Here is a 57,671-nt window from a genome sequence, read left to right on the forward strand (position 1 = left end):
GAACACGTGCGGATACTCGAGCCCCTTCGACGCATGGACGGTCGACAGGCGCACCGCGTCCGGATCCTCTTCCTTGCCTTCGAGCATCGACATCAGTGCGACGGTCTGGATCAGGCCGAGCAGGTTCTTGCCGGTATCGGCGAGCCCGTCGGCGTTGTGGAAGCCGTCGGCCTCGCCGTCGACGGCCTCCGTCTCGGGCTTGGTGCCCTTGCGCTTCAGCCATTCGAGGAATTCGAGCACGTTCTGCCACTTCGACTGCGCCTGCCGCTCGTCGAACGCGTCGTACAGATAGGCCTCGTAGTGAATGGCCTCCATCATGTCGTCGAGCACGACGGTCGCGGGCTCCTTGTCCGCGCGGTCGGTCAGGCGCTGGATGAAGTCGCAGAACATCCGCAGCGGCTCGACCTGGCGCGCGGACAGCCGCGCCTCGATCCCGCCCATGTACACGGCCTCGAACAGCGACACCTTCGCCTGCCCCGCGAACGAGCCGAGCGCTTCCAGCGTCGTGTTGCCGATCCCGCGGCGCGGTGTCGTGACCGCGCGGATGAACGCGGGATCGTCGTCGGCGTTCGCGATCAGGCGCAGGTACGCGCACAGGTCCTTGATCTCGGCCTTGTCGAAGAACGACTGGCCGCCCGACAGCACGTACGGAATCCGCTCACGCCGCAGCACCTGCTCGAAGATCCGCGCCTGGAAGTTGCCGCGATACAGGATCGCGTAGTCGCGGAACTGCGTGCGCCGCTCGAACTTGTGCGCGGACAGCCGGAACACGACCGATTCGGCTTCGTGTTCCTCGTCGTTGCACGGCGTGACGGTGATCGAGTCGCCCATCCCGTGCTCGGACCACAGCTTCTTCTCGAACAGCTTCGGGTTGTTCGCGATCACGTTGTTCGCGGCGGTCAGGATCCGCACCGTCGACCGGTAGTTCTGCTCGAGCTTGATCACGTGCAGCTTCGGGAAATCCTTGCCGAGCTGCGCGAGGTTCTCGAGCGTCGCGCCACGCCAGCCGTAGATCGCCTGGTCGTCGTCGCCCACTGCCGTGAACGCGGCGCGCGGGCCGGCGAGCAGCTTCAGCAGCTCGTACTGGCACGCGTTGGTGTCCTGGTATTCGTCGATCAGCAGGTAGCGCAGCTTGTTCTGCCAGCGGTCGCGCACCTGCTCGTTCTTCGCGAACAGCTCGGCCGGCAGGCGGATCAGGTCGTCGAAGTCGACCGCCTGGTACGCGTGCAGCGTCGCGACGTAGTTGCGGTAGACCAGCGCAGCCTGGTGCTCGTCCTCGTTGGCCGCGATCGTCATCGCCTCGTCGGGCATGATCAGGCCGTTCTTCCACAGCGAGATCGTGCTCTGGATCTTGCGGATCAGGCCCTTGTCGGTGGTGCCGATCTGCTCCTGGATCATCCCGAAGCAGTCGTCCGAATCCATGATCGAAAACTGCGGCTTCAGGCCGACGTGCTCGGCCTCCTGACGCAGGATCTGCACGCCGAGCGAGTGGAACGTGCACACGGTGAGCTGATTGACGGGCACCTTGCGGCCTTCCTTGCCGGGCGTGGTGAGCGTCTTGCCCTCCAGCAGCTTCGACACGCGCTCGCGCATCTCGGCCGCGGCCTTGTTCGTGAACGTGACGGCCGCGATGTGGCGCGGCTCGAAACCTTTCGCTTCGATCAGGTGCGCGATCTTCTGCGTGATCACGCGGGTCTTGCCGCTGCCCGCGCCGGCGAGCACGAGGCAGGGACCGTCGAGGTAGCGCACCGCTTCGTTCTGAGCGGGGTTGAGGCCTGCGGACATGATGACGGATGATGTTGCGGTTGACGGCGGAACGCCGGGAGGATGCCGCGCGCGGCAGGCCTGGATTGCAGGCGGACACGCGGGGCAGGACGCGCATGTTAACACGTCGGCGGCGGCCGGCGGCTGACGATGCCGCCAGGTGGCGACGCGCAACACCGGCGGGCTTCGCGCCCCTTTTCCGGCACCCTTTTCCCGCATCCTTTCCCCACGCGCTTTCCGTGCGCTGCCCGCGTCGGCGGACGCACGCCGAACATCCGAACAGGCAGCAAATCTCCCCTCTGTTTGATCCATCGTCGCGCGGCCCCCGGCGGCAACATACGTGAAACGTCGGCGAGTACGCGCCGCCGCCCCTTCATTCGCCGTCATCGATTTCCGCCGCCATGAATGACACCGTCATCGCCGCTCCCGTCTCCGAGGCCGAGCTGGCCCGCGCCGCCGCGCTTCACGCCGCCGGCTCGCTTCAGGACGCGGAGCAGGCCTACCGCCAGATCCTGCAAACGCATCCCGAACACGCCGATTCGCACCTCCGCCTCGCGACGGTGCTCGAACAGCTCGACCGGCGCGACGCCGCGCTGCGGCACTTCCGGGCCGCGGTGGCGACCGAGCCGTCGCAGCGGCGCTACTGGATCGCGTGCATCGACGCGCTGACGCGCGACAACCAGATGGATGCGGCGCGCGCGCTGGTCGCGCAGGCCCGCACGCACGGCATCGACGCGCTGTCGCTCGAACTCGCGGCGGCCGATGCGCCATCGGCCTCCGCCGACGAGCTGGCGGCCGTGCTCTCCGAATTCATGAATACGCTCGCCGCGCTGCTCGACAAGCGGCAATTCGCGCAGGCCGAAGGCATCGCGACCCAGCTGACCGAATGGATGCCCGACGTCGGGCTCGGCTGGCGGGCGCTGGCCGTCACGCTGGTTCAGCAGGAGCGCCACGCGGAAGCCCTCGCGCCGATGCGCAAGGCCGCCGCGCTGATGCCCGACGACGCCGACACCCGGCAGGACCTCGCCGACCTTGAGGCGCACGTGATGCAATCCGCGCCGGCGCCGCAGCCTGTCGCGCTGCCCCTGGTGCCGAATGCGACGCTCTGCACGACGCTGCCGGGCAGCCGTCAGTTCCGGCATTTCGCGGGCGGCCTGGTCGCCACGGTGCCGGTGCTGATCCCGACCTTCAACAATCCGACCTATACGCGCCGGATGGTGGCCCAGCTGAAGGCGCGCGGCCTGCGCAACATCGTGATCGTCGACAACGCGTCGAGCGCGCCGGACATGCTCGCGTTCCTGGAAAGCGTGCAGGACGACGTGACCGTCGTGCGCCTGGATCGCAACGCGGGCCCGCGCGACCTGTTCCTGTCGGACGCGAACTACGCGCGCCTGCCGGACCTCTTCTGCGTCACCGATCCGGACCTCGAACTGAACGACGCGCTGCCGCCCGAATTCCTGTTCGAGCTGATCGACGCGACCGAAGCGTTCCAGACCGGCAAGGCCGGCTTCGCGCTCGACATCTCGCAACCGGAGCTGATGAAGGAAACGACGCTCTTCTGCGGCGACCGCCAATACACGACGCTCGAATGGGAGGCGAACTTCTGGCGCCACCAGATCGGCAGCACGGCGGGCGGCGACCCGATCTACAACGCGCCGATCGATACGACGTTCGCCGTCTACAACAAACGCTACTTCCGCCGCGACTCGCATCTATGCGGCGTCCGGTTCGCGGGCCGCTACACCTGCAAGCACGTGCCCTGGTACAAGGAGACCGGCCTGACGGACGCGGAGGAGCAGTACTACCGCGAACACCAGAAGTGGTCGAACTACCTGGCCTGACACACGGCGGCGGCGAGCATCGGCGCATCGCCGCGCCATGCGTGCAGCCGCCCTCTTCGCCCGACAACCCTGACACCTCGCGCCATGCTACCCAGAGTCAACCTCGTCAAGACCGACAACGCCGATTACCTGCTGTTCGCGACCCGGGACGCGATTTCGGCGAACCTCTATTACAACGGCTCCTGGGACGCATCGCTGCTGACCATCAGCCAGATGTTCTACGCGAACGAGGAGGCGCCGCTGGTCCTCGACATCGGCGCGAACCTCGGCGCCTATGCGGTGCCGATCGCCAAGAGCATCGCCGCGCAGGGCGGCATGGTCTACGCGTTCGAGCCGCAGCGCATCGTCTATTACCAGCTGTGCGGCAACGTGTTCCTGAACCGGCTCGAGAACGTGCACGCGTTCAACGTCGCGATCGGCAACCAGGACGGCATCATCCCGCTGCCCGCGATCGACTATTCGCGCTCGATCAACATCGGCGGCTTCTCCCTCGACGAGCAGTTCAACCTGCGCCGCAACTCGGTCGAGACCGTCGCGAGCCAGCAGCCGAGCGACGTGCCGATCGCCCGGCTCGACACGCTGAACTTCCCGAAGTCACCGTCGCTGATCAAGATCGACGTCGAAGGCCTCGAACTCGACGTGCTGAAAGGCGGCACGACCTTCCTCGAACGGCACGGCTTTCCGCCGCTGCTGCTCGAGGCCTGGAACCTCGAATGGTTCTCCGAAAAGCGCGCGGCGCTGCTCGACTACCTGAAGACGCTCGGCTACACGTGGTTCGCGATGGGCGACGAGCTCGTCGCACAGCATCCGTCGTTCGCGCGGCAGGTCAGCTTCGAGACGGGCGCCGACGGCGTGATCCGGATGAACCGCACGCGCTGACGGTTCGGCCCCGGCGCGCCGTCACGCGCGCAGGCGCTGCCTGAGCGCGTCGGCGGCCTGTGCGGCCCACGCGGCGCACGCGGCCGCGCCGGGATGAAAGCCGTCCGCCGCCATCAGGTGCGGCTCGAGCGGCAGCGCGACGCGCAGGAACGTGCAGCGCGGGTGCGTCGCGGCCCACTCGGCGAGCGTCGCGTTGAGCCGCTTCGCGCGCAGGCCGAGATACCACGCGAGGGGCTGCGGCAGCGCCGGAAAGCGCTCGATCGGCGGCACTGCCGACAGGATCACGTGCGCGACCCCGAATCGCGCGGCGAGCAGCTCGACGAGCGCCGCCTGCGCGGCACGCCAGCGCGCCGGCGACACGCCGCCCGTCACGTCGTTCACGCCGAGCGACGTCACCGCCACATCGAACGGCTGCGCCGGCTCGGCGGCAAGCCAGTCGACGAGCTCCTCGGCGGTCAGCCCCGTGCGCGCCAGCAATTTCCAGCTTACGCGGTGCGATGCCGCAAGCGCGCGGGCAAGCTGCCCCGACAGCGCGTCGCGCTGCGACGCGACACCGACGCCCGCGGCGGCCGAATCGCCCAGCACCAGCACGCGCAGCGGCGGCCCGTCGCCAGCCGTGCCGTCGCGCGGACCGGCCGCCTCGGCGAGCCGCGGCGTGACGCGGCGCACGCGCCGCCCCTGCATCAGCAGCAACGGGCCCAGGGCGGCGGTGGCAAGCGGATATCCCATGGTTTCGATCCGGTAACGGGGCAAGCAGGCGACGCGGGACGCGCCGGAACGGTCCCCATTGTGTCGGATTCGCACGCCGGCGGGCGCGATCCCGCCATTCGGCCGAGGTCATTCATGCGCATGCGCACCGGCTCCCTGTCCGTTCGGCCAACGCCCGCTCGCGCGCGTGCCGCCGTGCCACAATAGCCGTCCGCGCGGCCGGTGGCCGCAACGCTTTGCCCCCTCGTACGCAGCCAAGGATTGCCATGTCGTCATTGCTCAGGATTGGTTTGATGGGTTTCGGTTTCGCCGGCGCGACGTTCCACGCGCCCGTGATCGCCACGAGCGGCCGCACCGAGATCGCCGCGATCGCGACGGGCCAGCCCGATCGCGCGCGCGCCGCATACCCGGGCGCACGCATCGTCCCCGATCTCGACACGCTGCTCGGCCTCGACGACATCGACTGCGTGGTGATCGCCACGCCGAACGACACGCACTTCACGCTCGCCCGCCAGGTGCTCGAAGCCGGCCGGCACGTCGTCGTCGACAAGCCCGTCACGCTCACGGCCGACGAAGCGCTCGCGCTCGCGCGGCTCGCGAACGCGCGCAGCCGCCTGTTCGCGCCGTTCCACAACCGCCGCTGGGACGGCGACTTCCTCACCGTGCGGCGCATCGTCGAATCCCGTGAACTCGGGCGGCTCACGTATTTCGCGTCGCACTTCGACCGCTTCCGGCCGACCCCGCGCACGCGCTGGCGTGAGGAGCCCGCACGCGGCGGCGGCCTGCTGCTCGACCTCGGCCCGCACCTGATCGACCAGGCGCTCGCGCTGTTCGGGCTGCCGGAAACGGTCAACGCCACGGTCAAGACGCGCCGCGACAACGGCACGGCGCCCGATTTCGTGCACCTGCTGCTCGGCTATCCGGACAAGGACGTCGCGCTGCACGCGAGCGCGCTGTCGGCGATCGAGCCCGCGCGCTTCACGCTGCACGGCACGCGCGGCAGCTACCAGAAGTTCGGGCTCGACACGCAGGAAGACCAGTTGAAGGCCGGCCTGACGCCGGACCACGTCGAGTTCGGCGGCGGCAACCCGCCCGGCGTGCTGCGCGTGCTCGACGGCGAAGTCGAGGTCGAGCGGCCGGTGCCGACGCTCGACGGCCAGTACGCGGAGTTCTACCGTGCGCTCGCCGCGTCGGTCCACGACGGCGCGCCGTTCCCGGTCACGCCGCAGGACGCCGTCGACGTGATGACGATCATCGAGCTCGCCGCGCAAAGCGAGCATGAAGGCCGCCGGGTACCGTTCGTGCGCCGCAACGTCTGACGGCCGCCGGCCGGGTCGGTGCCGTCCCGGCCTCGGCCATCGCGTCGCGCCGCCCCCGGCAGCGACCACGCGTCAGCCGCCGCGACAACACGGTCCCGAACATTCCGTTACAAATGGTGCGGGAACGAAAGTCAGCGGTCGCCCGGTCTGATGCGTTTCTCAAAAAGTCGATCCGACACCAAACCGTCAGGAGAATGTGATGCAACGGTTGATTCGCGCAGCGGCATGCTGCGTCCTGGTTTCCTCGCTCGCGGCCTGTGTCGTGCAGCCGCAGCGGCCGGCCCGACAGGCGCCCCCGCCCCCGCCGCGGCCGAATCCGCAGGTCGTTGCGAACGATCGCCTGCTGGAGGTCCAGGGCCGGATCGACAACCTGCACCGCCGGATCGACGCGCGCGTCAACGGCGGCTACTACCCGCCGCCGTACGGCGCGCAGTTGCACCACCGGCTCGACGTGATCCGCCAGGAAGCGAGCGACATGTCGACCCAGCACAACGGCGGCCTGTCCGGCGACGAGCAGCGCGTGCTGAACCAGGAACTCGACACGGCCGCGCGCGCGATCGGCGAGTAATACCGGCCATGCCGGCGTCCGCCGGTGCCGGCAAAAGCGGCGGCGTCCCTCACGCCGTCGCTTGTCGCGAAGCGACATTATTTTGCTCAAATTGACAATGCCGACCCGCTCGCGTACAGTCGCCCGCACGCGTCGGGAGAGCGTGTGACCGCGTAGCTTGGCAACGCCGGTCGCGCCGCCGAAGGGGCACACCCGCAAACTCTCAGGCAAAAGGACCGACCGCGTCGGGGAATCCCGTCCGCGCTTCGCGCGGGCCGCACTCCCCGCACTCTGGAGAGCGGCAGTAGCCCGCTGCGCGATTGCAGCGCGGGCAGGCTGCCCACCGAAGGGGCGCGCGTTCGCCGGCTTGTGGCCGCGGCGCAATCTCTCAGGTATCGAGGACAGAGGGGCATGTATCGCATCGCTCGCAGGCACACGGCCGCGACGGTCGGCACATGGCCGTTCTGACCCGCGCGCAAGCGCCTTGCCTGAGGCCTCGATGACTGCACTGAATCAAACCCCGCTCAACGCCGCGCACCGCGCGCTCAATGCCCGCATGGTCGACTTCGGCGGCTGGGACATGCCCGTCAACTACGGCTCGCAGATCGAAGAACACGAAGCCGTGCGCACCGACGCCGGCATGTTCGACGTGTCGCACATGTGCGTCGTCGACTTCACCGGCAGCCGCGTGCGCGCGTTCTTCGAACACGCGATCGCCAACAACGTCGGCAAGCTCAAGACCCCCGGCAAGGCGCTCTACTCGTGCCTGCTCAATCCGCAGGGCGGCGTCGTCGACGACCTGATCGTCTATTACTTCACCGAAGACTTCTTCCGCGTCGTCGTCAACGCCGGCACGGCCGAGAAGGACATCGCGTGGTTCAACCAGCTCAACGAACAAGGCGGCTACGGCCTCACCATCGCGCCGCGCCGCGAATTCGCGATCGTCGCCGTTCAGGGCCCGAACGCCCGTGAAAAGGTCTGGACGACGGTGCCCGCCGCGCGTGCCGCGACCAGCGAACTGAAGCCGTTCAACGCCGCGCAGGTCGCCGGCACACCGTTCGGCGATCTCACCGTCGCGCGCACCGGCTACACCGGCGAAGACGGCTTCGAAGTGATCGTCCCGGCCGTGCACGTCGAAGCGCTGTGGGCCGCGCTGCAGCAAAACGGCGTGCGCCCCTGCGGGCTCGGCGCGCGCGACACGCTGCGCCTCGAGGCCGGCATGAACCTGTATGGCCAGGACATGGACGACACCGTGTCCCCGCTCGACGCGGGCCTCGCGTGGACGGTCGACCTGTCGGCGCCGCGCGAGTTCGTCGGCCGCGCCGCGCTCGAGCGCGACGGCTCGCGCGCCGCGTTCGTCGGCCTGATCCTGCAGAAGGAAAACGGCAAGGCGGGCGGCGTGCTGCGCGCGCACCAGAAGGTCGTCACGCCGCACGGCGAAGGCGAGATCACGAGCGGCACGTTCTCGCCGTCGATGCAGGAATCGATCGCGTTCGCGCGCGTGCCGGCGGCCGTCCAGGTCGGCGACATCATTCATGTGCAGATTCGTGACAAGCAACTTCCCGCGCGCGTGGTAAAACTGCCGTTCGTGCGCAACGGCAAGGTCCTCGCTGCGTAACGACCGAGAGGCGACCGGGAGGCCGCCTCCCGGGAAGCCGGGAAATGGCGCCCGGCGCAACCACACCCCGGCGCGCCTCGGCGGCGCGCCAGCATAACGAACACACCCTTTTATCCAGGAGCATCCGATGAGCAACGTCCCGGCCGATCTGAAGTACACCGACGAACACGAGTGGATCCGCACCGAAGCCGACGGCACGCTGACGGTCGGCATCACCGATCACGCGCAGAGCACGCTCGGCGACATCGTCTTCCTCGAACTGCCGCAAGTCGGCAAGTCGGTGAACGCAGGCGACGCCGTCGGCGTCGTCGAATCGGTGAAGGCGGCATCCGACATCTACTCGCCGGTGTCCGGCGAGGTCGTCGCCATCAACGAAGAAGCCGCCGACTCGCCGGAAGAAGTGAACAGCGACGCATACGGCACGTGGCTCTTCAAGATCAAGCTCGCGGCCGGCGCCTCGACCGACAAGCTGATCGACGCCGACGCCTACAGCAAGCTGATCGACTAATTTTCCCTACCCGAACCGCGCGGGACCGGCCAGCCGGCCCGCGCGGGACCAGAGTCACGCCATGAAGCTCGAACACCCGGACCGCCTGATGAACCGCACGCCCCTCTCGCTCGCCGCGCTCGAAACGCACGACGCGTTCGCAGAACGCCACATCGGCCCCGACGCCGCCAGCCAGCAGGCCATGCTCGACACGCTCGGCTTCGCGTCGCGCGCCGCCCTGATCGACGCCGTGATCCCGGCCTCGATCCGCCGCGCCGAAACGCTGCCGCTCGGCCCGTTCGCGCAACCGAAGAGCGAGGCCGAAGCCCTCGCCGCGCTGCGCGCCCTCGCGGACAAGAACCAGGTGTTCCGCTCGTATATCGGTCAGGGTTACCACGACACGCACACGCCGGCCGTGATCCTGCGCAACGTGCTCGAAAACCCGGCGTGGTACACGGCCTACACGCCGTACCAGCCCGAAATTTCCCAGGGTCGCCTCGAGGCGCTCCTGAACTTCCAGCAGATGGTCGCCGACCTCACGGGCCTCGCGATCTCGAACGCGTCGCTGCTCGATGAAGCAACGGCCGCGGCCGAAGCGATGACGCTGCTGCAGCGCACCGGCAAGCCGGCGTCGAACGTGTTCTACGTCGCCGACGACGTGCTGCCGCAAACCCTTGAAGTAATCCGCACGCGCGCGCTGCCGATCGGCATCGAAGTCAAGACGGGCCCGGCGGCCGACGCCGCGCAGGCCAACGCGTTCGGCGTGCTGCTCCAGTATCCGGGCGTGAACGGCGACGTGCGCGACTACCGCGCGCTCACCGAAGCGATCCACGCGGCGGGCGGCCATGTCGTCGTCGCGGCCGACCTGCTTGCGCTGACCGTGCTGACGCCGCCCGGCGAATGGGGCGCGGACGTCGCGGTCGGCAACACGCAGCGCTTCGGCGTGCCGATGGGCTTCGGCGGCCCGCACGCCGCCTACATGGCCGTGCGTGACGAATTCAAGCGCCAGATGCCGGGCCGCCTCGTCGGCGTGACCGTCGACGCGCAGGGCAAGCCCGCGCTGCGTCTCGCGCTGCAGACCCGCGAACAGCACATCCGCCGCGAGAAGGCGACGTCGAACGTGTGTACCGCGCAGGCGCTGCTCGCGATCATGGCGAGCATGTACGCGGTCTACCACGGCCCGCACGGCCTGAAGACGATTGCGCTGCGCGTGAACCGCATCGCGGCGCTGTTCGCCGCCGGCGTGAAGCAGCTCGGCTTCGCGACCGTCAACGACACGTTCTTTGACACGCTGACGATCGACACCGGCGCGCGCACCGCGCAGGTCCATGAATTCGCGAAGGCCAAGCGCATCAACCTGCGCCGCGTGAGCGACACGCAAGTCGGCGTGTCGGTCGACGAAACGACGACCCGCGACGACCTCGCCGATCTCCTCGCCGTGTTCGCGCAAGCCGCGGGCGGCACCGCGCCGGGCGTCGACGCGCTGGACGCGGGCCTCGCCGGCGTCGCCGCGCTGCCGGCCGGCCTCGAACGCACGAGCGCCTACCTGACGCACCACGTCTTCAACCGCCACCATTCCGAAACCGAAATGCTGCGCTACCTGCGCAGCCTGTCGGACAAGGATCTCGCGCTCGACCGCTCGATGATCCCGCTCGGCTCGTGCACGATGAAGCTGAACGCGACGTCGGAAATGCTGCCGGTCACGTGGCCCGAATTCGGCCGGATCCATCCGTTCGCGCCGGCCGAGCAGACCGTCGGCTACCGCGAGATGATCGACCAGCTCGAGCAGATGCTCGTCGCGGCCACCGGCTACGCGGCCGTGTCGCTGCAGCCGAACGCCGGCTCGCAGGGCGAATACGCGGGCCTGCTGATCATCCACGCGTATCACGCGTCGCGCGGCGAAGCGCATCGCGACGTGTGCCTGATCCCGGCATCCGCGCACGGCACGAACCCGGCGTCCGCGCACATGGCCGGCATGAAGGTCGTGGTCGTCGCCTGCGACGCGCAGGGCAACGTCGACATCGCCGACCTGAAGGCGAAGGCCGAGCAGCACGCGAACGACCTCGCGGCGATCATGATCACGTATCCGTCGACGCACGGCGTGTTCGAGCAGAACGTCCGCGAAATCTGCGAGATCGTGCACGCGCACGGCGGCCAGGTGTACGTCGACGGCGCGAACATGAACGCGATGGTCGGCCTGACCGCGCCGGGCCAGTTCGGCGGCGACGTGTCGCACCTGAACCTGCACAAGACCTTCTGCATCCCGCACGGCGGCGGCGGCCCGGGCGTCGGCCCGGTCGCGGTCGGCGCGCACCTCGCGAAGTTCCTGCCGAACCAGCGTTCGACCGGCTACGCGCGCGCGGAAGACGGCATCGGCGCGGTGTCGGCCGCACCGTACGGCTCGGCGTCGATCCTGCCGATCTCGTGGATGTACATCGCGATGATGGGCGCGAAGAACCTGACCGCCGCCACCGAAACCGCGATCCTCAACGCGAACTACATCGCGAAGCGCCTCGCGCCGCACTACCCGGTGCTGTATTCGGGCCCGGGCGGGCTGGTCGCGCACGAGTGCATTCTCGACCTGCGTCCGCTCAAGGAAACCAGCGGCATCAGCGTCGACGACGTCGCGAAGCGCCTGATGGACTACGGCTTCCACGCGCCGACGATGAGCTTCCCGGTGCCGGGCACGCTGATGGTCGAGCCGACCGAATCGGAATCGCAGGAAGAACTCGACCGCTTCATCGCCGCGATGATCGCGATCCGCGACGAGATCCGTGCGGTCGAGGAAGGCCGCGCCGATCGCGAGGACAACCCGCTGCGTCACGCGCCGCACACGGCAGCCGTCGTCACCGCGAACGAATGGCCGCACGCATACTCGCGCGAGCAGGCCGCGTACCCGGTCGCATCGCTCGGCACGAACAAGTACTGGCCGCCCGTCGGCCGTGCGGACAACGCCTACGGCGACCGCAACCTGTTCTGCTCGTGCGTGCCGATGTCGGAATACGCATAACGCCCGCGCGCACCGGAGTCCGGCCGTGACCACACCGCACGCAACCGCCGGTTGCGTGCGGTTTTTGCATTCGCCGCCGGCCCGATCGATTCACGCTTGCCCCCCAATCCGGCTAACATCACACGCGATCCAGCCAATCAAGGAGTTCCGCATGGTGCGTCCGATGTTTCCGGGCCATGGTGCAACGCAGGAGCGGCCGCGCACGCGCCGCTTCGTGCCGCTGCTCGTCGCGTCGCTGTCGTTTGCCGCCGCCGGCCTCGGCACGGCGGGCAGCGCGCGCGCGGCGATGAATTTCTGCGCGGCGCCCGCGTTGCAGGCGAGCGAGACGACGCAGGCCGAGCCGGGCGTGCAGGCGCTGATCCGCAGCGTCGACGCGCGTATCGGCGAGCAGCCGAAGGCGTTGGCGCGCGTGCACACCGAAGGCACGCTGCCGCACGAAGGCATCTACGACCAGAGCGCCGACGCGCTCAAGGACATGGAGCTGATGCGCGACGCCGCGCTCGCGTGGCGCGTGACCAATGCGCCGCGTTACCTGCAGCTCGTCGACCGCTTCCTGTCCGCGTGGGTGTCGACCTACCAGCCGAGCTTCAACCCGATCGACGAGACGCGCTTCGACAGCCTGATCGTCGCGTACGACATGACGGCGAGCGCGCTGCCGGTCAAGACGCGCAACGCGACGGCGGCGTTCATCGCGAAGCTGGGCGCCGGTTACGTCGCGCAGATCGACGCGCAGAAGCGCCCGCTCGCCGGCACCTGGCGCAACAACTGGCAAAGCCACCGGATCAAGCTGGTCGCGCTGTCCGCGTTCACGCTCGGCGACCGCAAGATGATGAACGCCGCGCAGCGGCTGTTCGTCGAGCATCTCGCCGACAACATCGGCCCGGACGGCAAGACCTGGGATTTCGAGGAACGCGACGCGCTGCACTACGCGGTGTACGACCTTCAGCCGCTGGTGACGGCCGCGCTCGCCGCGCGCCGCTTCAACCGCAACTGGCTGCGCGAGCGCGGCGCGAACGGCGCGACGCTCGCGGCCGCGCTCGACTGGCTCGTGCCGTACGCGCTCGGCGAAAAGACGCACGAGGAATTCGTGAATTCGCCGGTGCCGTTCGACGCGAAGCGCCGCGAAGCCGGCTTGCCGGGCTACACGGGGCAGTGGGACCCGAAAAACGCCACTGAACTCTTTCATCTGGCCGCGCGGCTCGACGGGCGTTATGCCCGCGTCGCGCGGCAGCTTTCCCCCAATCCGCCCGCATGGCTCGCCGCGTGCCTGCCATTGCAGGCGCGTTAGCACTATTCTCAAAGCAAGGCAGGAATCGAAATGGCAGTCAGCGTGTTTGACCTCTTCAAGATCGGCATCGGCCCGTCCAGTTCGCATACGGTCGGACCGATGCGCGCGGCGCTGATGTTCGTCCAGGGCCTCGAGCGCGACGGGCTGCTCGACGCGACAGCCAACGTGAAGGTCGAGCTATACGGCTCGCTCGGCGCCACCGGCAAGGGCCACGGCACCGATCGCGGCGTGATTCTCGGCCTGCTCGGCGACGCGCCCGACACCGTCGATCCCGACACGATCGACGCGCGTCTGGAGGACGTCCGCAAGTCGAAGAAGCTCGCGCTGCTCGGCACGCATCCGGTGCCGTTCGTGCTGAAGGAGAACATCGCGTTCTACCGCCAAGCGCTGCCCGAGCACCCGAACGGCATGAAGCTGCGCGCGTCCGACGCGAACGGCGCGGTGCTGGTCGAGCGCACTTACCTGTCGGTCGGCGGTGGCTTCGTCGTGACGGCCGGCGCGCCGAACACGAAGGTGCTGAGCGCGGCCGAGCAGATGACGCATCCGTTCCGCACCGGCGCCGAGCTGCTCGCGCTGGCCGAGTCGACCGGCAAGTCGATCGCGCAGCTGATGTGGGAAAACGAGCGCGCGTGGCACACCGAGGAAGAGACGCGCGACGGGCTGCTGAAGATCTGGGCCGTGATGCAGTCGTGCGTGTCGCGCGGCTGCGGGATCGGCAACCCGGAAGCCGACGGCAACCTGCCCGGCCCGTTCCAGGTCAAGCGCCGCGCGCCGCAGCTGTACCGCACGCTGACGGGCAGCCCGGAGCGTGCGCTGCAGGATCCGCTGTCGATGATCGACTGGATCAACCTGTACGCGATCGCGGTCAACGAGGAAAACGCGGCCGGCGGCCGCGTCGTCACCGCGCCGACCAACGGCGCGGCCGGCATCATCCCCGCCGTGCTGCACTACTACACGCGCTTCACGCCGGGCGCGAACGAGCAGGGCGTGATCGACTTCCTGCTGACGGCCGCCGCGATCGGCATTCTGTACAAGCTCAACGCGTCGATCTCCGGTGCGGAAGTCGGCTGCCAGGGCGAAGTGGGCGTCGCGTGCTCGATGGCGGCCGGCGCGCTCGCGGCCGTGCTCGGCGGCACGCCGCAGCAGGTCGAGAACGCGGCCGAGATCGGGATGGAGCACAACCTCGGCCTCACCTGCGACCCCGTCGGCGGGATGGTGCAGATCCCTTGCATCGAGCGCAACGCGATGGCATCGGTGAAGGCCGTCAACGCGGCGCGCATGGCGCTGCGCGGCGACGGCTCGCATTACGTGTCGCTCGACTCGGTGATCAAGACGATGCGCGAAACGGGCGCCGACATGAAGACGAAGTACAAGGAAACGTCGCGCGGCGGCCTGGCGGTGAATATCGTCGAGTGCTGATGCGGTGACGGCGGGCGGGCGCACGCGCCGAGGCGCGCCACCGCCCCGCTCGTTCCGACACTTTTCGCCGGCCGGCGCACCGGCGCCCCGCCGACAGGCGTAAGCTGTAGCTCCCGCTACCCAGGGAGACGGCAGCCCATGTCGCATTCCAAGGATCTCGAGCCGCGCGCCACTTCCGGCGCGCGACTGCTCGTCGATGCGTTGCTCGCCAATCACGTCGAACGCGTGTTCTGCGTGCCGGGCGAGAGCTTCCTCGCCGTACTCGATGCGCTGGCGGACGACACCGCGCGCATCCAGACGGTCGTCTGTCGCCACGAGGCGGCCGCCGCGAACATGGCGGAGGCGGTCGGCAAGCTGACCGGCCATCCCGGCATCGCGTTCGTCACGCGCGGACCCGGCGCGACCCACGCGTCGATCGGCGTGCACACCGCGTTCCAGGACTCGACGCCGATGATCCTGTTCGTCGGCCAGTGCGCGCGCGAGCACCTCGACCGCGAAGCCTTCCAGGAAATCGACTACCGCCGGATGTTCGGCCAGATGGCGAAATGGGTCGCGCAGATCGACGACCCGCGCCGCATTCCCGAATACCTGAGCCACGCATTTCACGTCGCGACATCCGGCCGGCCCGGACCGGTCGTGCTCGCGCTGCCCGAGGACGTGCTGTCCGAAGCCTGCGCGCCGCAGCCCGTCGTGCCGGCCGCGAAGCGGGTCGCGGCGTCGCCGTCGGCCGCGCAGGTCGACGAGCTGCGCGAACGGCTCGCGCGCGCCGAGCGGCCGTTCGCGATCGTCGGCGGCAGCGGCTGGACGCCCGACGCATGCGCGAACCTGCGCACCTTCGTCGAGCGCTGGCAACTGCCGGTCGCATGCGCATTCCGCTTCCAGGACACCTTCGACAACGCGCACCCGAACTACGCGGGCGACGTCGGTCTCGGGATCAATCCCGCGCTCGGCAAGCGGATCCGCGACGCCGACCTGTTGCTGGTCCTCGGCCCGCGCCTGGGCGAAGCGACGACCGGCGGCTACACGCTGCTCGACATCCCGAAGACGCGCCAGACGCTGATCCACGTGCACCAGGGCGCGGACGAGCTCGGCCGCGTGTATGCGGCCGATCTGCCGATCGTGTCGGGGATGCCGGAGATCGCGGCGCCGCTCGCCGCGCTCGAACCGCCGGCGCACCCCGCGTGGGCCGGCACGGCCGCCGACGCGCACCGTGCATACCGCGAATGGCATGCGCCGCTGCCGATGCCCGGCGACGTCCAGCTCGGCGACGTGATGGTGCAGCTGCGCGAGCGCCTGCCGCACGACGCGATCCTGACCAACGGCGCCGGCAACTATGCGATCTGGCTGCATCGCCACTTCGCGTACCGGCACTTCCGCTCGCAGCTCGCGCCGACCAGCGGCGCGATGGGCTACGGACTGCCCGCCGCGCTCGCCGCGAAGTCGCTGTATCCGTCGCGCGCCGTCGTCGCGCTCGCCGGCGACGGCTGCTTCATGATGGCCGGCAACGAACTCGCGACCGCGATGCAGTACGGGCTGAACATCGTCGCAATCGTCGTCAACAACGGGCATTTCGGCACGATCCGCATGCATCAGGAGCGCAACTATCCGGGCCGCGTGCACGGCACTGGGCTCACGAATCCCGATTTCGCCGCGTATGCGCGCGCGTTCGGCGCGCATGGCGAGACGGTCGAGCGCACCGCCGACTTCGCGCCCGCGCTGGAGCGCGCACTGACCTGCGGGCTGCCGGCGCTGATCGAGATCCGCATCCCGCAGGACGCCAGCACGCCGGCCGCGACGCTCGAGCAGATCCGCGAACAGGGCCGCCGCGCGCGCGGCGCATGACCGTGGAACGGCGCACCGCAGCGGCCGGCCTCGCGCTGTCGCGCGACGACGCGCTCACCCACCCCGGCACGCTGCTCGCACCCGACGGCATGCTCGTCGCGCCGTACGACCTCGAGCACGGCGGCGGCCCCGCGGAGGATCACGTGCCGGCCGCCCCGGCGCTCGGCCTGCTGCACGCCGCGCACCAGCCGTTCCGGCTCGACTACGACCGCACGACGGACGTGCACGTGATCAACGGAATGGGCGTCACGCTCGGCGACTCGGTGATCGGGCTGACCGCGCTCGCCGCGCTGCGCGCGATGCATCCCGGCCTGCGCTTCACGCTGTTCCGACCGGCCCGCGCGCCGCGCTACGTCGACGCGTTGTATGCGCTCGCGGCCGACGTCGTCGCGCCGTCGCGCGCGCTGCCGTGCGCCGCCGATGCGCTGCCCGCGCACGCGCCGTGCGTCGATCTCGGCAATCACCTGTATTGGCCCGCGTTCGCACGGCAGCCGATGATCGACTTCTTCCTGGACGCGCTCGGCGCCGATCCGGCCACGGTGCCGCCCGCCGCGAAGCGCAACCGCTGGCTCGCGCGGCTGCGGCTGCCCGCGCTGCCGGCCGAATGGCGGCGGCCATACGTGCTGTTCTGCCCGACCGCCAGCACCGCGGTGCGCAGCGTGCCGCCTGCGCTGCACGCGACGTTCGTCGAGCGACTCGCGCAGCGTTACGGGCTGCCGGTGGTCGGCTTCGGCCCGGTCGCGCATCCCGCCTACGTCGACGTGAGCCGCGACGCGGCCGACACCGCTCGCTTCATTGCCTGGGTCAAGGGGGCGAGCGTGCTGTTCGCGCCCGATACGTCCGCGCTGCATCTCGCCGACGGCTTCGACGTGCCGACGCTCGGCTGTTTCACGACGATCGGGCCGGCGCTGCGCGTGCGCGACTATCCACGCTGCGTGCCGGTCGCGCTCGACGTGCCGGTCGAATTGCACGGGCTGCATCGCAGCGAGCGACCGGACGATCTCGCGGCGGTCGAAGCCGCATACCGGGCGATCGACTGGGATGCCGTGCCGTGGCCTGCGCCGCGCGACGCGGCGGCTACGTCCGGATAGAAAAACGAAAATCGCCCGAAAAATCGGGCGTGCAGCGGCAGCCATGCGCCGTCGCCCGGCTCATCCGGCCGCCACCGTCACCGCGCGCTCGCGCAGCGTCTCCGACGGCCGCTTGCCGAACAGCCGCCGATAGTCGGTCGCGAACTGGCTCAAGTGCCAGAAGCCCCACGCCTCCGCGACGTCCTGCACCGAGCCGGCCGCTCGCCCGCACAGGTCGCGCCGCGCGCCGTTCAGCCGCAGCGTGCGCAGGTAGGTCGCGGGCGCCATGCCGAGCACGTCCTGGAAGCAGTACTGCAGCGTGCGCCGGCTCACGTGCAGTTGCTCGCACAGCTCGGGCACGCCGACCGGGCGCGTGCGGTGCGCGAGCACGTACTCGCGCGCCTGCTCGACGATCCAGCGCCGTGTCGACGGTGCGCCGCCGACGCCATCGTCCGCGGGCTGCGCGCACGCATCGAACAGCGCGGCCAGCACCTCGGCCTGCAGGTCGTCGCGCTGCGCGTCGGGCAGCGGCCCGCCCACGGCCGCCGCGCCGTCGAGCCGGCGGCCGAGCAGCGCGCACAGGCGCGCGAGCCGCGTATCGCCGACCTGGATCACGCGCTGCGTGAACAGCCGTTCGTCGAGCGCGCGGTGTTCGACTTCCTCCGCGTAGCGGCGCAGCACGTCGCCGCGCACGACCACCCCGTAGATCGAGAACTGCGCGGGCGTCAGCAATTCGAATTCGACGTTGCCGGGCCGGAACGCGAGCGCACCGGGCCCGATGCGGCACGCATCGACGCGCGCGGTGCCGTCGCTGACCAGCGGGATGCCGAACCAGTACGCGTCGCCGCGCACCTCGCATGCCTGGCGCAGCAGGTGGCTGGTCGATTCGCGAAACAGCTTCATCGTGTCGAGCGGCAGCTCGGTCAGCGTGCCGACGAAGCGGCCGGCCGCGAGCTGGTCGTAAGTCTGCCGCCAGCCGATCAGGTTGCGCGCCTGCTCGTCGGCGTCGTGCGCGACGCTGACCACGGCCTGGCCGGCGAGCGCGTCGTCACCCTGCGCGCTGCACCGCGTGTCCTCGGCCGTCGGCTCGGCCATGCACTCCACTCGTTGACCCATCGTGTTCTCCTCACCTGCCCGGAACTGCGTCCAACACGCAAGTCCCGTGCCGAACCGCGCGGTCCGGCGACAAGCCCGTCATTGCACGCCGTGCGGCCGCCGCGCGCCATGAGGGCGCACCCGGAGGCGGCACGCCACGCACCGCGCGGGTGCGGCATGCGCGCCGCGCGCAGCCCGGCGACGCGCTACGCGCCCGGCCGCAACCGCACGACCCGCGTGCCGCAATTGCCGTACGCCTGCGCGACCGCCAGCTCGACGATCGGGCTGCCGGCCGGCCAGGGCGCGGCATCCGCCGCCGGCAGATCGGCGCGCAACGTCGCGCGGCCGTTGATCCGATAGCGGATGCCGCGCACGAAATCGATGAACAACAGCCCGATGCCGCTGCCGTCGCACGCGCGCGCATCGATCCGGTCGCCGTCGCCGTGCGTCGGCAGCGCGAAGCGCAGCGTCTTCGTGTCGATCACGCGCACGACCGGCCACAGGTCGCCGTTCGCGTCGCGCATGCCCTGCACGATGTCGCAGGTCACGTGCGCCGGGCCGCCGCATGTCGTGCCGACGAACATGAACGGCTGCGATTCGACGAACTGGCGCACGCCGATGCTCAGCCGCGTCGTGACGACGTCGCTCATCCGCTCGGCTTCGTCGGCCACGCCGAACCGGTGCTGCGCGTCGAGCTCGCCCGCGTGGAACACCGGGTGACGCGGATAGGATCGGGGCGGTTCTGCCATGCTGGTTTCCGTCGGGGCCATCGATGGATGCGCGATGCAGGCGCGAACGCGCGACGGCCGGTGCCGCGCAGCCGACGCCGCGTATCGAATGACGAAAGGCGAAAACGGCGAAGTGCCGGACGATCGCCCGACCGTCGAACGTTGCACGGCGATCCGCTGTCGGACACGCCGCCGTCCGGCACCGGGCAGCGTTGCGCCGCCGCCCGGCCCGCACTTCGCCTCCCTGCGCCGGCGATCAGAAGAACCCGAGCGCCTCGGCCTGGTAGCTGACCAGCAGGCACTTCGTCTGCTGATAGTTCGACAGCGCCATCTTGTGCGTCTCGCGGCCGATACCCGACTGCTTGTAGCCGCCGAACGCCGCATGCGCGGGGTACAGGTGGTAGCAGTTGGTCCACACGCGGCCGGCCTCGATCTCGCGGCCCATGCGGTACGCGCGCGTGCCGTTGCGCGTCCACACGCCCGCGCCGAGCCCGTAGAACGTATCGTTCGCGAGTTCGATCGCTTCCTGCTCGTCCTTGAACGTCATCACCGACGCGACCGGCCCGAAGATCTCTTCCTGGAACACGCGCATCTTGTTGTTGCCGAGCAGCATCGTCGGCTTCACGTAGTAGCCCGTGCCGAGGTCGGCGGCCGGTGCCGTGCGCTCGCCGCCGGTCAGGCATTGCGCGCCTTCGTCGCGGCCGATGTCGATGTACGACAGGATTTTGTCGAGCTGCTGCTGCGACGCCTGCGCGCCGATCATCGTCTGCAGGTCGAGCGGGTGGCCGGCCTTGATGCGCTCGACGCGCGCGACGGCCTTCTCGATGAAGCGTTCGTAGATCGATTCCTGGATCAAGATCCGCGACGGGCACGTGCACACCTCGCCCTGGTTCAGCGCGAACATCGCAAGCCCTTCGAGCGCCTTGTCGAGGAACGCGTCGTCCTGGTCGAGCACGTCGGCGAAGAAGATGTTCGGGCTCTTGCCGCCCAGTTCGACCGTCGACGGGATCAGGCTCTCGGCCGCGGTGCGCAGGATGTGCTTGCCGACCGGCGTCGAGCCGGTGAACGCGATCTTCGCGATGCGCTTGCTGGTCGCGAGCGCCTCGCCCGCTTCCTTGCCGAAGCCGTTGACGATGTTGATCGTGCCGGCCGGGAACAGGTCGCCGATCAGCTCCATCAGCACCAGCACCGACGCGGGCGTCTGCTCGGCCGGCTTCATCACGACGCAGCAGCCGGCCGCAAGCGCCGGCGCGAGCTTCCATGCGGCCATCAGCAGCGGAAAGTTCCACGGGATGATCTGGCCGACGACGCCGAGCGGCTCGTGGAAGTGGTACGCGACGGTGTTGTCGTCGATCTCGGAAATGCCGCCTTCCTGCGCGCGGATGCAGCCCGCGAAATAGCGGAAGTGGTCGATCGCGAGCGGCAGGTCGGCCGCCATCGTCTCGCGCAGCGGCTTGCCGTTGTCGATCGTCTCGGCCACCGCGAGCAGCTTCAGGTTCTTTTCCATCCGGTCGGCGGCGGCGAGCAGCAGGTTCGCGCGCTCGGCGACCGACGTCTTGCCCCACTTGCGGCGCGCGGCGTGCGCGGCATCGAGCGCGACCTCGATGTCGTCGGCGCCGGAGCGCGGCACGCGGCAGAACGGCTTGCCGTTGATCGGCGACACGTTCTCGAAATACTCGCCCTTCACCGGCGCAACCCACTTGCCGCCGATGTAGTTGTCGTACTGCTGACGATACGGATATTCGACGTCGAGGCCCAGTTGTTTCAGGTCAAACGGGTTCATACATGTCTCCTGTTCATCGTGCTTGTGTGAATGCAGCGCCGGTTGGATCGCGCTGCACGGTTTACGCAACATGCGTGCCAAACCGGCCGAACACGGAACAGGAGCGGTGCGTCCGGCCGCCCGCCGCGGGCGGTGCCGGCGCACGGAAAACGAGTGTGCCGAATCTGAACACCGCGACGGCACAGGCGGCGCGGCGGGTGTTCTGATTTTCCACAGCGCGCACGCGCACGCGTCGCCGCGCGCCCCGCGCGCAGCGTGGCATGTCGCTTGCGTGCGGAACGCGGATCCGCACGCACCGGCCACGCGCCGACCGAACCATGAACGACCCGCGCCCCCTCGGCGACGATGCCGTCGCGTTCATCCACGAACAGGCTTTCCTGATCGTCGCGACCGCGAACGCGGCGGGCGACGGCGACTGCTCGTATCGCGGCCGGCAGCCGCGCGCGGACGGCTCTTTCGCCCCGCTCGTCGACCTGCCCGATCGCCGTACGCTCGTGCTGCCCGATTTCGCGGGCAACAACCTGTTCAACACGATCGGCAACCTGCTCGTGAATCCGGCGATCGCGCTGCTGTTCGTCGATTTCGTCCGGCAGACGACGTGGCTCGTGCAAGGGCGCGCGGCGATCGATGAAGATGCCGGCAGTCGCGCACACCTGTGGCCCGATGCGCTGCGCTATCTGGTCGTCGAGGTGGAAAGCGCGCATGCACGGGCCGATGCGGGATTGCCGCCGCTCGTGCTGGCATGATGCGCGGCGCCATTTCGTCGTCGGCACGAGGCGGGCATGCAGTGCCAGGTGCGGTGCTGCGGATGCTTGTGCAAGCGTGATGGACGCGTGCCCGGTGGGCGATGCAACGCTCCACGCTCATTCGCGCGCGGGGCCGATCGTCGGTTCACGGATCCGCGTGACCGCAACATGCACGGACACGCTGCCCGCGATCGTCGACCCGCGCGCGCCCGGCGACGCCCCGCTCACCGCCCGCTTGCCTCCGCGCAAGCCGGTTCGGTTCGGCCGCGCGCCGGCGCGTCGGGATGCGCATGTTCACCGTCGTCGGCGCGTGCTTCCGTCACCCCGGGCCGGGCACCGAGAAACGCGAACACCACCACCGCACACAGCACCGTGACGACCGCGAGCCCGATCAGCAGCCGGTCGAACGCGTGCGTATAGCTCGCGAGCAGCGCCGTACGCCCGACGCCCGGCAACACGGCCGCCGCGCCGGCGAGATCGCCGGTGGCGAGCCGCGCGGCCGCGCGCAACGCCGCGTCGGACGCGCCCGCCGCCTGCCGCAAATCGGCGTGCGCGAGCGTCGCCAGCACCGCGCCGGCGATCGCGAGCGCGATCCCCTCGCCCGCCACGCGCGTCGTGCTGAAAATTCCGGTCGCCATCCCCGCGCGCTCCTTCGGCACGACGCTGACCGACAGCCCGTCCATCAGCCCCCACGGCATGCCGGCCCCGACGCCGATCGCGAGCATCGGCGCGATCGCCGCCGGCCCCGCGCCGCCGCGCAGCGCGACGTCCAGCCATACGAGGCCCGCCGCCGCGAGCAGGAGCCCGAGACCCGAGATCACGCCAGCGGACAGCCAGCGCGTGAGCGTCGCCGCGACGAGCGGCACGACGAGCATCGGCGCGGAGATCGCGAGCATCAGCCAGCCCGTATCGATTTCGCTGAAGCCGTCGATGCCGATGAAGCGCAACGGCAGCACGACGAGCAGCACGATATAGCAGCAGCAGGTCGACACCGGCAGCACCTGCACGCCGACGAAGCGCGGAATCCGGAACAGCGACAGGTCGAGCATCGGCCGCGCGACGCGCGTCTCGATCGCGACGAACGCGCACGCGCCCAGCGCCGCGGCCGCCAGCAGCGCGACGACGAGCGGATGTGTCCAGCCGCGCGCGGGCGCCTCGATCACGCCGAACGTGAACAGCGTGAGCGCGGCGGTGAACGCGGCCGTGCCGGGCCAGTCGAGCCCGGTCGCGTGCGGATCGCGCGACTCGTGCATGCGCGGCAACCCGAACGCGAGCGACAACGCGCCTGCCACCGCGCCCGTGACGAAGATCGCGCGCCAGCCGAAGTGCGCGATCAGGCCGCCGGCGAGCACGGGCCCGAACGCGAGCCCGATCCCGAACGTCGTGCCGAGCAGGCTGAACGCGCGCGTGCGTGCCGCGCCGTCGAATTCCTGCGCGAGCGCGGCCGTGCCGCCCGCGAGCGCTGCGGCCGCCGCGAGCCCCTGCGCGGCGCGCAGCAGGTCGACCGCAAGCATCGACGGCGCGAACGCGAGCGCCACCGACATCAGCGTGAAGCCGCCGACGCCGATCGCGAACACGCGCTTGCGGCCGAACTGGTCGGCCAGCGCGCCCGCCGCCATCAGGAAACTGCCGAACGCGAGCATGAACGCGTTGGTGATCCAGTTCATCGCGACCGTGCCACCGTGCAGGTCGCGGCCGATCGCGGGTGTCGCGACCGCGCCGCCCGAAAACGACAGCGGCAGCGCGACCGCCGCCATGCAGACGGCGGCCAGCACCCACGCGCGCCGGCGCGCCGACGTGGCTGTAGCGGCTGAAAACGGGTGATCCATCATCGCTCCTCGAAAAGCCGGCGCGGATGCGCCTCAAGCGCAATCAAGGATAATTTCGATTCAATTGTCGAAAAACAACGTGAAGCTCCGCATATAGCGGACTAAAATTCTTCAATTCACCGCTTCGCGCCCGCCTACATCGATGGAAAACCTGAACGGCATCGCCGCCTTCGTCCGCACCGCCGAAGCGCTCAGCTTCGTCGCGGCCGGCCGCGCGCTCGGCATCTCGGCCTCCGCCGTCGGCAAGACGATCGCGCGGCTTGAGCAGTCGCTCGGCGTGCGCCTGTTCAACCGCACGACGCGGCGCGTCACGCTGACCGACGAAGGACGCCATTTCTACGAACGCTGCCAGCGGATCCTCGAGGATTTTCGTGATGCGGAGGCGACCGTGACGGCCTCCGCGCAGCGCCCGCGCGGCAAGCTGCGCGTGAGCCTGCCGGTGATCGGCTACCGGTTCCTGCTGCCGGTGCTGCCCGAATTCAGGCAGCGCTATCCGGACGTCGAGCTCGACCTGGATTTCAACGACCGGATGGTAGACGTCGTCGAAGGCGGCTTCGACGCGGTGATCCGCAGCGGCCCGCTGTCGGATTCGAGCCTGATGTCGCGGCGGCTCGGCCCGTTCGCGTTCGTGCTGTGCGCGACGCCCGCGTATCTCGCGCGGGCCGGCACGCCGCGGGCGCCGCACGATCTCGAAACGCACGATTGCGTGCGCTACTGTTTCCCGACCACCGGCAAGCTGCAGGACTGGGCGCTCTCCGCCGACGACGGCACGCCGCTGAAGCTGCGCACCGCGATGACCTGCAACAACATGGAAGCGCTGCGCGGCGCGGTGATGGCGGGGCTCGGCATCGGCTACATGCCCGACTTCCTCGCGCGCGACGCGCTGGACACCGGCGCGCTCGTCACCGTGCTCGACGACTACCGGATCGCGCCGGGGCAGTTCTCGATCGTGTGGCCGTCGAGCCGGCAGTTGTCGCCGAAGCTGCGCGTGTTCGTCGATTTCCTGTGCGAGCGGTTGTTCAAGTAGACGGGGCGCCCCGTCACACCGCGCCGATCCGCTCCGCTTCCGCCTGCGGCAACAACGCGTCGCTGTCGTCCTTCAGGCCGACGCCCGTCAGCTTGAGCCTGCGCGCATGCGTCATCAGGTAATGCAGCTTGTGCGCGGCGGCGGCATGCGGCAGCCCTTCGGGGCGCACGTTCGAGATGCAGTTGCGCAGCGCGTCGTGGCAGCCGACCTTCGGCGCCCAGGTCAGGTACACGCCGAGGCTGTCCGGCGAACTGAGCCCCGGCCGTTCGCCGATCAGCATCGCGACGACCTGCGCGCGCAGCAGCTCGCCGATCTCGTCGCCGAGCGCGACGCGCGCCTGCGTCGCGACCACCACCGGGCCGACCCGCCAGCCGTCCGCGTCGAGCCGCGGCCGCATCGCCTGCAGCAACGGCAGCGCCTGCTTCGCGGCCGCGAAGGCCGACAGCCCGTCGCCCACCACGAACACGACGTCCGGCGCATCGTCGAGCGCCGCGCCGTAGCCGGCCAGCAGCGCGCGGCCGTCGTCGGACAGCTTGCGGCCAAGATCGGGCCGGCGCAGGTAATGCTGGCGATCGGGCGCCGCGCTCTGCACGCCGAGCGTCGCGAAGCCGGCCGCGTCGATCTCGCGACGCAGCGCGTCCGCGTCGAGCGGCTGGTGCACGGCGTCGCGCGCCTGCGCGTGCGACAGGTTGAACGCGAGCAGCGGCGCGGTCGGCAGGCTGCTGCCCGCGCGGCCGAGCGCGATCCGCGCGTTCGTGAACGACTTCAGCTGCGCCCACGGATTCTTTTCGACGGCGTCGCTCATGCCGAAATCCCCATCCAGTCGTTCGCGCCCGCGAGCAGCGGCACGCGCGCGTTCGCGGCGCGCAGCGCGCCGTGCGCGTCGGCGATCTCCATCGTCTCCAGCCATTCCTCGAACTCGGGCGCGCGGCGCAGGCCGAGCACCTCGCGCACGTAGAGCTGGTCATGAAACGACGTGCTCTGGTAGTTCAGCATCACGTCGTCCGCGCCCGGAATCCCCATGATGAAGTTGATGCCGGCGGCGCCCAGCAGCGTCAGCAGCGTGTCCATGTCGTCCTGGTCGGCTTCCGCGTGATTCGTGTAGCAGATGTCGCAGCCCATCGGCACGCCGAGCAGCTTGCCGCAGAAGTGATCCTCGAGCCCCGCCCGAATGATCTGCTTGCCGTCGTACAGGTATTCCGGCCCGATGAAGCCGACCACCGTGTTCACGAGGAACGGATCGAACTTGCGCGCGACCGCATACGCGCGCACCTCGCAGGTCTGCTGGTCGACGCCGAAATGCGCGTTCGCCGACAGCGCGCTGCCCTGGCCCGTCTCGAAATACATCAGGTTGTTGCCGACGGTGCCGCGCCCGAGCGACAACGCAGCCTCGTGCGCCTCGCCGAGCAGCGCGAGCGAGATCCCGAAGCTCGCGTTCGCCTTCTCGGTGCCCGCGATCGACTGGAACACCAGGTCGACCGGCGCACCCTTCTCGATCGCCGCGATCGTGTTGGTCACGTGGGTGAGCACGCACGACTGCGTCGGCACGCCGTAGCGCTCGCGGAACCCGTCGATCATCGCGAGCAGCTTCACGATCGCCGCGAGACTGTCGGTCGCCGGGTTGATGCCGATCATCGCGTCGCCGCAGCCGTACATCAGCCCGTCGAGCATCGACGCGGCGATGCCCTTCACGTCGTCGGTCGGATGGTTCGGCTGCAGCCGCACCGACATCCGGCCCGGCAGCCCGACCGTGTTGCGAAAGCGCGTGACGACGCGGCGCTTGCGCGCGGCCGCGATCAGGTCCTGGTTGCGCATCAGCTTCGACACGGCCGCGACCATCTCGGGCGTGAGGCCCGGCGCGATCCGTTCGAGCGCGGCGCCGTCGGCCGCGGGCGACAGCAGCCAGTTGCGGAAGTCGCCGACGGTGAGGTGCGAGATTTCCGCGAACGCGGCCGCGTCGTGATCGTCGAGGATCAGGCGCGTGACCTCGTCGTGTTCGTACGGAATCACCGCCTCGTTCAGGAACGCCTTCAGCGGCACGCCCGCGAGCGCGATCTTCGCGGCGACGCGCTCCTCCTCGCTCGCCGCCGCGACGCCGGCGAGCTGGTCGCCGGAGCGCAGCGGGCTCGCTTTCGCGAGCAGCGTCTTCAGGTCCGCGAAGCGGTACGTACGCGGGCCGATCGTCTCCGTGTAGGACATCGTTCGAATCTCCTTGCCAGTCCTTGCCTTGCGAAACGCCGACGGCGCGCCCGTTCGACGGGGCGCGCCGGATGCCGTCACCAGCGGCCATTCGGGTTCGTCATCGTCATTCCTCCAGCAGCACGTCGGCCGGCGCGCTCGCGCGCTGCGAACGGGTCGCAAGGAAGTACGCGTAGCCGAGCGCGAGGAACGCGACGAACACCATCGCCACCAGCCCGTTGAAGTACACCATCGTCGCAAGGCAAATCAGGGCCGCAACGATCGCGAATGCCGGGAAGAACGGGTACAGCGGCGCGCGGAACGGCCGCGCCATGTTCGGCTGCGAACGGCGCAGCTTGAACAGCGACGCCATGCTTACGATATACATCACGATCGCACCGAACACCGACATCGTCACGATGTTGGCGGTGAGCGTCTGGCCGCCGAACTGGATCAGCTCGTCGCTGTAGATCGCCGCGATGCCGACCACGCCGCCCGCGAGAATCGCGCGATGCGGGGTCTTGAAGCGCGGATGCACCTTGCCGAGCCATTCCGGCAGGTAGCCTTCGCGGGCCAGCGCGAAGATCTGGCGCGAATAGCCGAGGATGATCCCGTGGAACGACGCGACGAGCCCGAACAGCCCGAGCCACACAAGCATGTGCATCCAGCCGCTGTTCGCGCCGACGATGTACTTCATCGCCTGCGGCAGCGGGTCGTTGATGTTCGCGAGCTTGGTCCAGTCGCCCGCGCCGCCGGCGAACACCATCACGCCGATGGCCAGCGCGACGAGCGTCAGGATGCCGGCCACGTAGGCGATCGGGATCGAGCGCTTCGGGTTCTTCGCCTCCTCGGCGGCCATCGCGACGCCTTCGATCGCGAGGAAGAACCAGATCGCGAACGGGATCGCCGCGAACATGCCGTGGAATGCGCCGACGCTGAAATGATCGGCGCCCGACCAGCCGCCCTTCATGAAGTTGCTCCACGCGAAGCCCGGCGACACGACGCCCATGAACACCAGCAGCTCGAAGATCGCGAACAGCGTGACGACCAGCTCGAACGTCGCGGCGATCTGCACGCCGACGATGTTCAGCGCCATGAACACGAGATACGCGCCCATCGCCGCATGTTTCGGTTCGAGCCCCGGAAACTGCACGTGCAGGTACGCGCCGATCGCGAGCGCGATTGCGGGGGGCGCGAACACGAATTCGACGAGCGTCGCCGCGCCGGCGAGATAGCCGCCCGCCGGGCCGAACGCACGGCGCGCATACGCGAACGGGCCGCCCGCGTGCGGGATCGACGTCGTCAGCTCGGTGAAACTGAAGATGAAGGTGGTGTACATCGCCGCGACGAACAGCGCGGTGACGACGAAACCCAGCGTGCCCGCACTCGCCCAGCCGTAGCTCCAGCCGAAATATTCGCCTGAAATCACGAGGCCGACCGCGATGCCCCACAGTTGCCAGGTCCCGAGCGTCTGCTGCAGCGCGGGCTGGCCGGACGACTTGGCGCCGGCGACGGGCCGGCCATTCGACTCTGCTTTCATCGGATTCTCCTGAAAGGCGCCGGCCTGCCAGGCCCGCGCGACTGAGAATCGATGCTAGAGAGTCATTAAACGACGTGTTATCGAAATTCGGCAAAGATGACGGCTGACGTTTCGCTGACGGCAACGCCGGCCGCGCGTCGCGGTCGTCCCGCGCGCGGCCGTCCGGCCGCACGAGGCGGCCGGACGGCCGACGCTTACTGGCCCGACGGGCCGCCGCCGCGCTGGTTGAACCAGCGGTCGAGCAGCTTGCCGGCGGCTTCGCGGCCGCCGAGGCCGAACGACAGCGCGACCGCCACCGCGATCGCGCCGAGCACGAGGCCGAACGCGAGCTGCACGATCTCGTTGGCGATACCCATCGCGCGCAGCCCCATCGCGAACACCAGGCCGAGGATCGCGAATTGCGCGATCCGCGCGAACAGCACGCTGTGCTCGCGGTCGGCCTGCTCGATCACGCGGCGCGCGAGGCCCGCGAGCCACACGCCGATCACGAGGATCACACCGCCCATCAGCACGTGGCCGCCGAATTCGATGAACAGCGTGACGACGTCGCGCACCTGCGTGAAGCCGAGCCGGTTCGCGGCCTCGACCGACGCGAACAGCATCGCGAAGAACACGATCAGCCGCGCGACCAGCACCGACGGCTGCAGGATCCCCGAAAACACGCGCTCGACGCCGAGCACGGCCGGCAGCCCGTCGACGCCGGCGGCCTCCAGCAGCTTCTGCGCGAGCGACGCGACGAAGCGCGCGAAGTAGAACGTGACGAGCACGATCACGATCGCGGCGACGATGTCCGGCACCGCGCCGAGGAACTGGTTCAGCATGTTGGTGGCCGGGATCGAGATCGCGTCGATCTTCAGCGCGTCGAGCGCGGAGATCAGCGTCGGCACGAACACGAACACGTAGACGATGGTGCCGATCAGGCTCGACACGCGCACCGGCGTCGGGCTGTCGAGGCCTTGCGTGAGGCGATCGGCGCCGGCGGCGACGAGCAGGTTCGTCACGAGACCGCGCAGCACGCGCGCGACGATCCAGCCGACGAAGCCGATCACCGCGGCCGCGAACAGGTTCGGCACGATCGCAAGCAGCTTGTCGACCATCCCCTGCACCGGCGACAGCAGGCCGGACAGCGCGAACGACGCGAGAATCGCCGGCAGGAACATCAGGATCACGAGCCAGAACAGCACGTCGCCGAGATAGCCGCTCATCGGCTGCATGCCCGCGCTTTCGGACAGCTTGTCGTCGACCTTGCTCGCCTTCAGCGCGCGGTTCGCGAGGCTGCGCAGCAGCGATGCGATCAGCCACGCGATCAGCGTCAGCGCCGCGCCGCCGATCAGGTTCGGCAGGTAGTTGACGATGTGCGTGACGAGCAGCGAGAACGGATTGGAGACCGCGTAGAGGTTGAGCACGTTGAAGATGCCCACCGCGGTGACGAGCAGCACGAGCCAGAACAGCCCGCCGGCGATGATCCGCTCGACGCACGCGCCCTGGCCGGTGCTTTCGTTGATCCGCTGATCGACCTTCAGCGCGTTGAGCAGCCGGAGCGCGCCGGCCCGCACCGCCACGGCGATCAGCCAGCCGATCACCAGGATGCCGATCGCGCCGGCGATCTTGGGCAGGTATCCGCCTAGCGTGGTCTGCAGCGACGTGATGAAGCTGGAAGCATCCATTTCTTCTTCTCCCGAAAAACGTGGCGTTGCGATTGAACATCGACGAACTACCTGCGTACTTCGAAAACCGTGCGTTGCCGTCCGAGCAACTTACCCGAGAAAAATGACGCGATCACCCGATTTCACCGTCTTTAACTTTAGACATAGATCGACGGGAACGAGACCCAATTTCGCCGAAATAAAAAGGGCCGGAATTATTTGCCCTACGCATTTCCGCAAGATTTATCAATCGGCGGCGTGCTACCGTGACGTCGACTCTTGCCCGGGATGCACGCATGACCGTCGACACGAAAGCCGAAACGCCCGCGTGGGCCCGCTATGCGGCACGCGTCGCGCGCGTTCACGACTACATCCTCGCGCACCTCGACGACACGCTCGACCTGAACCGGCTCGCCGAAATCGCGTGCCTGTCGCCGTATCACTGGCAGCGCGTATATCGCGCGCTGTACGGCGAGTCGATCGTGCTGACGGTGCGGCGGATGCGGATCGTGCGCGCGTCCGAGGATCTCGTGTGCACGGCGCTGCCGCTCGACGCGATCGCGCGGCGCGCCGGCTACGGCTCGACGCACGCGTTCGCCCGCGCATTTCGCGATGCTTACGGCGTGCCGCCCGTGCAGCACCGGCTCGCCGGGGTCCACCGGCCGATTTATCCGTTACAGCGAGGAGAGGAAGACATGTTCAAGCAGGAAGTCGAGATCCGGCGGCTGCCGGAACTGCGCGGTTATGCGGTGCCGCATACGGGCGCGTACCTGAAGGTCGGCGACGCGTTCGGGCAGATCGGCGCGTGGGCCGGGCGGCACGGGCTGATCGGCCCCGGCGCGAGGATGATCGGGATCTTCTACGACGATCCGGATACGACGCCCGAGGCGCAGTTGCGCGCGAAAGCGTGTTTCGTGCCGGCCGACGGCGCGCCGGACGTCGAGCCGACGCCGCCCGTGGAGCGCATCGCGGTTGCCGGCGGCGAGTACGCGGTGTTGCTGCACACGGGGCCGTATGCGGACCTGAAGACGGCCTACCAGTGGCTGTACGGCGACTGGCTGCGGCACTCGGGCCGTGAAGCCGCCGATGCGCCGCCGTTCGAGCTGTATCTGAATACGCCGATGGATGCGGCGCCGGCCGACCTGCGCACCGAGATTCATTTGCCGCTGCGTTGAGCGGTGTTGCGTGGCGCCGGGGGCGCCGAGCCCGCGCGCCATGCCGTCTTGGGGATCGGCCGTCACGCCGGCAATGCGGCCGGCGACCGAGCCTTAGCCGGCCTGCGTCCCGCAGCCGGGGCAAAAGCGCGCGTCGGCGGCCAGCGCCGCGTGGCATCGGCTGCACGCCTTGCCGCGCTGCGATACGCCGCACTGCGCGCAGAATCGCGCATCCGCGGCGTTGATCGCGCCGCAGCCTGCGCACGCGAGCTGGCGCAGCGGCACGTTGCCGCCCGGGCCGCCCTGCGCGTCCGCCGACGGCTGCCAGCCCCATCCGTGCCGGTCGCGGCCGCCGTGACCGTCGCGTTGCTGCCCGCCGTGATGCCCGCCGCTACCGTGGCCACCTCCGCTGTGGCGACCTCCGTGGCCGCCCAGGATCCGCTTCAGAAAGCTCATCGCCCGCTCCTCATCGCTTCGACGTCGCGCCGTCGAACACGCCCGTCTTCGACAGCAGCCGCAGCCCGTTGCCGACGACGATCAGGCTCGCGCCCGCATCGGCGAACACGGCCATCCACATCGTGCCGAGCCCCGCGACCGTGAGGCCGAGGAACACGATCTTCACGCCGAGCGCGAAGCCGATGTTCTGCACCAGCACGCGGTGCGTCGCGCGCGATAGCCGCACGAACGCGGGGATCTTGCGCAGGTCGTCGTCCATCAGCGCGACGTCGGCCGTCTCGATCGCCGTGTCGGTGCCCATCGCGCCCATCGCGAAGCCGATGTCGGCGCGCGCGAGCGCCGGTGCGTCGTTGATGCCGTCGCCGACCATCCCGACCGCGCCCGCACCGCCCGCCGACAGTTCCTCGACCGCCGCGAGCTTGTCCTCGGGCAACTGGTTGCCGCGCGCATCGTCGATGCCGGCCTGCCGCGCGATCGCCTGCGCGGTGTGCGGGTTGTCGCCGGTCAGCATCGCGGTGCGGATGCCGAGCGCGTGCAGGTCGGCGATCGCCGCGCGGCTGGTGTCCTTGATCGTGTCGGCCACCGCGAAGATGCCGAGCACGCGCGTGTCGTCGACCAGCATCACGACGCTCTTGCCCTGTCGCTCGAGCGCGTCGAGCTTCGCCTCCAGCGCCGGCGAGCAGCGTTCGAGCTCCTCGACGAGGCGGTGGTTGCCGAGCCAGTAGCGCGTGCCGTCGATCGTGCCGCGCACGCCGCGCCCGACGAGCGCTTCGAAGTCCTCTACATCGGCGAACACTGCCGTCTGAGCGTCGCGGGCCGCGGCTGCGATCGCCTGCGACACGGGGTGATCGGAGCGCGCCGCGAGGCTCGCGCCGAGGTGACGCACGCGCGCCGCGTCGACGTCCGTCGCATTCAGGTCGAAATCGGTCTGCACCGGCTTGCCGTGCGTGATCGTGCCGGTCTTGTCGAGCGCCAGCCACGCGAGCTTGCGGCCTTCTTCCAGATATACGCCACCCTTCACGAGAATCCCGCGCCGTGCCGCGGCCGCGAGCCCCGACACGATCGTCACCGGCGTCGAAATCACCAGCGCGCACGGGCACGCGATCACGAGCAGCACCAGCGCACGGTAGATCCAGTCGTGCCACGCGCCGCCCATGACGAGCGGCGGCGCCACCGCGACCAGCAGCGCGACCGCGAACACGATCGGCGTATAGACGCGCGCGAACTGGTCGACGAAGCGCTGCGTCGGCGCCTTCGCGCCCTGCGCTTCCTCGACCGCGTGGATGATCCGCGCGAGCGTCGAGTTGGCGGCCACCGCCGTCACGCGATAGTCGAACGAACCCGCTTCGTTGATCGTGCCCGCATACACCGCGTCGCCGGACGTCTTGTCGACCGGCAGGCTCTCACCGGTGATCGGCGCCTGGTTCACCGTCGAGCGGCCCGCGACCACTTCGCCGTCCAGCCCGATCCGCTCGCCCGGCTTCACGCGCACGATCGCGCCGAGCGCGACCTGCGCGGCCTCGATCGTGCGCCACGTGCCGTCGGCGTCCTGCACGGTCGCGGTGTCGGGCGCGAGCTGCATCAGGCCCTGGATCGCGTTGCGCGCGCGATCGAGCGACTTCGCCTCGATCAGCTCGGCGATCGTGAACAGCACCATCACCATCGCGGCTTCCGGCCACTGGCCGATCGCCATCGCGCCCGTCACCGCGATGCTCATCAGCGCGTTGATGTTCAGGTTGCCGTTGCGGATCGCGATCCAGCCTTTCTTGTAAGTGGTCAGCCCGCATGCGAGCACCGCCGCGAGCGCCAGCACCGCCGACAGCCACACCGGCAGACCGGCCCAGCTCACGGCCTCGGACGCGATCGCGGCGACGCCGGCCAGCGCGAGCGGCCACCACGGCTTCGCGGGCGGCGGCGCGACGGGTGCTGCCGGTGCGTCGGCCGACGCGGCTTCCGGCGTCATCCCGAGCGTGCGGATCGCGCTTTCGATCGCCGGCTGCGCACCGGGCACGTGTTCGACGGTCAGCATCCGCTGCATCAGGTTGAATTCGAGCGCCGAGACCTGCTGCATTCCGCCGAGCTTCTTGCGAATCAGCGTTTCCTCGGTCGGGCAGTCCATCTGCATGATCCGGAACGCGGAGCGGACGTGACCCGTCGCGGTCGCCCGCGCGACCGGCAGCGGCGCGAGCGTCAGCGCGGCCGGCGCGCAGCAGGCGCCGGCCGCGTGGTCGTGGTCGTGGTCGTGGTCGTGGTCGTGGTCGTGGTCGTGGTCGTGGTCGTGGTCGTGGTCGTGGTCGTGGTCGTGGTCGTGGTCGTGGTCGTGGTCGTGGTCGTGGTCGTGGTCGTGACCGGCATGGTCATGCGCCGCGTGGGCGTGCGCATGGTAGTCGTGATCGTGCGCCGTCCCGTGTGCGGATGCGTGATCGTGCTCATGATCGTGGCCGCATGCATGCGGTTGCGCGCGGTGCGCCGCCGCGTCGCCATGCGCGTGCTCGCCGGCCGCCGGCGCCGCGTCGGCAACGGTCGCCGCCTGCGTGTCGCGCGCGTCGGCGCAGCACGCATCGGCGCCGCCGGCATGGCGGTGTCGTGGGTCGGGGGTACGCTGGGCGTCGGTCATGACAACCTCCTCTATGGCTTGACGGTGTAGAGTTAACACCCTGAAGCCACTACAAGGTCAACCCTTACAACGGAGAAAGCCATGAAGATCGGCGAACTGGCCAAGGCGGCCCGCTGCACGCCCGAAACGATCCGCTTCTACGAGAAGGAGGGGTTGATGCCGGACGCCGAGCGCACCGATTCGAACTACCGCAACTACACCGACGTGCACGTCGAGCGGCTGCGCTTCATCCGCAACTGCCGCGCGCTCGACATGGCACACGACGAAATCCGCGCGCTGCTGCAGCTCACCGACACGCCGGCCGACCCGTGCAATTCGGTCAACGCGCTGCTCGACGAGCACATCGGCCACGTCGACGCGCGCCTCGCCGAACTGACGCATCTGCGCGATCAGCTCACCGAATTGCGCCGCCAGTGCGTCGGCGAACATTCGGTCGAGGACTGCGGCATCGTTCACGGTCTCACGACGATGGAAACCGTCGCGCCGGCCGCCAAGCGCTCACACCTCGGCTGAAACCCTTGTGGAATATGATAGTCTAGTCGATACTAGTTATATTCTCACTAGACATAATCGAACTATTCATGGCAACAAGCCGCCCGTCTCCGCTCGCGCTCGCGGTCCTCGCGACGCTCACCGAAACGCCGATGCATCCATACGGAATGCTCCAGCAGTTGAAGGCGCGCGGCTATGACGAAGTCGTCAACGTGCGGCAGCGCACGAGCCTCTACCAGACGATCGACCGGCTGCTGCGCGACGGGCTGATCGCCGTGCACGACACCGAGCGCGACGGCGCGTTTCCCGAACGCACGCTGTACACGCTGACCGAAGCCGGGCATACGGCCGGGCAGGCGTGGCTGCATGCGCTGCTCGCGGAGCCCGCGCGCGAGTTTCCGGCATTCGGCGCCGGCCTCGCATTCCTGCCGCTGCTCGACGCCGACGATGCACGCCAGCAACTCGAGCGCCGCATCGCCGCGCTCGACACCGAACGCGAACGTCTCGAGTCGCTGCGCAACGCCGCGCAGAACGACCAGGTGCCGCGCCTGTTCCTGTTGCAGAACGAACATGCGCTCGTGCTGCTCAACGCGGAGCTCGACTGGGCGCGCAGCGTCGTCGAACACCTGAAGATCGGCGCGCTGCGCTGGGTCGACGGCTGACGCGCCCGCCCCGGCTCGCACCGATCGATTAGAGCACCTTGCCGGGATTGAGCACGCCTCCGGGATCGAGCGCGGCCTTCAGGCGCCGCATCAAGCCGATTTCCGCTTCGCTGCGCGTGTGCGCGAGATAGGCGCGCTTGAGCATGCCGATGCCGTGCTCCGCCGACACCGAGCCGCCCATGTCCCGAACGACCGCGTAGACGCAGCGATCGATCGCCTCGGCGTCCGCATCGCGCATGCCGGCGAGCGATACGCCGATATGCACGTTGCCGTCGCCGACGTGGCCGAAGAACAGGCACACGATGTCGGGCCACACCGCACGCAACGCCGCCTCGCAGCGCTCGGCGAACCGGCCGAGCTCGCCCGTCGGCAGGCTCACGTCGAAGTTCACCAGATGCGGCAGCGCATCGATCGCAAGGCCTTCACGCAACGTCCACAGGTCGCGCGCCTGCCGCTCGGACGTCGCGAGCGCCGCATCGTCGACCAGCCCCGCCTCGATCGCATCCGCCAGGCCGGTTTCCAGCGCCTGGCGCGCATCGCCGCCCGGTGCACTCGTCGCGCATTCGATCAGCACCGCGAAGCCGCCGTCGCCCGCGAACGGCGCGACGACGCCGGGCGTGTGGCCCGCGACGTAGTCGTAGAAGGCCGGCCACATCGCTTCGAAACTGACGATCTCGGGCAGTGCGCGCAGGCGGTTCCACAACCCGACGACGGCGTCGTAGCCATGCACGCGGCAGAGCGCGGTGGCCGGCGCGGCGAGCTTCGGATGCAGCCGCAGCACGGCGCGCGTGACGACGCCGAGCGTGCCTTCGCTGCCGATGAACAACTGCTTCAGGTCGTAGCCCGCGTTGTTCTTCAGCATCCGATTCATCGACGACACGACGGTGCCGTCGGCGAGCACGGCCTCGAGTCCGAGCACCTGCTCGCGCATCATGCCGTAGCGGATCGCGCGCGTGCCGCCCGCGTTGGTCGCGAGCATGCCGCCGATCTGGCACGAACCGCGCGCGCCAAGATCGACGCCGAAGGTGAAGCCCGCTGCGTCCGCGGCCTCCTGCACCGTCTGCAGCGGCGTCCCGGCGCGCACCGTCATCGTGCCCGCCGCCGCGTCGATTGCCTCGACGCCCGCGAAACGCTCCATCGACAGCACGATCTCGCCGCCCAGCGCGACCGCGCCGCGCGCGAGCCCGGTGAGGCCGCCCTGCGGCACGACCGGCTGCCCGAGCCGCGTGCACAGCGCGAGCGTGCGCGACACGTCGTCGACGCTGCGCGGCCGCACCAGCGCGCGAGGCCGCACACCGGCCGGCTCGTTGTACGCGGTGAAGTAGCGCGGATCGATCTCGGCCGCCCGCGTGACCAGCGTGTCGCCCAGTGCGGCGACGAGCGCCGCCTCGAGCGTGTCGTCCGCCGGCGCCGCCGCGCCGTCGCCGCCAGGCTCTCCGCCCGTATCCAGGCTCTGCATCGTGCGCGTCCGCTTACTTGGTGGAGATGTCGATATCGCCGAAGTACTTCTGGCCGAGCGACTTCACCGTGCCGTCCGCCTTCAGCTTGTCGATCGCGGAATCGAGTTTCGCCTTCAGCGCGTCGTCACCCTTGCGCAGGCCGAACGCGATCCCGCTGCCGAGAATCCGGTCGTCGCGCACCGGCTGGCCGACGAACGCGAAACCCTTGCCGTCCGGGCGCGACAGGAAGCCGCGCTGGCCGGCCGGCGCGAGCACCAGCGTTGCGTCGAGACGGCCCGCCACGAGATCCGCATACACCTGGTTCTGATCCTGGTACGCGACGATCGACACGCCGGCCGGCTCCCAGTGCGCCTTCGCGTAGGTTTCCTGGATCGATGCCTGCAGCACGCCGACGCGCTTGCCCTTCAGCGATTCCGCCGTCGGCAGCAGGCCGCTGCCGGTGCGCGCGATCAGCTGCGTCGGCACGCGGTAGATGATCGTCGTGAAGTCGATCGCCTGGCGCCGCTGTTCGGTCGCGTTCATCGCCGAATTGATCGCGTCGAACTTGCGGCCCTTCAGCGCGGGAATCAGCCCGTCGAACGACGTCTCGACCCACTTGCACGACAGCTTCGCGGTCTGGCAGACGGCGTTGCCGACGTCGATGTCGAAGCCCTGCAGGTCGCCGTTCGGCGCCTTCGACTCGAACGGCGGGTATTGCGCCTCGAGGCCGAAACGCAGCGTCTGCCCGTCGGCGAGCGCCGCGCCGGAACCGAGCGCGCACGCGAGTGCGAACGCGAGCTTGAGAGTGTGTGTATGCTTCATCGTGATCTCCTGGCTTGTCGGCCGGCGCCGTGCGTTCGCACGTGCTCCGGTTCCGGCGGTGACTTTCCGTGCGACGTACACGTCGCCTGCTTGGGGTGCGGGCCGTGCCCGCGATTACAGCGAACGCAACCGCCGCGCGCCTTCGATCAGCGTCGCGTCGTCCTTCGAGAAACTGAGCCGGATCACGCCCGCGTCGGTGCCGTCGGTGTAGAACGCCGACAGCGGAATCGTCGCGACGCGCGCATCGCGGATCAGGCGCAACACGAAGTCGCTGTCGCGTTCGTCCGAGAAGTGTCGGAAGCGCGCGAGCATGAAGAACGAGCCTTCGCTCGGCAGCAGCTCGAAGCGCGAACCGGCCAGCTCGCGCGCGAGCAGGTCGCGCTTGGCCTGGTAGAACGCCGACAGGCCGAGATAGCTTTCCGGCCGCGCGAGGATTTCCGCGAACGCGACCTGCATCGGCGTATCGGCCGAGAACACCATGAACTGGTGCACCTTGCGGATCTCGTCCATCAGTTCGGCCGGCGCGATGCAATGGCCGACCCGCCAGCCCGTCACGTGGAACGACTTGCCGAACGACGACACGATCACGCTGCGCTCGGCGAGCTCACGGTGACGCGCGACGCTCTGATGCTGCGCGCCGTCGAACACCACGTGCTCGTAAACCTCGTCCGACAGGACCACGATGTCGGTATTGCGCGTGAGCTGCGCGAGCCGTTCGAGATCGTCGGCGGAGAACACCGTCGCGGTCGGGTTGTGCGGCGTGTTGACGATGATCATTCGCGTGCGCGGCGTGATCGCCGCGGCGACTTCGTCCCAGTTCACGCGGAAATGCTCGGGCGACAGCTTGATCGCGACCGGCGTCGCGCCCTGCAACCGCACGATCGGCGCATAGCTGTCGAACGACGGCTCGAAATAGATCACTTCGTCGCCCGGATGCACGAGCGCGCTGATCGCCGCGTAGAGCCCTTCGCTCGCGCTCGCGATTACCGTGATCTCGGTGCCCGGGTCGTAGCGCGTGCCGTACAGCGCCTCCGTCTTCTCCGCGAGGCGTTCGCGCAGCGACGCGACGCCGGCCATCGGCGCGTACTGGTTGTGGCCGTCGCGCATCGCGCGCGCGACACCCTCGACGAGTGCCGGATCGGGCGCGAAATTCGGTGCGCCCTGCGACAGGTTCAGCGCATCGTGCTGCGCGGCGAGCTGGCCGATCACCGTGAAGATCGTCGTCCCGACGTCCGGCAGTTTCGAGCGGGGCGTGGTGGCGCTTCGCATGACTCCTCCTTCAGATGTCCTTCGCACCGGCCCGCGCGACGCGCGCGGCCCGGCTCATGACGCATGATTTAGCCCGAGTCAATAAGGGCGGACAATCGAAAGTTCGTCATGGCGGCCATGCATTTTTCTCATGATCGACCATACGCAAGGCTCAATGCCAAGGCCGTGTGGTCGGCAATGCATGCGCATCCGGCATTTCCCTTAGGCCCTGGTCGCGCTCGCGACGGGCTCGCGACGGGCTCGCGACGGATGCTCGGCCGCACGGCCGCGCCGCGCGTCACGCGCCCGCGGCCGCCAGATAAGCGCCCAGCACCGCCTGCAACTCGCCGCGCAACGCGGCGAAGTCGAGCGCCGGCCCGAGCGTGAGCAGCGCCTGCGACACGCCGCCGTAGCAGACGGCATGCGCCATCCGCGCGATCCCGTCGAGCCGCGCGGCCGGCGGCGGATCGCTGCACTGCGCAAGCGCGTCGTGCCACAGCGCGACATACGCGTCGTAATGGCGGCGGTATGCGGCGAGCGGCGACACCTGCCGCTCCAGCGCGAAGAACGCGCTCCACGGCGCGGCGTCGGCGGCGATCGCATCGACCTGCAGATCGACGAGCGCGGCCGCGAGCGCGGCGCGCGGCACGCCGCGCAGCCCGTGCGCCGCTTCGCGCAGCCGGTCGGCCAGCGCCAGCACGCGCCGGTGGATGCACAGCGCGGCGAGGCTCTGCTTGTCGCCGAAGTATTCGTAGAAGGTGCCGACGCTCACGCCCGCGACGGCCGCGATTTCGCGGATCGTCGCCTTCGCGTAACCGCGCTCGAGCAAAAGCTGAACGAAGGCCTGCTGAAGCGCCTCGGACGTGGCCTGCGCACGCGACTGGCGCGGCCGGCGGCGCAACGCGGGCGCGGGTTGCGCCGCCGGCTGGCCGGGCGGCGCCGGAACCTGAACATGTCGCGGCGGCATATTTGCTACTCTGAAATTCAGCGGAAACGCGTTTGACCGGCAGACCGCGAAGCACGAGACCGGAGACAGCCCGATGACCGAATCGACCCATGCCGTCACGAACCAGTTCGACGAACTGGTCGACTATAACCTCTTCGCCACCGACGTCGCGCTGCGCGAGGCCATCGCCCGCGCGGGCGCCGGCTGGGCCGTGCCGCGGCTCGACGCGTACGGCGCGCGGCTCGGCAGCGCCGACACCGCGCAGCTCGCCGACGAAGCGAACCGCCACACGCCGGAACTGAACGCGTTCGACCGCCGCGGCCGGCGCATCGACCGCGTCGACTTCCATCCGGCGTGGCACACGCTGCTCGGCATGTATCGCAACGAGGGCTTCGTGTCGCTCGCGTTCCGCGATACGCGCCCGGGCCGCTGGGCCGCGACCGCGGCCGGCTTCTACCTGCACGGCCAGATCGAGGCCGGCACGCTGTGCCCGGCGACGATGACGCAGGCCGCGATTCCGGTGCTGCAGAAGGAACCCGCGCTGTGGGACCTGTTGCGCGACAAGCTGTACAGCGACGACTACGATCCGCGCGACGTGCCGGTCGCCGACAAGCGCTCGATCTGGTTCGGCATGGGCATGACCGAGAAACAGGGCGGCTCCGACGTACGCGCGAACACGACGCTGGCGAGCGCCGTCGGCGCGGGCGGGCGCGGCGGCGAATACCGGCTGCGCGGCCACAAGTGGTTTTTCTCCGCGCCGATGTGCGACGCGCACCTGGTCGTCGCGCGCACCGAAGCGGGCAGCCCGTCGTGTTTCTACGTGCCGCGCTGGCGGCCCGACGGGACGAAGAACGCGGTCGAGATCCAGCGGCTGAAGAACAAGGTCGGCAACCGCAGCAACTCGAGCAGCGAAATCGAGTTGAACGACGCATGGGGCATCATGCTCGGCGACGAAGGCCGCGGCATCCCGACCATCATCGAGATGGCCACGCACACGCGGCTGAACTGCGTGCTCGGCAGCGCGGCGATGCTGCGCCAGGGCGTCGTGCAGGCGATCGCGTACACGCGCCAGCGCCACGCGTTCGGCCGCGCGCTCGCCGAGCAGCCGCTGATGCGCACCGTGCTCGCCGATCTCGCGCTCGAAAGCGAGGCCGCGCTCGCGCTCGCGATGCGTCTCGCCGATGCGTTCGAGCGCGACGACTCGCCGCGCGAACGCGCGTGGAAGCGGATCGTCACGCCCGCCGCGAAATTCTGGGTCTGCAAGCGCGCGGTCGAGCTGACCGGCGAGGTGATGGAAGTGTTCGGCGGCAACGGCTACGTCGACGACGGCCCGATCGCGCGGCTGTTCCGCGAAGCGCCGGTCAACTCGATCTGGGAAGGCTCCGGCAACGTGATGTGCCTGGACGTGCTGCGCGCGGTGTCGCGCGAGCCCGACGCGGCCGCGGCGCTCTTCGCCGAGCTGACCGACCTCGGCGCGGGCGAACCGCGCATCCGCGCGGCGCTCGATGCGCTGCGCGCGATGCTCGCGGCACCGGCCGATACGCTTGAGGCATCGGCCCGCGTGTTCGCGCAGCGGCTCGCGCTCGTCGCGCAGGCCTGCCTGCTGCGGCGCGACGCGCCCGCGGCCGTCGCCGACGCGTTCATCGCGACGCGGCTTGCCGCGCCCGACTGGGGCCGCATCGCGGGCGGCTTCGATCCGCACGCGCTCGACGTCGCCGCGCTGCTGCAGCGCGCGTACCCGGCCTGACGGGCGCCGAACCCGCCGCCGACGCCAAAGAAAAAGCCACCGGACCCGACGGCCCGGTGGCTTCTTCACATGATGCCCCGCGCGGCGCCCTTCGACGCCGCCGGCGACTCACGCCATGCTTACTTGCCGCCGATGCTCTTCAGCGGCTTCCACTCGCCCTTCTCGACCTTGTACATCGTGATGCCGCCGTTCTTCAGGTCGCCCTTCGCGTCGTACGCGACGTGCGACGACGTGACGCCGGCCATGTCGGTCTTCGCGAGCACCGGCAGGTACTTCGCCGGATCGGTCGAATCGGCCTTCTTCATCGCGTTGAGCATCGCCATCGCGCCGTCGTACGCGTACGGCGAGTACGTCTGCACGTCTTCGCCGAAGCGCTTCTTGTACTTGTCGGCGTAGGTCTTGCCGCCCGGCATTTCCTCGAGCGGCAGGCCTGCCAGCGATGCGATCGTGCCGTCGGCCGCGTTGCCCGCGATCTTCAGGAAGGTCGGCGTCTTCACCATTTCGCCGCTCATCAGCGGTGCGGTGATGCCGAGCGTCTTCATCTGCTTGACCATCGGCGCTGCCTGCGAATCCGCGCCGCCGTAGTAGACGAGGTCCGGCTTCGCCGCCTTCAGCTTGGTCAGGATCGCCTTGAAGTCGACGGCCTTGTCGTTCGTGAATTCGCGGTCGACGATCGTCGCGCCGCCGGCCTTCGCGGCCTTCTCGAACTGGTCGGCGAGACCCTGGCCGTAGGCCGTGCGGTCGTCGACGATCGCGATCTTCTTCATGCCGAGATCCTTCGACGCGAAGGTGCCCGCCACCGAGCCCTGCTGCGTGTCGGACGTCATCATGCGGAAGGTCGTCTTGTAACCCTGCTGCGTGTATTCCGGCGCCGTCGCCATCGCGATTTCCGGAATGCCGGCGTTCGCGTAGATGCGCGAGGCCGGAATCGTCGTGCCCGAGTTGAAGTGGCCGAGCATGCCCTTGATGCCGTCGTCGACGAGCTTCTGCGCAACCGTCGTGCCGGTGCGCGGGTCAGCCTGGTCGTCCTGCGTCTCGAGCACGAACTTCACTGCCTTGCCGCCGATCTTCGGGTTCGTCGCGTTGAAGTCTTCCAGCGCGAGCGCGATCCCGTTCTGCATATCCTTGCCGTAGTGAGCCTGGGCGCCCGTCATCGGCCCTGCGTAACCGATCTTCACGTCGTCCGCATGGGCCGTCCCCGCAAGCGACATGACGGCGACGAACGTCGCGCCTGCCAGCTTTTTCATCGTGTGTTGCATAGCATCTCCTTGGTACCAGGGTAAATGGAGCGGCTTCGGGATCGCCTTGCCGCTTCCTTTGTTTGATCCGAACGGCAAGGATGGTCAGCCGATCGTCATCAAATTCGCATTGCCGCCCGCCGCGGCCGTGTTCACGCTCACCGAGCGCTCGGTCAGCAGGCGCTCGAGCGCGTAGTCTTCCGCGTCGCCGTTCTCGAACGCGCCCGCCGACACGCCCTGCACCGACACGATCGGGCCCGGCCGCTGCGCGACGTCCTTCACGAGCGTCTGCAGTTCGTCGCTGTCGCCTTCGAACAGCACCGCGTCGAACGGCGCGTCGGCCTGCTTGCGCACGGCGGCATGCGCCTTCAGCGCAGCCGGCAGCGCGGCGACCAGCGCCTCGCCCGCCGCGCCGACGAACAGCGCGCGGTTGCCCGTCGCCAGCACCGCCGCGAACTGCGCGCGCGCGCCGCCCGGCGTGGCCGCGACACACAGCACCGTGCCGCGCGGGCCGAGTGTATACGTGTTTCGCTCGCCCGTCGGCCCGGTCAGCACCGCGGTCGCACCGGCCGGCACCTGCGCCAGATAGCCGTCGCAACGTGCGGCCAGCGCCGGCTCGCGCTGCTCGATCAGCCAGTCGCGCAGCGCGGTGAGCGCCGCCGCCGGGTTGCTGCGCTGTTCGCCGTCAACCGCGCCGTCCGCAATCAGCGTCTGCGCGAGCGAACGCGGCAGGCCCGACGGACGCGTCGCGAGCAGGCGCTGCAGGTACAGCGCGCCGCCGGCCTTCGGGCCCGTGCCCGACAGCCCTTCGCCGCCGAACGGCTGCACGCCGACCACCGCGCCGATCACGTTGCGGTTCACGTAGATGTTGCCGACGTGCGCGTTCGAGATCACGTGTGCGATCGTCTCGTCGATCCGCGTGTGGATGCCGAGCGTCAGGCCGTAACCCGTCGCGCGGATCTGCTCGAGCAGCTTGTCGAGCTGGCTGCGGCGATAGCGCACGACGTGCAGCACCGGGCCGAACACTTCACGCTTCAACTCGTCGATGCTGCCGATCTCGATCAGCGTCGGCGGCACGAACGTGCCGTGCGCGCAGGCTTCCGGCGACGAGAGCTGCGTGACCGCGTGGCCCTTCTCCTTCATTGCCGCGACGTGCGTGTCGATCGTCTGCTTCGCTTCGCCGTCGATCACCGGGCCGACGTCGGTCGACAGACGGTCCGGGTTACCGAGCGCGAGTTCGTGCATCGCGCCCTTGAGCATCGTCAACGTGCGGTCCGCGACGTCGTCCTGCAGACACAGAACGCGCAGCGCCGAACACCGTTGACCGGCCGAGTCGAACGACGACTGCATCACGTCGGCGACGACCTGCTCCGCGAGCGCCGACGAGTCGACGATCATCGCGTTCTGGCCGCCCGTTTCCGCGATCAGCGGAATCGGCTTGCCGTCCGGGTCGAGGCGCGCGGACAGCGTCTTGTTGATCAGGCGCGCGACTTCGGTCGAGCCGGTGAACATCACCGCGCGCGTGCGCGGATCGGCGACCAGCGCCGCGCCGACGGTCTCGCCGGTGCCCGGCAGCAGCTGCACCGCGCCGGCCGGCACGCCGGCCTCGCGCAGCAGGCGCACGGCCTGGGCGGCGATCAGCGGCGTCTGTTCGGCCGGCTTCGCGAGCACCGTGTTGCCGGCCGCAAGCGCGGCGGCCACCTGGCCCATGAAGATTGCGAGCGGGAAGTTCCACGGGCTGATACAGACCACGGGGCCGAGCGGACGGTGCGTGTCGTTCGAGAATTCGTCGCGGATCTGCGCCGCGTAGTAGCGCAGGAAGTCGACGGCTTCGCGAATTTCGGCGATCGCGTTCGGCAGCGACTTGCCGGCTTCGCGCACGATCAGGCCCATCAGCGTGTGCATCTGCGCTTCGAGCAGGTCGGCCGCGCGCACCAGGCAGTCGGCGCGCGCATCGACCGGCGTCGCCTGCCAGATCGGCGCGGCAGCCACGGCATGCGCGAGCGCCGCGCTCACGTGTTCGGCCGTCGCTTCGCTGACGGTGCCGACCAGGTCGCGCTGATCGGCCGGGTTGCGCACGTCGCGCGCCGGGGCGTCGGCGAGCGCGTCGTCGGCGAGCATCGGCGCCGCGCGCCACGGATGGTGCGCGCTCGCGAGCAGCGCGGACGACAGCGACGCGAGACGATGTTCGTTCGACAGGTCGAGGCCCATCGAGTTGGGACGCTCGTCGCCGTACAGGTTGCGCGGCAGCGGGATCTTCGCGTGCGGCGCGCCGAGCGGCACGACCTTCGACGCCTCGTCGACCGGATCGGCGACCAGTTCCTTCACCGACACGGTTTTATCCGCGATGCGGTTCACGAACGACGTGTTCGCGCCGTTCTCCAGCAGGCGGCGCACGAGGTACGCGAGCAGCGTTTCATGCGTGCCGACCGGCGCGTACACGCGGCACGGACGGTTCAGCTTGTCGCGGCCCGTGACTTCCTCGTACAGCGGCTCGCCCATCCCGTGCAGGCACTGGAATTCGTACTGGCCGGGGTAATAGTTCTGGCCGGCCAGATGATAGATCGCGGCCAGCGTGTACGCGTTGTGCGTCGCGAACTGCGGGTAGACGGCGTCGGGCGCCGCGAGCAGCTTCTTCGCGCACGCGAGGTACGACACGTCCGTGTAGATCTTGCGCGTGTAGACCGGATAGCCTTCGAGGCCGTCGACCTGCGCACGCTTGATTTCGGTATCCCAGTACGCGCCCTTGACGAGACGGATCATCAGGCGGTGACGGCTGCGGCGCGCGAGGTCGATCAGGTAGTCGATCACGAACGGGCAGCGCTTCTGATAGCCCTGCACGACGAAGCCGATGCCGTTCCAGCCCGCGAGTTCCGGGTCGAAGCACAGCGCTTCCAGCAGGTCGAGCGACAGTTCGAGACGGTCGGCTTCTTCCGCGTCGATGTTCAGGCCGATGTCGTAGCGGCGCGCGAGCAGCGCGAGCGCGCGCACGCGCGGCAGCAGCTCGCTCATCGTGCGGTCCTGCTGCGAGCGCGAGTAGCGCGCGTGCAGCGCCGACAGCTTGATCGAGATGCCCGGACCTTCGTAGATGCCGCGGCCGCCGGCCGCCTTGCCGATCGCGTGAATCGCCTGCTCGTACGATGCGTAGTAGCGTTGCGCGTCCTCTTCGGTCGTCGCCGCTTCGCCGAGCATGTCGTACGAGTAGCGGAAGCCGCGCGCTTCGTACTTGCGGCTGTTCGCGAGCGCTTCGGAAATCGTCTCGCCGGTGACGAACTGCTCGCCCATCAGGCGCATCGCCATGTCGACGCCCTTGCGGATCAGCGGCTCGCCGCCGCGGCCGATCAGGCGCGTGAGCGCCGACGACAGGCCCGCTTCGCTGTTGGTCGTCACGAGCTTGCCGGTGATCATCAGGCCCCAGGTCGCCGCGTTCACGAACAGCGACGGCGCGTGGCCGACGTGCGAGCGCCAGTCGCCCTTGCTGATCTTGTCGCGGATCAACGCATCGCGGGTTGCGCGATCGGGAATGCGCAGCAGCGCTTCGGCCAGGCACATCAGCGCGACGCCTTCCTGGCTCGACAGCGAGAACTCGTGGATCAGCCCCTCGACGCCGCCGCCCGAGCTCTTCTCGCGCAGCGCCTCGACGAGCGTCGTCGCGAGCGCCTGCACGTCGGCCTGCAGATTCGCGGGCAGGCGCGCCTGGCCCAGCAGGAACGGCACGCATTCCGGCTCGGGGCGGCGATACGCGGCCGTGATCGCCGCGCGCAGCACCGATTGCGGCTGCACGTTCTGGGCGAACTCGAGGAACGGATGCGGCGAGTTGTCGTCGTCGCCGTCCGTCGCCTGGCCGTCGGCAAGCTCCGTCACGCCGCTGCTGCCCGACAGTTCGGGCGGCAGCTGGCCGTGCTCGATCCGCTCGAGATACGCGAAGATCGCCTGCTTGATCAGCCAGTGGGGAGTGCGCTCGAGACGCGCTGCCGCGTCTTTCAGGCGCGAGCGGAGAAGGTCGTCGACTTTGACGCCGAGAGTCGTGCTTGCCATGGTGGGTTCGTGCGCCGGTGCGAGCCCGGCAATGTGGTGTGAGAGGATGCGCGAAATCCTACGGCACGCAATAAAAAGGTGCAACCGAATTGATGGATTGGTTGCACCCACAAGTTACTCAATATAATCAGCCACTTATGAGGTTGCAACCTAGGGGTTGCCCGTGGTCGGCGGATCGGTGTTTTCCCTGATCGGGTCAAGTTGGCGCACGTGGGCAACCCGCGGCGTGCACCACCAAGGGGAAAAGCGGGTTGCACTGTGCGTGGCGGCGGGTCATGCAGGCGGGCGTGGGACGGGTCAGGAGTAGGATCGCGCGGTCGGTGGGTCGGCGGATCCGGCCGGCTCGGTATCGGCATGCGGCACGGCGGCCGCGCGCGCTCCGCTCAGATATCGAGCGGATCGACCTCGACGCTCCACCGCAGCACGCCCTTCAGCGCACGCAGTTCCGGCTGCCATGCGCGCAGCGCGTGCTGCAGTGCCGCCCGCGACGCGCTTTCGAGCAGCAACTGTGCGCGGTGAACGTTCGCGACCTTGACGATCGTCATCGGCACCGCGTCGTAGACGGTCACGCGATCGGCGCCCGGCAGCCCCGGCAATGCGGCCGCGGCCTGCAGCAGGAACGCGAGCGCCGCGTCGAGCGTGCGTCCTTCGGCGCGCAGCAGCGCCTGGTAGACGAACGGCGGCAGGTGCGCGTCGCGGCGCTCGCCGAGCGTCGAATTCGCGAAGCCGACGTAATCCTGCCGGCCGAGCGCGTGATACAGCGCGTGACGCGGATAGCGCGTCTGCACGAGCACCTCGCCGGGCAGTCCGGCGCGCCCCGCGCGGCCGCTCACCTGCATCAGCTGCGCGAACAGCCGCTCGCTCGCGCGGAAGTCGTGCGAGAACAGCGCGGTGTCGGCATTGAGCACGCCGACGAGCGATACGCGCTGGAAGTCGTGCCCCTTCGCGATCATCTGCGTGCCGACCAGGATGTCGACTTCACCGGCGTGCACGTCCGAGAACAGCGCCTGCGCACTGCCCTTGCGTCGCGTGCTGTCCGCGTCGATCCGCAGTATCCGTGCGCCCGGCACAGCCTCGGCGAGCGCCTCCTCGATACGCTGCGTGCCGCGCCCGAGCGGCGCGATATCGACGTTCCCGCATTCCGGGCACGACCGCGGAATGCGCGCTTCCCAGCCGCAGTGATGACAGCGCAGTGCATGTTCGGGCTTGTGCAGCACGACGTAGGCGCTGCAGCGCGGGCAACCGGCGACCCAGCCGCATGCGTCGCACGCGAGCTGCGGCGCGTAACCGCGCCGGTTCAGGAACACGAGGCTCTGTTCGCCGCGCTCGAGCCGTGCCTTCAACGCCGCGACGAGCGGCCCCGACAGCCCGCCCATCGACGCGCGCCCGCGCCGCCGCTCCTCTTCGAGATCGATCAGCCGCACGGTCGGCAGCGTCGCGTCGGCCACCGCGCGGCGCGACAGCGTGAGTCGCGTGTAGCGGCCCTGATCGGCCTGCCACCAGCTCTCGAGCGACGGCGTCGCCGAACCGAGCACGACCGGAATGCCGAGATGCTTCGCGCGCCACACGGCAAGATCGCGCGCCGAATAGCGCAGCCCTTCCTGCTGCTTGTACGCGGGTTCGTGCTCCTCGTCGACGACGATCAGTGCGAGCGTCGGCAGCGACGCAAGCACCGCAAGCCGCGTGCCGAGCACGATCCGCGCGCGGCCCGTGTGTGCGGCGAGCCAGTTGCGCGCCCGCTCGCCCTCGGCGAGCCCGCTGTGCAGCGTGACGATCGCGTCGTCGGCGAGCGTGCCCGCGAAGCGTGCGCGAAACGCGGCCTCGAATTGCGGCGTCAGGTTGATTTCGGGCACGAGCACGAGCGCCTGCGCGTCGGGCCGCGCATCGAGCAGCGCGGCGAGCGCATGCAGATAGACCTCGGTCTTGCCGCTCCCGGTCACGCCATGCAGCAGGAACGGCGCGAAACCGTGCGCAGCGCGGATCGCATCGAGCGCCTCCGCCTGCTGGTCGGTGAGCGCCGGCGGCACAGTTCGTCCACTGGTTGTCGACAGGTTATCCACAGCTTTGGGCACAGGCGCGTCGGCCCAGCCGATTTCCTCGACGGCGACCCAGCCGCGCGCCGCCCAGTCGTCGAGCGTGGCGGCCGCCTTCGGATGCAACGCACGCGCATCGGGCAACGTCATCGAATCGGTGTCGGCGAGTGCCTGCGCGAGCCGCCGCAGCGCGGCCCCGCGCGCCGGCAGTGCGTCGGGCAGCGCCGCGCAGCCGGCTTCGGTCAGCCGGTAGCGCACCTCGGGTGCCAGCAGCCGGCCCCAGCGCTCCGCGTCGCGCAGCGCCTGCGGCAACGCCGGCAGCGCAACTTCGCCGCGACCGCGCTGGTAGTAATCGGCCGCGAACGACACCAGCGCGAGCCAATCCGGCGCGAGCGGCGGCAGCTCGGTACAAATCGCGTCGATCGCCCGCAACCGGGACGGCGGCACGTCGGTGTGAGTCGTCACTTCGCAGACGAGACCGACAACCTGCCGCTTGCCGAACGGCACCTGCACCAAGGTACCGGGCTCGGGCGCCGGCTGGACGTCGCAGCGGTAGTCGAACAGGGTGGCGAGCGGATGGTCGAGGGCGACCCTGAGGTAAGTGCCGTCCATCACCGCGCTCCGGCGACAATGCGAGGCGCACCGACGAATTGCACCCGGGCTCGCGCCACGGTGGCGAACTTAAAGTAAAACTTCAGATTCGGCGCTAAGTTTTGGATTCGCATTAGGAATCGCCGTATACCCTGACCAGCCTGTGGATAACTTTGTTGAGAACTCGCCGTTCAACAGCCGCGAAGCGCGCGGGGCCGTGCTTTCCGCTGTTTTCGGCCGCCCTCGACCGCGCCCCGCGGAGCCTTATTCCATAAGGCTGCTATTCAAATTACGAAACCATAGCGAGACAATTCGACCGATACAGAGCTCTACCGCGCTGCAACGTGGAAAATGTGTATAAGTCAAGTCTTGACAAGCCTTGAATCGGCAACCGTGGCGGGGTTGCGCCCTGTTTAGCACCGACAGCGAAACGCCGTCACCCCGCAGTGCAGCATGACACCACTTGCGCTCAGCCCGCCGCTCCGCTACGGATCTTACGGCTGTGGGTGTGCACTTCGTCGACGAGTTCGGCGACGTGGTCGGGCGAGGTGAACTGCGAAATGCCGTGGCCGAGGTTGAATACGTGACCCGGATGATTGCCGTAGCTGTCGAGCACCGCTCGCGCCTGCTCGCGCACCACGGCCGGCGGCGCAAACAGGATCGTCGGGTCGAGGTTGCCCTGTAGCGCGACGCGCCCGGCGACGCGTTCGCGCGCGGCGCCGAGATTGACGGTCCAGTCGAGGCCGACCGCGTCGACGCCGGTCGCCGCGATTTCCTCGAGCCACAGCCCGCCGCCCTTCGTGAACGTGATCACCGGCACGCGCTCGCCGTCGTGCTCACGCTTCAGCTGCGCGACCACGCGACGGATGTAGTCCAGCGAGAAGCGCTGGTATGCGCCGTCCGCCAGCGCGCCGCCCCACGTATCGAAAATCATCACGGCCTGCGCGCCGGCTTCGATCTGCGCGTTCAGGTAAGCGGCCACAGCCTGCGCGTTCACGTCGAGGATCCGGTGCATCAGGTCGGGGCGCGAATACGCCATCGACTTCACCGTGCGGAAATCGTCCGACCCGCCGCCTTCGACCATGTAGCACGCGAGCGTCCACGGGCTGCCCGAGAAGCCGATCAGCGGCACGCGCTGGCGGCCCTGGCCGTCGGTCAGCGCGCGGCGGATCTCGCGCACGGCGCCCGTCACGTAGCCGAGCGTCTCCTCGATGTCCGGCACCGCGAGCTTCGCGACGTCGGCCTCGGTGCGCACCGGATGCGCGAACTTCGGCCCTTCGCCGACCTGGAAGTCGAGGCCGAGACCCATCGCGTCGGGGATCGTCAGGATGTCCGAGAACAGGATCGCGGCGTCGAGCGGGAAGCGCTCGAGCGGCTGAAGCGTCACTTCGGTCGCGTAGTCGGGATTCTTCGCGAGGCCGAGGAAGCTGCCGGCGCGCGCGCGCGTCGCGTTGTATTCGGGCAGATAGCGGCCAGCCTGACGCATCAGCCAGATCGGCGTGTAGTCGGTCGGCTCGCGCAGAAGCGCACGCAGGAAGGTGTCGTTGAGCAGGGTATGGGCCACGGTAGGAGCGACGATGCGAAGGCAAAGCGGCATTTTACCGGAGCGCGGCCGCACGGCCGCGTATGCCGATGCGATGGCGGCCATATGACGCGCGCGATGGCTCCGTTATGATCGGACGCTGATATCGAACCGAACGAAGGAGGAGACCGATGAAGACATTCGCCACGCTGGCCACGCTCACCGCTGCCATGCTTTGCTGCGCCGCCGCGCACGCGCAGGGTACGACCACGACGATGGCCCCGACCGCCGCAGCCGTCGGCTCGCGGCTCGACGACGTGGTCGCACGCGGCACGCTGCGCGTGTGCACGACGGGCGACTACAAGCCGTATTCGTACCACCGGACGGACGGCCGTTTCGAGGGCATCGACATCGACATGGCCGAGTCGCTCGCGAAATCGCTCGGCGTGAAGGCCGACTTCGTGAAGACGAGCTGGTCGAACCTCACCAACGACTTCGTCGCGAAGTGCGATATCGCGGTGGGCGGCGTGTCGACGACACTCGAGCGCCAGAAGCGCGTGTTCTTCACGCAGCCATACGTGGTCGACGGCAAGACGCCGATCGTGCGCTGCGCGGACGCCGACAAGTACCAGACCGTCGCGCAGATCGACCGGCCCGAGACCCGCGTGATCGTGAACCCGGGCGGCACCAACGAGCGCTTCGCGAAGCAGTTCTTCACGCATGCGAACCTGAGCGTCTATCCGGACAACGTGACGATCTTCAAGCAGATCCTCACGGGCAAGGCGGACGTCATGGTGACGGATGCATCCGAGACGCTGCTGCAGCAAAAGCTGAATCCGGGCCTGTGCTCCGTGCATCCGGACAAGCCGTTCCAGTTCGGCGAAAAGGCGTACATGGTGCCGCGCGGCGACGTCGTGTTCCAGCAGTACGTCGACCAGTGGCTGCACCTGACGCTGTCGTCCGGCGAATACCAGGCGATCTCCGACAAGTGGCTGAAGTGAGCATGAGCGCTCGCGGAACAAGCGGCCGATAACCGGCAGAGACCCCGTTATTGCCGCCGGCCGGGCGCACCGCCGTTACACATCGGCGTGGCGCCCGGCCGGCGTGAAATCGCGAATGGCCCACTATCGCGTGCCCCAATCACGTTTCAAAATCTTTCCGACGAATGATTCGTCAGATGCGGTATCTGCCGCGCGATGCGCATTCCGGCGTGTAAATCGGCAATTCACCGACGCCGATACGCATGAAAAACGCATTACGCGCACCCGATGAAAACTCTGCGGAAAAGATGGGTAAATATGACCTTTTTCAGGACCCCGAAAACAGCAAAAAATCCCGGAAAGCCTTATCTGGCGGGCGTTACAACCTGAAACACTTTGTTACCGCGAGGGGTCATTAATTCGCCCACAATGGCCTCAACGGTTTCAACACGGATGCGGTCTCGTGTGCCAAGTGTGAGCGGACGCGAAGCGCTGCGAGCCAGTCGGTCACGTACCGAAGCCCTTCCGAGGGGCATCCCTGTTGGAGTCGTTTCCGGCCCCCGCCGGATTCGGTTTCATCTTTGGTCTCCTCGCGCTAACCCCGTAGCGTGTGGTTTTTAGCGGGCTAATAAGCCCGCTTTTTTTCGTCCATCGAAAACGCAACGGCCCGCAGGCCGTCGAGTTTGTCCCGCCGCCGGGCCGCTCGGTCTTTTCAAGCGGTCTTCTGCACGTCGAGCTTCAGTTCGTCGATCATCCGTTCGCGCATCACGAACTTCTGCACCTTGCCCGTCACCGTCATCGGCAGCTCGTCAACGAAGCGGATGTAGCGCGGAATCTTGTAGTGCGCGATCTGGCCGCTGCAGAATGCGCGCACGTCATCCTCGGTCATCTGCTCGTCCGCGCGCAGCACGATCCACGCGCACAGCTCCTCGCCGTATTTCGCGTCGGGCACGCCGAACACCTGCGCGCTCTGAATCTTCGGATGCCTGAACAGGAATTCCTCGATCTCGCGCGGATACACGTTCTCGCCGCCGCGAATCACCATGTCCTTCAGCCGGCCGACGATGTTGCAGTAGCCGTCGGCGTCGAGCGTCGCGAGGTCGCCCGTATGCATCCAGCCGTCGACCAGCACCTCGCGTGTCTTCGCGTCGTCGTCCCAGTAGCCGAGCATCACCGAATAGCCCTTCGTGCACAGCTCGCCGGTCGCGCCGACCGGCACGATCTCGCCGTTCGGGTCGACGATCTTCACCTCCAGGTGCGGCTGAATGCGGCCGACCGTCGTCGTGCGCTTCTCGAGCGGATCATCGGTCGAGCTCTGGAATGATACGGGGCTCGTCTCCGTCATCCCGTATGCGATCGTGATTTCGGACAAATGCATCTGCGACACGACGCGCTTCATCGTCTCGATCGGGCATGGCGAGCCGGCCATGATCCCGGTGCGCAGCGTCGACAGGTCGAACTTCGCGAACTCCGGATGATCGAGCTCGGCGATGAACATCGTCGGCACGCCGTGCAGCGCGGTGCAGCGCTCGTCGGCGACGGCCGCGAGCGTCGCGACCGGATCGAACGCCTCGCCGGGGAACACCATCGCCGCGCCCTTCGACACGCACGCGAGCACGGCCAGCACCATCCCGAAGCAGTGATACAGCGGCACCGGGATGCAGAGCGAATCCTGCTCGGTGAAGCGCATCGCCATCGCGATCGAGCGTGCGTTGTTGACGACGTTGCGGTGGGTGAGCGTCGCGCCCTTCGGGCTGCCGGTCGTGCCGCTGGTGAACTGGATGTTGATCGGATCGGTGGCCGCGAGCGTCGCGCCGATCGCGTCGAGCCGCGCGACATCGAGCGTGTCCCGGCCGCGCGCCATCACGTCCGCGAAGCGGAACATGCCGGCCGGCGCGACCTCGCCCATCGACACGACCGTGCGCAGGCTCGGCACGCGCGCCGCATGCAGGTCGCCCGGCGTCGCGCTCGCGAGTTCCGGCGCGATGGTCTGCAGCATCTCGACGTACGCCGATGTCTTGAAGCGCTCGGCCGCGATCACGGCCTTGCAGCCGACCTTGTTCAGCGCGTATTCGAGTTCCGCGAGCCGGTAGGCCGGGTTGATGTTGACGAGGACCGCGCCGATACGCGCGGTCGCGAACTGCGTGAGCAGCCATTCGCTGCGGTTCGGCGACCAGATGCCGACGCAATCGCCCTTCACGATCCCGAGCGCGGCGAGGCCCGCCGCGAGCACGTCGACCTCGTGCGCGAACGCATGCCAGGTCCAGCGCACCTGCTGTTCGCGGAACACGACGGCCGGGCGATCGGGAAAGCGGCCCGCCGTGTCGAGCAGGAAGCGGCTGATCGTCGCGTCGGATAGCGGCACGTCGGTCGCGCCGCGCACGTACGACAGTCCGTTTTCGGGCGCGATCAGCGCCCCCTTGCCAAGGTCTGCTGCCATCGATGTCTCCGTCCGTTTTTGTCTGATCGGCCCGGCGCGCGGCTGACGCGCGCGCCGGCTCCGCCGCGATCGCGGCGAACTGCCTCTGCCCGGATGATGCCGCGCTCTGCTGACGACACTCTGACATCAAATCGCGGCGGGCGGATGAAATAGCACGACCGGACGATACGATCCGGCCGGCAAAAAAACAGATGAAAACGACGGACGAAAAAAAAGCAGCCCGAAGGCTGCTTTCTTTCGCGGGATACGCGCGCGGCTCAGTGCCGGCTGCGAATCTTCGCCAGACGCTGGATCGCTTCGAGCTGCGCCATCGCGGTCGCGAGCTCGGATTGCGCCTTTGCGAGGTCGAGGTCCGACTTCGCGTTCTGCAGCGTTTCCTCGGCACGCTTGCGCGCTTCCTCGGCTTTCGCCGCGTCGAGGTCCTTGCCGCGGATCGCGGTATCGGCGAGCACCGTCACGGCGCCCGGCTGCACTTCGAGAATGCCGCCCGCGACGAACACGAATTCGTCGTTGCCGCCCTCGACTTCGATGCGCACCGCACCCGGACGAATCCGCGTGATCAGCGGCGTGTGACCCGGCAGAATACCCAGCTCACCCGTTTCGCCCGGCAGCGCGACGAATTTCGCCTCGCCCGAGAAGATCTGCTCTTCCGCGCTGACGACGTCTACTTTGATGGTTGCCATATCGACTCCTGGTTGAGCGTATTACGTGGGCGCCCGTCCGTGAAAAGATGCCATCGAGACATCTTTCACGAACGCACGGGCGCCCGCTGCGTTACACCCGACCTTTACTGGATCTTCTTGGCCTTTTCGAAGGCTTCGTCGATCGTGCCGACCATGTAGAACGCCTGTTCCGGCAGGTGGTCGCACTCGCCGTCGACGATCATCTTGAAGCCACGGATCGTTTCCTTCAGCGGCACGTACTTGCCCGGCGAGCCCGTGAACACTTCAGCGACGTGGAACGGCTGCGACAGGAAACGCTGGATCTTACGAGCGCGCGCGACCGACAGCTTGTCTTCCGGCGACAGTTCGTCCATGCCCAGAATCGCGATGATGTCGCGCAGTTCCTTGTAGCGCTGCAGCGTCTGCTGAACGCGACGGGTGATCGAGTAGTGCTCTTCACCGATCACGTTCGGGTCGATCTGGCGCGACGTCGAGTCGAGCGGGTCGACCGCCGGGTAGATACCCAGCGAAGCGATGTCACGCGACAGAACGACGGTTGCGTCCAAGTGGCCGAAGGTGGTTGCCGGCGACGGGTCGGTCAAGTCGTCCGCAGGGACGTACACGGCCTGAACCGACGTAATCGAGCCCTTCTTGGTCGACGTGATGCGCTCTTGCAGCTTGCCCATTTCTTCAGCCAGCGTCGGCTGATAGCCCACTGCCGACGGCATACGGCCGAGCAGTGCCGACACTTCGGTACCGGCCAGCGTGAAACGGTAGATGTTGTCGACGAAGAACAGCACGTCGAGGCCTTCGTCACGGAAGTGCTCGGCCATCGTCAGGCCGGTCAGCGCGACGCGCAGACGGTTGCCCGGCGGCTCGTTCATCTGGCCATACACCAGCGCGACCTTGTCGAGAACGTTCGAGTCCTTCATTTCGTGGTAGAAGTCGTTCCCTTCACGGGTACGCTCGCCCACGCCCGCGAACACGGAGTAACCGCCGTGTTCCTTCGCGATGTTGTTGATGAGCTCCATCATGTTGACGGTCTTGCCCACGCCGGCACCACCGAACAGGCCAACCTTGCCGCCCTTCGCGAACGGGCAGATCAGGTCGATGACCTTGATACCCGTTTCGAGCAGTTCGGTCGACGGCGACAGTTCGTCGAACGCCGGAGCCTTCTGGTGAATCGAACGCGTCGTTGCGCTTTCGATCGGGCCCGCTTCATCGATCGGACGGCCGAGGACGTCCATGATACGACCGAGGGTCGGCTTGCCGACCGGCACCGAAATCGGCTTGCTCGTGTTCTTCACGGTCAGGCCGCGGCGCAGGCCGTCGGATGCACCCAGACAAATGGTACGGACCACGCCGTCGCCCAGCTGCTGCTGGACTTCGAGCGTCAGTTCCGAGCCATCGAGAATGAGCGCGTCGTAGATCTTCGGCATGCTGTCGCGCGGGAATTCCACGTCGATAACGGCGCCGATGCACTGTACGATCTTGCCTTCTACCAAAGCAGCAGTACTCATCGCTTTTCCTTTAAATACCTGATTCTTTACTCGCGCAAAGGCGCAGTTGTCGTCCCGGGCGCGCGCTTAAACAGCGGCTGCGCCGCCGACGATCTCCGACAGTTCTTTCGTAATCGCGGCCTGGCGGCTCTTGTTGTACACGAGCTGCAGTTCGCTGATCACCGTCTTCGCGTTGTCGGACGCGGCCTTCATCGCGACCATCCGCGCCGATTGCTCGGACGCCATGTTCTCCGCGACGGCCTGGTACACCAGCGCCTCGACGTAACGCACGAGCAGTTCGTCAACGACTGCCTGCGCGTCCGGCTCGTAGATGTAGTCCCACGACGTGGCCGGCGTACCGTCATCGGCTTCGAAGTGTTCCGACGACAGCGGCAGCAGCTGCTCGATCACGGCTTCCTGCTTCATCGTGTTGACGAAGCGCGTGTAAGCGATATAAACCGCCGACAGCTTGCCTTCCGAGTACAGATCGAGCTGCGTCTTCACGGCGCCGATCAGCTTGTCCAGATGCGGGGTGTCGCCGAGGTGCACGACCTGCGACATCACCTTCGCGCCGAAGCGGTTCAGGAACCCGAGGCCCTTGCCGCCGATCGCGGTGGCTTCGACCTTCTGGCCCTTCTCTTCCAGCTCCTTGAACTTCTGCACCGTCGCACGCAGCACGTTGGTGTTCAGACCGCCGCAAAGACCCTTGTCCGTCGTGACA

Annotated in this window: 42 protein-coding genes and 2 riboswitches (2 of these 44 running past the window's edge); of the genes, 18 read left to right on the plus strand and 24 right to left on the minus strand. The window is 68.6% G+C overall.

The features are described from left to right. Positions 1 to 1,785, minus strand: the 5' portion of a protein-coding gene (locus HWX22_RS17435) for a UvrD-helicase domain-containing protein (RefSeq protein WP_175916106.1). The gene continues 303 nt to the left of window position 1, outside the view; the window shows 1,785 of its 2,088 coding nt (coding positions 1-1,785); the start codon lies at positions 1,783 to 1,785; its stop codon lies beyond the left edge, outside the window. Positions 1,786 to 2,165: 380 nt separating this feature from the next. On the opposite strand from HWX22_RS17435, the gene HWX22_RS17440 reads away from it, so the two are divergent. Both HWX22_RS17440 and HWX22_RS17445 read left to right on the plus strand, forming a co-directional pair. Beyond that, positions 2,166 to 3,605 (plus strand): tetratricopeptide repeat protein, encoded by a 1,440-nt coding sequence (locus HWX22_RS17440; protein WP_175907759.1) that lies wholly within the window; start codon positions 2,166 to 2,168, stop codon positions 3,603 to 3,605. 84 nt (positions 3,606 to 3,689) lie between these two features. Beyond that, positions 3,690 to 4,484 carry an FkbM family methyltransferase gene (locus HWX22_RS17445; RefSeq protein ID WP_175907762.1) on the plus strand — a complete coding sequence of 265 codons (795 nt, stop codon included), beginning with the start codon at positions 3,690 to 3,692 and terminating at the stop codon, positions 4,482 to 4,484. A gap of 21 nt (positions 4,485 to 4,505) precedes the next feature. On the opposite strand, the gene HWX22_RS17450 is transcribed toward HWX22_RS17445, so the two are convergent. Further along, positions 4,506 to 5,213 carry an SGNH/GDSL hydrolase family protein gene (locus HWX22_RS17450; RefSeq protein WP_175907764.1) on the minus strand — a complete coding sequence of 236 codons (708 nt, stop codon included), beginning with the start codon at positions 5,211 to 5,213 and terminating at the stop codon, positions 4,506 to 4,508. 245 nt (positions 5,214 to 5,458) lie between these two features. Here HWX22_RS17450 and HWX22_RS17455 point away from each other — a divergent pair, with 245 nt between their 5' ends. The 9 genes from HWX22_RS17455 (at position 5,459) to HWX22_RS17495 (ending at position 17,813) form a co-directional block, all read left to right on the plus strand. After that, on the plus strand, positions 5,459 to 6,511 hold the full coding sequence (locus tag HWX22_RS17455; RefSeq protein WP_175916107.1) for an oxidoreductase: 1,053 nt from the start codon (positions 5,459 to 5,461) through the stop codon (positions 6,509 to 6,511). 199 nt (positions 6,512 to 6,710) lie between these two features. Continuing rightward, positions 6,711 to 7,079, plus strand: coding sequence for a hypothetical protein (locus HWX22_RS17460; RefSeq protein WP_059531112.1), 369 nt, complete (start codon positions 6,711 to 6,713; stop codon positions 7,077 to 7,079). A 123-nt stretch (positions 7,080 to 7,202) separates the two neighbouring features. Continuing rightward, positions 7,203 to 7,308: riboswitch (glycine riboswitch) on the plus strand. A 31-nt stretch (positions 7,309 to 7,339) separates the two neighbouring features. Next, positions 7,340 to 7,473: riboswitch (glycine riboswitch) on the plus strand. A gap of 84 nt (positions 7,474 to 7,557) precedes the next feature. Beyond that, entirely contained in the window at positions 7,558 to 8,676 is a 1,119-nt protein-coding gene (gene gcvT / locus HWX22_RS17465; protein WP_175907767.1) for a glycine cleavage system aminomethyltransferase GcvT, read from the plus strand. A 127-nt stretch (positions 8,677 to 8,803) separates the two neighbouring features. Next, positions 8,804 to 9,184 carry a glycine cleavage system protein GcvH gene (gene gcvH, locus HWX22_RS17470; protein ID WP_057926424.1) on the plus strand — a complete coding sequence of 127 codons (381 nt, stop codon included), beginning with the start codon at positions 8,804 to 8,806 and terminating at the stop codon, positions 9,182 to 9,184. A gap of 61 nt (positions 9,185 to 9,245) precedes the next feature. Then, positions 9,246 to 12,173 (plus strand): aminomethyl-transferring glycine dehydrogenase, encoded by a 2,928-nt coding sequence (gene gcvP, locus HWX22_RS17475; RefSeq protein WP_059531117.1) that lies wholly within the window; start codon positions 9,246 to 9,248, stop codon positions 12,171 to 12,173. A gap of 151 nt (positions 12,174 to 12,324) precedes the next feature. After that, positions 12,325 to 13,461 carry an alginate lyase family protein gene (locus tag HWX22_RS17480; RefSeq protein WP_175907769.1) on the plus strand — a complete coding sequence of 379 codons (1,137 nt, stop codon included), beginning with the start codon at positions 12,325 to 12,327 and terminating at the stop codon, positions 13,459 to 13,461. Between the two features lie 30 nt (positions 13,462 to 13,491). Then, positions 13,492 to 14,880 (plus strand): L-serine ammonia-lyase, encoded by a 1,389-nt coding sequence (locus HWX22_RS17485; RefSeq protein WP_175907771.1) that lies wholly within the window; start codon positions 13,492 to 13,494, stop codon positions 14,878 to 14,880. 138 nt (positions 14,881 to 15,018) lie between these two features. Next, positions 15,019 to 16,722 (plus strand): thiamine pyrophosphate-binding protein, encoded by a 1,704-nt coding sequence (locus HWX22_RS17490; protein ID WP_175907773.1) that lies wholly within the window; start codon positions 15,019 to 15,021, stop codon positions 16,720 to 16,722. Continuing rightward, positions 16,719 to 17,813: an ADP-heptose--LPS heptosyltransferase gene (locus HWX22_RS17495; protein ID WP_175907775.1), complete on the plus strand. Its 1,095-nt coding sequence runs from the start codon at positions 16,719 to 16,721 to the stop codon at positions 17,811 to 17,813. Before HWX22_RS17490 ends, HWX22_RS17495 begins: the two co-directional genes overlap by 4 nt. A 60-nt stretch (positions 17,814 to 17,873) precedes the next feature. Here the strand turns inward: HWX22_RS17495 and HWX22_RS17500 are convergent, their stop codons facing one another. The 3 genes from HWX22_RS17500 to HWX22_RS17510 form a co-directional block, all read right to left on the minus strand. Then, a complete protein-coding gene (locus tag HWX22_RS17500) occupies positions 17,874 to 18,908 on the minus strand; it encodes a helix-turn-helix domain-containing protein (RefSeq protein ID WP_059531131.1) in 1,035 nt (344 codons plus the stop codon). 185 nt (positions 18,909 to 19,093) lie between these two features. After that, on the minus strand, positions 19,094 to 19,636 hold the full coding sequence (locus HWX22_RS17505) for a hypothetical protein (RefSeq protein WP_175907777.1): 543 nt from the start codon (positions 19,634 to 19,636) through the stop codon (positions 19,094 to 19,096). A gap of 235 nt (positions 19,637 to 19,871) precedes the next feature. Then, the gene (locus HWX22_RS17510; protein WP_059531136.1) at positions 19,872 to 21,398 is read right to left on the minus strand and encodes an aldehyde dehydrogenase family protein; all 1,527 of its coding nucleotides are present in this window, start codon (positions 21,396 to 21,398) and stop codon (positions 19,872 to 19,874) included. Between the two features lie 317 nt (positions 21,399 to 21,715). Here HWX22_RS17510 and HWX22_RS17515 point away from each other — a divergent pair, with 317 nt between their 5' ends. Beyond that, complete coding sequence (locus HWX22_RS17515; RefSeq protein WP_175916108.1) at positions 21,716 to 22,144, plus strand: pyridoxamine 5'-phosphate oxidase family protein; 429 nt, start codon at positions 21,716 to 21,718, stop codon at positions 22,142 to 22,144. 224 nt (positions 22,145 to 22,368) lie between these two features. Here the strand turns inward: HWX22_RS17515 and HWX22_RS17520 are convergent, their stop codons facing one another. Beyond that, a complete protein-coding gene (locus HWX22_RS17520) occupies positions 22,369 to 23,973 on the minus strand; it encodes an MFS transporter (protein WP_175916109.1) in 1,605 nt (534 codons plus the stop codon). 142 nt (positions 23,974 to 24,115) lie between these two features. On the opposite strand from HWX22_RS17520, the gene HWX22_RS17525 reads away from it, so the two are divergent. After that, on the plus strand, positions 24,116 to 25,000 hold the full coding sequence (locus tag HWX22_RS17525; protein ID WP_175916110.1) for a LysR family transcriptional regulator: 885 nt from the start codon (positions 24,116 to 24,118) through the stop codon (positions 24,998 to 25,000). A gap of 13 nt (positions 25,001 to 25,013) precedes the next feature. Here HWX22_RS17525 and eutC read toward each other — a convergent pair whose 3' ends face one another. From eutC to HWX22_RS17545, 4 genes are all read right to left on the minus strand, one after another. Continuing rightward, positions 25,014 to 25,805 (minus strand): ethanolamine ammonia-lyase subunit EutC, encoded by a 792-nt coding sequence (gene eutC / locus HWX22_RS17530; protein WP_059531149.1) that lies wholly within the window; start codon positions 25,803 to 25,805, stop codon positions 25,014 to 25,016. Continuing rightward, on the minus strand, positions 25,802 to 27,199 hold the full coding sequence (locus tag HWX22_RS17535) for an ethanolamine ammonia-lyase subunit EutB (protein ID WP_059816435.1): 1,398 nt from the start codon (positions 27,197 to 27,199) through the stop codon (positions 25,802 to 25,804). The genes eutC and HWX22_RS17535 overlap by 4 nt, the downstream gene beginning before the upstream one ends. A gap of 106 nt (positions 27,200 to 27,305) precedes the next feature. Continuing rightward, positions 27,306 to 28,718 carry an ethanolamine permease gene (gene eat / locus HWX22_RS17540; RefSeq protein WP_059816432.1) on the minus strand — a complete coding sequence of 471 codons (1,413 nt, stop codon included), beginning with the start codon at positions 28,716 to 28,718 and terminating at the stop codon, positions 27,306 to 27,308. Positions 28,719 to 28,912: 194 nt separating this feature from the next. Next, positions 28,913 to 30,385, minus strand: a complete 1,473-nt coding sequence (locus HWX22_RS17545; protein WP_059531158.1) for a mechanosensitive ion channel — start codon at positions 30,383 to 30,385, stop codon at positions 28,913 to 28,915. A gap of 275 nt (positions 30,386 to 30,660) precedes the next feature. Here HWX22_RS17545 and HWX22_RS17550 point away from each other — a divergent pair, with 275 nt between their 5' ends. Beyond that, the gene (locus HWX22_RS17550) at positions 30,661 to 31,539 is read left to right on the plus strand and encodes an AraC family transcriptional regulator (protein WP_175916111.1); all 879 of its coding nucleotides are present in this window, start codon (positions 30,661 to 30,663) and stop codon (positions 31,537 to 31,539) included. 93 nt (positions 31,540 to 31,632) lie between these two features. On the opposite strand, the gene HWX22_RS17555 is transcribed toward HWX22_RS17550, so the two are convergent. Both HWX22_RS17555 and HWX22_RS17560 read right to left on the minus strand, forming a co-directional pair. Next, a complete protein-coding gene (locus HWX22_RS17555) occupies positions 31,633 to 31,974 on the minus strand; it encodes a zinc ribbon domain-containing protein (RefSeq protein WP_175916112.1) in 342 nt (113 codons plus the stop codon). 10 nt (positions 31,975 to 31,984) lie between these two features. Continuing rightward, entirely contained in the window at positions 31,985 to 34,591 is a 2,607-nt protein-coding gene (locus HWX22_RS17560) for a heavy metal translocating P-type ATPase (RefSeq protein WP_175916113.1), read from the minus strand. A gap of 81 nt (positions 34,592 to 34,672) precedes the next feature. Here HWX22_RS17560 and cadR point away from each other — a divergent pair, with 81 nt between their 5' ends. Both cadR and HWX22_RS17570 read left to right on the plus strand, forming a co-directional pair. Further along, on the plus strand, positions 34,673 to 35,104 hold the full coding sequence (gene cadR / locus HWX22_RS17565) for a Cd(II)/Pb(II)-responsive transcriptional regulator (RefSeq protein ID WP_175916114.1): 432 nt from the start codon (positions 34,673 to 34,675) through the stop codon (positions 35,102 to 35,104). Between the two features lie 68 nt (positions 35,105 to 35,172). Next, entirely contained in the window at positions 35,173 to 35,745 is a 573-nt protein-coding gene (locus tag HWX22_RS17570; RefSeq protein ID WP_059531176.1) for a PadR family transcriptional regulator, read from the plus strand. A 28-nt stretch (positions 35,746 to 35,773) separates the two neighbouring features. On the opposite strand, the gene HWX22_RS17575 is transcribed toward HWX22_RS17570, so the two are convergent. The 4 genes from HWX22_RS17575 to HWX22_RS17590 form a co-directional block, all read right to left on the minus strand. Beyond that, positions 35,774 to 37,204 carry an FAD-binding oxidoreductase gene (locus HWX22_RS17575; RefSeq protein ID WP_175916115.1) on the minus strand — a complete coding sequence of 477 codons (1,431 nt, stop codon included), beginning with the start codon at positions 37,202 to 37,204 and terminating at the stop codon, positions 35,774 to 35,776. Positions 37,205 to 37,217: 13 nt separating this feature from the next. After that, positions 37,218 to 38,006, minus strand: coding sequence for an ABC transporter substrate-binding protein (locus HWX22_RS17580; RefSeq protein WP_175916116.1), 789 nt, complete (start codon positions 38,004 to 38,006; stop codon positions 37,218 to 37,220). Positions 38,007 to 38,120: 114 nt separating this feature from the next. Then, positions 38,121 to 39,275, minus strand: coding sequence for a pyridoxal phosphate-dependent aminotransferase (locus HWX22_RS17585; protein WP_175916117.1), 1,155 nt, complete (start codon positions 39,273 to 39,275; stop codon positions 38,121 to 38,123). Between the two features lie 277 nt (positions 39,276 to 39,552). Continuing rightward, complete coding sequence (locus HWX22_RS17590) at positions 39,553 to 40,221, minus strand: TetR/AcrR family transcriptional regulator (protein ID WP_175907794.1); 669 nt, start codon at positions 40,219 to 40,221, stop codon at positions 39,553 to 39,555. Positions 40,222 to 40,294: 73 nt separating this feature from the next. Here HWX22_RS17590 and HWX22_RS17595 point away from each other — a divergent pair, with 73 nt between their 5' ends. Beyond that, positions 40,295 to 41,947 carry an acyl-CoA dehydrogenase family protein gene (locus HWX22_RS17595; RefSeq protein ID WP_059531188.1) on the plus strand — a complete coding sequence of 551 codons (1,653 nt, stop codon included), beginning with the start codon at positions 40,295 to 40,297 and terminating at the stop codon, positions 41,945 to 41,947. Between the two features lie 119 nt (positions 41,948 to 42,066). Here the strand turns inward: HWX22_RS17595 and HWX22_RS17600 are convergent, their stop codons facing one another. The 4 genes from HWX22_RS17600 to hemE all read right to left on the minus strand — a co-directional run bounded on the left by HWX22_RS17600 (position 42,067) and on the right by hemE (position 51,411). Further along, complete coding sequence (locus tag HWX22_RS17600; RefSeq protein ID WP_059465030.1) at positions 42,067 to 43,206, minus strand: branched-chain amino acid ABC transporter substrate-binding protein; 1,140 nt, start codon at positions 43,204 to 43,206, stop codon at positions 42,067 to 42,069. Between the two features lie 84 nt (positions 43,207 to 43,290). Further along, positions 43,291 to 47,223, minus strand: a complete 3,933-nt coding sequence (gene putA / locus HWX22_RS17605; protein WP_175916118.1) for a trifunctional transcriptional regulator/proline dehydrogenase/L-glutamate gamma-semialdehyde dehydrogenase — start codon at positions 47,221 to 47,223, stop codon at positions 43,291 to 43,293. Positions 47,224 to 47,606: 383 nt separating this feature from the next. After that, complete coding sequence (locus tag HWX22_RS17610; protein ID WP_175907797.1) at positions 47,607 to 49,868, minus strand: primosomal protein N'; 2,262 nt, start codon at positions 49,866 to 49,868, stop codon at positions 47,607 to 47,609. 448 nt (positions 49,869 to 50,316) lie between these two features. After that, positions 50,317 to 51,411: a uroporphyrinogen decarboxylase gene (gene hemE / locus HWX22_RS17615; protein WP_279610106.1), complete on the minus strand. Its 1,095-nt coding sequence runs from the start codon at positions 51,409 to 51,411 to the stop codon at positions 50,317 to 50,319. Between the two features lie 149 nt (positions 51,412 to 51,560). Here hemE and HWX22_RS17620 point away from each other — a divergent pair, with 149 nt between their 5' ends. Beyond that, entirely contained in the window at positions 51,561 to 52,370 is an 810-nt protein-coding gene (locus HWX22_RS17620; protein WP_175916119.1) for a transporter substrate-binding domain-containing protein, read from the plus strand. A gap of 691 nt (positions 52,371 to 53,061) precedes the next feature. Here the strand turns inward: HWX22_RS17620 and HWX22_RS17625 are convergent. From HWX22_RS17625 to atpG, 4 genes are all read right to left on the minus strand, one after another. Next, positions 53,062 to 54,789: an AMP-binding protein gene (locus HWX22_RS17625; protein WP_175916120.1), complete on the minus strand. Its 1,728-nt coding sequence runs from the start codon at positions 54,787 to 54,789 to the stop codon at positions 53,062 to 53,064. A gap of 257 nt (positions 54,790 to 55,046) precedes the next feature. Next, positions 55,047 to 55,472 (minus strand): F0F1 ATP synthase subunit epsilon, encoded by a 426-nt coding sequence (locus HWX22_RS17630; protein WP_006477288.1) that lies wholly within the window; start codon positions 55,470 to 55,472, stop codon positions 55,047 to 55,049. Positions 55,473 to 55,576: 104 nt separating this feature from the next. After that, entirely contained in the window at positions 55,577 to 56,971 is a 1,395-nt protein-coding gene (gene atpD, locus HWX22_RS17635) for a F0F1 ATP synthase subunit beta (protein WP_175916121.1), read from the minus strand. Between the two features lie 66 nt (positions 56,972 to 57,037). Further along, positions 57,038 to 57,671, minus strand: partial view of a F0F1 ATP synthase subunit gamma gene (atpG, locus tag HWX22_RS17640; RefSeq protein WP_034188170.1) — the 3' portion only. 242 nt of this gene lie beyond the right edge of the window; the window shows 634 of its 876 coding nt (coding positions 243-876); the start codon falls outside the window, past its right edge; it ends in the stop codon at positions 57,038 to 57,040.

The sequence above is a fragment of the Burkholderia sp. BCC1638 genome, from assembly GCF_902833195.1.
Lineage (GTDB): Bacteria > Pseudomonadota > Gammaproteobacteria > Burkholderiales > Burkholderiaceae > Burkholderia > Burkholderia diffusa.

Bases quoted from the DNA above. Each gene is read 5' to 3' on its own strand.
- HWX22_RS17525 (WP_175916110.1), top strand. From the start codon at position 24,116: ATGGAAAACCTGAACGGCATCGCCGCCTTCGTCCGCACCGCCGAAGCG.
- HWX22_RS17545 (WP_059531158.1), bottom strand. From the start codon at position 30,385: ATGGATGCTTCCAGCTTCATCACGTCGCTGCAGACCACGCTAGGCGGA.
- HWX22_RS17550 (WP_175916111.1), top strand. From the start codon at position 30,661: ATGACCGTCGACACGAAAGCCGAAACGCCCGCGTGGGCCCGCTATGCG.
- eutC (WP_059531149.1), bottom strand. From the start codon at position 25,805: ATGAGCGACGCCGTCGAAAAGAATCCGTGGGCGCAGCTGAAGTCGTTC.
- HWX22_RS17610 (WP_175907797.1), bottom strand. From the start codon at position 49,868: ATGGACGGCACTTACCTCAGGGTCGCCCTCGACCATCCGCTCGCCACC.
- HWX22_RS17555 (WP_175916112.1), bottom strand. From the start codon at position 31,974: ATGAGCTTTCTGAAGCGGATCCTGGGCGGCCACGGAGGTCGCCACAGC.
- HWX22_RS17460 (WP_059531112.1), top strand. From the start codon at position 6,711: ATGCAACGGTTGATTCGCGCAGCGGCATGCTGCGTCCTGGTTTCCTCG.
- HWX22_RS17490 (WP_175907773.1), top strand. From the start codon at position 15,019: ATGTCGCATTCCAAGGATCTCGAGCCGCGCGCCACTTCCGGCGCGCGA.
- HWX22_RS17505 (WP_175907777.1), bottom strand. From the start codon at position 19,636: ATGGCAGAACCGCCCCGATCCTATCCGCGTCACCCGGTGTTCCACGCG.
- HWX22_RS17595 (WP_059531188.1), top strand. From the start codon at position 40,295: ATGACCGAATCGACCCATGCCGTCACGAACCAGTTCGACGAACTGGTC.
- putA (WP_175916118.1), bottom strand. From the start codon at position 47,223: ATGGCAAGCACGACTCTCGGCGTCAAAGTCGACGACCTTCTCCGCTCG.
- HWX22_RS17440 (WP_175907759.1), top strand. From the start codon at position 2,166: ATGAATGACACCGTCATCGCCGCTCCCGTCTCCGAGGCCGAGCTGGCC.
- gcvH (WP_057926424.1), top strand. From the start codon at position 8,804: ATGAGCAACGTCCCGGCCGATCTGAAGTACACCGACGAACACGAGTGG.
- HWX22_RS17515 (WP_175916108.1), top strand. From the start codon at position 21,716: ATGAACGACCCGCGCCCCCTCGGCGACGATGCCGTCGCGTTCATCCAC.
- HWX22_RS17590 (WP_175907794.1), bottom strand. From the start codon at position 40,221: ATGCCGCCGCGACATGTTCAGGTTCCGGCGCCGCCCGGCCAGCCGGCG.
- HWX22_RS17600 (WP_059465030.1), bottom strand. From the start codon at position 43,206: ATGCAACACACGATGAAAAAGCTGGCAGGCGCGACGTTCGTCGCCGTC.
- HWX22_RS17480 (WP_175907769.1), top strand. From the start codon at position 12,325: ATGGTGCGTCCGATGTTTCCGGGCCATGGTGCAACGCAGGAGCGGCCG.
- HWX22_RS17510 (WP_059531136.1), bottom strand. From the start codon at position 21,398: ATGAACCCGTTTGACCTGAAACAACTGGGCCTCGACGTCGAATATCCG.
- HWX22_RS17535 (WP_059816435.1), bottom strand. From the start codon at position 27,199: ATGTCCTACACGGAGACGATCGGCCCGCGTACGTACCGCTTCGCGGAC.
- HWX22_RS17630 (WP_006477288.1), bottom strand. From the start codon at position 55,472: ATGGCAACCATCAAAGTAGACGTCGTCAGCGCGGAAGAGCAGATCTTC.
- HWX22_RS17445 (WP_175907762.1), top strand. From the start codon at position 3,690: ATGCTACCCAGAGTCAACCTCGTCAAGACCGACAACGCCGATTACCTG.
- HWX22_RS17570 (WP_059531176.1), top strand. From the start codon at position 35,173: ATGGCAACAAGCCGCCCGTCTCCGCTCGCGCTCGCGGTCCTCGCGACG.
- HWX22_RS17450 (WP_175907764.1), bottom strand. From the start codon at position 5,213: ATGGGATATCCGCTTGCCACCGCCGCCCTGGGCCCGTTGCTGCTGATG.
- HWX22_RS17485 (WP_175907771.1), top strand. From the start codon at position 13,492: ATGGCAGTCAGCGTGTTTGACCTCTTCAAGATCGGCATCGGCCCGTCC.
- HWX22_RS17520 (WP_175916109.1), bottom strand. From the start codon at position 23,973: ATGGATCACCCGTTTTCAGCCGCTACAGCCACGTCGGCGCGCCGGCGC.
- cadR (WP_175916114.1), top strand. From the start codon at position 34,673: ATGAAGATCGGCGAACTGGCCAAGGCGGCCCGCTGCACGCCCGAAACG.
- gcvP (WP_059531117.1), top strand. From the start codon at position 9,246: ATGAAGCTCGAACACCCGGACCGCCTGATGAACCGCACGCCCCTCTCG.
- HWX22_RS17585 (WP_175916117.1), bottom strand. From the start codon at position 39,275: ATGCGAAGCGCCACCACGCCCCGCTCGAAACTGCCGGACGTCGGGACG.
- eat (WP_059816432.1), bottom strand. From the start codon at position 28,718: ATGAAAGCAGAGTCGAATGGCCGGCCCGTCGCCGGCGCCAAGTCGTCC.
- HWX22_RS17500 (WP_059531131.1), bottom strand. From the start codon at position 18,908: ATGGGTCAACGAGTGGAGTGCATGGCCGAGCCGACGGCCGAGGACACG.
- HWX22_RS17455 (WP_175916107.1), top strand. From the start codon at position 5,459: ATGTCGTCATTGCTCAGGATTGGTTTGATGGGTTTCGGTTTCGCCGGC.
- HWX22_RS17575 (WP_175916115.1), bottom strand. From the start codon at position 37,204: ATGCAGAGCCTGGATACGGGCGGAGAGCCTGGCGGCGACGGCGCGGCG.
- atpD (WP_175916121.1), bottom strand. From the start codon at position 56,971: ATGAGTACTGCTGCTTTGGTAGAAGGCAAGATCGTACAGTGCATCGGC.
- gcvT (WP_175907767.1), top strand. From the start codon at position 7,558: ATGACTGCACTGAATCAAACCCCGCTCAACGCCGCGCACCGCGCGCTC.
- HWX22_RS17625 (WP_175916120.1), bottom strand. From the start codon at position 54,789: ATGGCAGCAGACCTTGGCAAGGGGGCGCTGATCGCGCCCGAAAACGGA.
- HWX22_RS17560 (WP_175916113.1), bottom strand. From the start codon at position 34,591: ATGACCGACGCCCAGCGTACCCCCGACCCACGACACCGCCATGCCGGC.
- HWX22_RS17580 (WP_175916116.1), bottom strand. From the start codon at position 38,006: ATGAAGCATACACACACTCTCAAGCTCGCGTTCGCACTCGCGTGCGCG.
- HWX22_RS17495 (WP_175907775.1), top strand. From the start codon at position 16,719: ATGACCGTGGAACGGCGCACCGCAGCGGCCGGCCTCGCGCTGTCGCGC.
- HWX22_RS17620 (WP_175916119.1), top strand. From the start codon at position 51,561: ATGAAGACATTCGCCACGCTGGCCACGCTCACCGCTGCCATGCTTTGC.